The sequence below is a fragment of the Superficieibacter electus genome (assembly GCF_002915575.1).
Classification (GTDB): Bacteria; Pseudomonadota; Gammaproteobacteria; order Enterobacterales; family Enterobacteriaceae; genus Superficieibacter; species Superficieibacter electus.
The window spans coordinates 1-56,621 of record NZ_PQGD01000022.1; the positions used below are offsets into that span (position 1 = coordinate 1).

The 56,621-nt window shown below is 53.1% G+C and carries 57 protein-coding genes and 3 pseudogenes (1 of these 60 running past the window's edge); 17 read left to right on the top strand and 43 right to left on the bottom strand.

From position 1 onward, the window contains the following. Window positions 1-77 precede the first annotated feature (77 nt). The 7 genes and pseudogenes from CHU32_RS22050 to CHU32_RS22080 all read right to left on the bottom strand — a co-directional run. A pseudogene (locus CHU32_RS22050) lies at window positions 78-305 on the bottom strand (Y-family DNA polymerase); the annotation flags it as partial. A 2-nt stretch (window positions 306-307) separates the two neighbouring features. Beyond that, complete coding sequence (gene umuD / locus CHU32_RS22055; protein ID WP_029376740.1) at window positions 308-745, bottom strand: translesion error-prone DNA polymerase V autoproteolytic subunit; 438 nt, start codon at window positions 743-745, stop codon at window positions 308-310. 686 nt (window positions 746-1,431) lie between these two features. Then, window positions 1,432-2,952 (bottom strand): conjugal transfer protein TraG N-terminal domain-containing protein, encoded by a 1,521-nt coding sequence (locus tag CHU32_RS22060; protein WP_006785984.1) that lies wholly within the window; start codon window positions 2,950-2,952, stop codon window positions 1,432-1,434. A gap of 2 nt (window positions 2,953-2,954) precedes the next feature. After that, entirely contained in the window at window positions 2,955-3,293 is a 339-nt protein-coding gene (locus CHU32_RS22065) for a hypothetical protein (RefSeq protein WP_103678278.1), read from the bottom strand. 10 nt (window positions 3,294-3,303) lie between these two features. Next, window positions 3,304-4,779, bottom strand: a complete 1,476-nt coding sequence (locus CHU32_RS22070; protein WP_020899219.1) for an integrating conjugative element protein — start codon at window positions 4,777-4,779, stop codon at window positions 3,304-3,306. Beyond that, a complete protein-coding gene (locus tag CHU32_RS22075; protein ID WP_020899220.1) occupies window positions 4,779-5,771 on the bottom strand; it encodes a TIGR03756 family integrating conjugative element protein in 993 nt (330 codons plus the stop codon). Before CHU32_RS22075 ends, CHU32_RS22070 begins: the two co-directional genes overlap by 1 nt. After that, a complete protein-coding gene (locus CHU32_RS22080) occupies window positions 5,768-6,166 on the bottom strand; it encodes a TIGR03757 family integrating conjugative element protein (RefSeq protein WP_006785980.1) in 399 nt (132 codons plus the stop codon). Before CHU32_RS22080 ends, CHU32_RS22075 begins: the two co-directional genes overlap by 4 nt. A 321-nt stretch (window positions 6,167-6,487) precedes the next feature. Between CHU32_RS22080 and CHU32_RS22085 the strand changes: the two genes are divergently transcribed. Then, window positions 6,488-7,048 carry a hypothetical protein gene (locus tag CHU32_RS22085; protein WP_031233906.1) on the top strand — a complete coding sequence of 187 codons (561 nt, stop codon included), beginning with the start codon at window positions 6,488-6,490 and terminating at the stop codon, window positions 7,046-7,048. Between the two features lie 112 nt (window positions 7,049-7,160). Here CHU32_RS22085 and CHU32_RS22090 read toward each other — a convergent pair whose 3' ends face one another. From CHU32_RS22090 to CHU32_RS22140, 11 genes are read right to left on the bottom strand one after another with little or no spacing between them, the layout of a single operon-like run. Continuing rightward, window positions 7,161-7,538, bottom strand: coding sequence for a hypothetical protein (locus CHU32_RS22090; protein ID WP_004115528.1), 378 nt, complete (start codon window positions 7,536-7,538; stop codon window positions 7,161-7,163). Further along, window positions 7,535-10,393 (bottom strand): conjugative transfer ATPase, encoded by a 2,859-nt coding sequence (locus CHU32_RS22095; RefSeq protein WP_023202704.1) that lies wholly within the window; start codon window positions 10,391-10,393, stop codon window positions 7,535-7,537. Before CHU32_RS22095 ends, CHU32_RS22090 begins: the two co-directional genes overlap by 4 nt. Beyond that, on the bottom strand, window positions 10,393-10,803 hold the full coding sequence (locus tag CHU32_RS22100; protein ID WP_006785978.1) for a TIGR03751 family conjugal transfer lipoprotein: 411 nt from the start codon (window positions 10,801-10,803) through the stop codon (window positions 10,393-10,395). Before CHU32_RS22100 ends, CHU32_RS22095 begins: the two co-directional genes overlap by 1 nt. After that, window positions 10,803-11,198 carry a hypothetical protein gene (locus CHU32_RS22105; protein ID WP_020899223.1) on the bottom strand — a complete coding sequence of 132 codons (396 nt, stop codon included), beginning with the start codon at window positions 11,196-11,198 and terminating at the stop codon, window positions 10,803-10,805. Before CHU32_RS22105 ends, CHU32_RS22100 begins: the two co-directional genes overlap by 1 nt. Then, a complete protein-coding gene (locus CHU32_RS22110; RefSeq protein WP_006785974.1) occupies window positions 11,182-12,681 on the bottom strand; it encodes a TIGR03752 family integrating conjugative element protein in 1,500 nt (499 codons plus the stop codon). Before CHU32_RS22110 ends, CHU32_RS22105 begins: the two co-directional genes overlap by 17 nt. After that, window positions 12,671-13,621 carry a TIGR03749 family integrating conjugative element protein gene (locus tag CHU32_RS22115; RefSeq protein ID WP_006785972.1) on the bottom strand — a complete coding sequence of 317 codons (951 nt, stop codon included), beginning with the start codon at window positions 13,619-13,621 and terminating at the stop codon, window positions 12,671-12,673. The genes CHU32_RS22110 and CHU32_RS22115 overlap by 11 nt, the downstream gene beginning before the upstream one ends. After that, window positions 13,621-14,280, bottom strand: coding sequence for a PFL_4703 family integrating conjugative element protein (locus CHU32_RS22120; protein WP_004115533.1), 660 nt, complete (start codon window positions 14,278-14,280; stop codon window positions 13,621-13,623). Before CHU32_RS22120 ends, CHU32_RS22115 begins: the two co-directional genes overlap by 1 nt. Next, window positions 14,277-14,633 carry a TIGR03750 family conjugal transfer protein gene (locus CHU32_RS22125; RefSeq protein WP_004115534.1) on the bottom strand — a complete coding sequence of 119 codons (357 nt, stop codon included), beginning with the start codon at window positions 14,631-14,633 and terminating at the stop codon, window positions 14,277-14,279. Before CHU32_RS22125 ends, CHU32_RS22120 begins: the two co-directional genes overlap by 4 nt. Before the next feature lie 12 nt (window positions 14,634-14,645). After that, window positions 14,646-15,032, bottom strand: coding sequence for a TIGR03745 family integrating conjugative element membrane protein (locus CHU32_RS22130; RefSeq protein WP_006785968.1), 387 nt, complete (start codon window positions 15,030-15,032; stop codon window positions 14,646-14,648). Window positions 15,033-15,067: 35 nt separating this feature from the next. Continuing rightward, window positions 15,068-15,310 carry a TIGR03758 family integrating conjugative element protein gene (locus tag CHU32_RS22135; protein WP_003029734.1) on the bottom strand — a complete coding sequence of 81 codons (243 nt, stop codon included), beginning with the start codon at window positions 15,308-15,310 and terminating at the stop codon, window positions 15,068-15,070. Next, the gene (locus CHU32_RS22140) at window positions 15,310-15,657 is read right to left on the bottom strand and encodes an integrative conjugative element protein, RAQPRD family (RefSeq protein ID WP_006785967.1); all 348 of its coding nucleotides are present in this window, start codon (window positions 15,655-15,657) and stop codon (window positions 15,310-15,312) included. The genes CHU32_RS22135 and CHU32_RS22140 overlap by 1 nt, the downstream gene beginning before the upstream one ends. A 184-nt stretch (window positions 15,658-15,841) precedes the next feature. On the opposite strand from CHU32_RS22140, the gene CHU32_RS22145 reads away from it, so the two are divergent. Further along, on the top strand, window positions 15,842-16,189 hold the full coding sequence (locus CHU32_RS22145) for an FxLYD domain-containing protein (RefSeq protein WP_016808262.1): 348 nt from the start codon (window positions 15,842-15,844) through the stop codon (window positions 16,187-16,189). Window positions 16,190-16,279: 90 nt separating this feature from the next. Here CHU32_RS22145 and CHU32_RS22150 read toward each other — a convergent pair whose 3' ends face one another. The 22 genes from CHU32_RS22150 to CHU32_RS22255 form a co-directional block, all read right to left on the bottom strand. Then, window positions 16,280-17,038, bottom strand: coding sequence for a TIGR03747 family integrating conjugative element membrane protein (locus CHU32_RS22150; RefSeq protein WP_006785966.1), 759 nt, complete (start codon window positions 17,036-17,038; stop codon window positions 16,280-16,282). Further along, the gene (gene traD, locus CHU32_RS22155; protein ID WP_006785965.1) at window positions 17,031-19,130 is read right to left on the bottom strand and encodes a type IV conjugative transfer system coupling protein TraD; all 2,100 of its coding nucleotides are present in this window, start codon (window positions 19,128-19,130) and stop codon (window positions 17,031-17,033) included. The genes CHU32_RS22150 and traD overlap by 8 nt, the downstream gene beginning before the upstream one ends. Continuing rightward, window positions 19,123-19,611 (bottom strand): hypothetical protein, encoded by a 489-nt coding sequence (locus CHU32_RS22160; RefSeq protein ID WP_006785964.1) that lies wholly within the window; start codon window positions 19,609-19,611, stop codon window positions 19,123-19,125. Before CHU32_RS22160 ends, traD begins: the two co-directional genes overlap by 8 nt. A 10-nt stretch (window positions 19,612-19,621) precedes the next feature. Beyond that, window positions 19,622-20,194 (bottom strand): restriction endonuclease, encoded by a 573-nt coding sequence (locus CHU32_RS22165; protein ID WP_006785963.1) that lies wholly within the window; start codon window positions 20,192-20,194, stop codon window positions 19,622-19,624. Next, window positions 20,194-20,727 (bottom strand): integrating conjugative element protein, encoded by a 534-nt coding sequence (locus CHU32_RS22170; RefSeq protein WP_006785962.1) that lies wholly within the window; start codon window positions 20,725-20,727, stop codon window positions 20,194-20,196. Before CHU32_RS22170 ends, CHU32_RS22165 begins: the two co-directional genes overlap by 1 nt. A gap of 5 nt (window positions 20,728-20,732) precedes the next feature. Next, a complete protein-coding gene (locus CHU32_RS22175; RefSeq protein WP_006785961.1) occupies window positions 20,733-21,368 on the bottom strand; it encodes a lysozyme family protein in 636 nt (211 codons plus the stop codon). Beyond that, complete coding sequence (locus tag CHU32_RS22180) at window positions 21,347-22,069, bottom strand: TIGR03759 family integrating conjugative element protein (protein WP_006785960.1); 723 nt, start codon at window positions 22,067-22,069, stop codon at window positions 21,347-21,349. The genes CHU32_RS22175 and CHU32_RS22180 overlap by 22 nt, the downstream gene beginning before the upstream one ends. Window positions 22,070-22,080: 11 nt before the next feature. Then, window positions 22,081-22,839 (bottom strand): hypothetical protein, encoded by a 759-nt coding sequence (locus tag CHU32_RS22185; protein ID WP_103750929.1) that lies wholly within the window; start codon window positions 22,837-22,839, stop codon window positions 22,081-22,083. Then, window positions 22,836-23,501, bottom strand: coding sequence for a PFGI-1 class ICE element type IV pilus protein PilL2 (gene pilL2, locus CHU32_RS22190; protein WP_006785957.1), 666 nt, complete (start codon window positions 23,499-23,501; stop codon window positions 22,836-22,838). The genes CHU32_RS22185 and pilL2 overlap by 4 nt, the downstream gene beginning before the upstream one ends. Before the next feature lie 138 nt (window positions 23,502-23,639). Further along, window positions 23,640-24,077, bottom strand: a complete 438-nt coding sequence (locus tag CHU32_RS22195; RefSeq protein WP_006785955.1) for a DUF29 domain-containing protein — start codon at window positions 24,075-24,077, stop codon at window positions 23,640-23,642. Between the two features lie 133 nt (window positions 24,078-24,210). Next, window positions 24,211-24,747, bottom strand: a complete 537-nt coding sequence (locus CHU32_RS22200; RefSeq protein ID WP_006785953.1) for a single-stranded DNA-binding protein — start codon at window positions 24,745-24,747, stop codon at window positions 24,211-24,213. Between the two features lie 60 nt (window positions 24,748-24,807). Further along, window positions 24,808-25,278 (bottom strand): STY4534 family ICE replication protein, encoded by a 471-nt coding sequence (locus tag CHU32_RS22205; protein ID WP_006785950.1) that lies wholly within the window; start codon window positions 25,276-25,278, stop codon window positions 24,808-24,810. Window positions 25,279-25,915: 637 nt separating this feature from the next. Next, window positions 25,916-27,937 carry a DNA topoisomerase III gene (locus CHU32_RS22210; protein WP_103750930.1) on the bottom strand — a complete coding sequence of 674 codons (2,022 nt, stop codon included), beginning with the start codon at window positions 27,935-27,937 and terminating at the stop codon, window positions 25,916-25,918. Between the two features lie 15 nt (window positions 27,938-27,952). Continuing rightward, the gene (locus tag CHU32_RS22215; RefSeq protein WP_006777724.1) at window positions 27,953-28,507 is read right to left on the bottom strand and encodes a hypothetical protein; all 555 of its coding nucleotides are present in this window, start codon (window positions 28,505-28,507) and stop codon (window positions 27,953-27,955) included. Between the two features lies 1 nt (window position 28,508). Next, the gene (locus CHU32_RS22220) at window positions 28,509-29,222 is read right to left on the bottom strand and encodes a PFL_4669 family integrating conjugative element protein (RefSeq protein WP_010615557.1); all 714 of its coding nucleotides are present in this window, start codon (window positions 29,220-29,222) and stop codon (window positions 28,509-28,511) included. 416 nt (window positions 29,223-29,638) lie between these two features. Beyond that, on the bottom strand, window positions 29,639-30,877 hold the full coding sequence (locus CHU32_RS22225) for an STY4528 family pathogenicity island replication protein (protein WP_006777723.1): 1,239 nt from the start codon (window positions 30,875-30,877) through the stop codon (window positions 29,639-29,641). A gap of 99 nt (window positions 30,878-30,976) precedes the next feature. Continuing rightward, a complete protein-coding gene (locus tag CHU32_RS22230; RefSeq protein WP_004115572.1) occupies window positions 30,977-31,225 on the bottom strand; it encodes a ParE family toxin-like protein in 249 nt (82 codons plus the stop codon). Continuing rightward, on the bottom strand, window positions 31,222-31,812 hold the full coding sequence (locus CHU32_RS22235) for a DUF2857 domain-containing protein (RefSeq protein WP_006777722.1): 591 nt from the start codon (window positions 31,810-31,812) through the stop codon (window positions 31,222-31,224). Before CHU32_RS22235 ends, CHU32_RS22230 begins: the two co-directional genes overlap by 4 nt. A 6-nt stretch (window positions 31,813-31,818) precedes the next feature. After that, the gene (locus tag CHU32_RS22240) at window positions 31,819-32,529 is read right to left on the bottom strand and encodes a DUF2786 domain-containing protein (protein WP_006777721.1); all 711 of its coding nucleotides are present in this window, start codon (window positions 32,527-32,529) and stop codon (window positions 31,819-31,821) included. Further along, window positions 32,522-34,216, bottom strand: coding sequence for a ParB family protein (locus tag CHU32_RS22245; RefSeq protein ID WP_042949265.1), 1,695 nt, complete (start codon window positions 34,214-34,216; stop codon window positions 32,522-32,524). Before CHU32_RS22245 ends, CHU32_RS22240 begins: the two co-directional genes overlap by 8 nt. Continuing rightward, window positions 34,213-35,583, bottom strand: a complete 1,371-nt coding sequence (dnaB-PI, locus tag CHU32_RS22250) for an SPI-7-type island replicative DNA helicase (RefSeq protein ID WP_006777718.1) — start codon at window positions 35,581-35,583, stop codon at window positions 34,213-34,215. The genes CHU32_RS22245 and dnaB-PI overlap by 4 nt, the downstream gene beginning before the upstream one ends. Then, window positions 35,576-36,451, bottom strand: a complete 876-nt coding sequence (locus tag CHU32_RS22255; RefSeq protein ID WP_006777717.1) for a ParA family protein — start codon at window positions 36,449-36,451, stop codon at window positions 35,576-35,578. The genes dnaB-PI and CHU32_RS22255 overlap by 8 nt, the downstream gene beginning before the upstream one ends. Window positions 36,452-36,771: 320 nt before the next feature. Between CHU32_RS22255 and CHU32_RS22260 the strand changes: the two genes are divergently transcribed. Continuing rightward, window positions 36,772-38,064 carry a tyrosine-type recombinase/integrase gene (locus CHU32_RS22260; RefSeq protein ID WP_103678280.1) on the top strand — a complete coding sequence of 431 codons (1,293 nt, stop codon included), beginning with the start codon at window positions 36,772-36,774 and terminating at the stop codon, window positions 38,062-38,064. A 227-nt stretch (window positions 38,065-38,291) separates the two neighbouring features. Here CHU32_RS22260 and CHU32_RS22265 read toward each other — a convergent pair whose 3' ends face one another. Beyond that, on the bottom strand, window positions 38,292-39,275 hold the full coding sequence (locus tag CHU32_RS22265; RefSeq protein ID WP_103678281.1) for an SDR family NAD(P)-dependent oxidoreductase: 984 nt from the start codon (window positions 39,273-39,275) through the stop codon (window positions 38,292-38,294). Between the two features lie 95 nt (window positions 39,276-39,370). On the opposite strand from CHU32_RS22265, the gene CHU32_RS22270 reads away from it, so the two are divergent. The 4 genes and pseudogenes from CHU32_RS22270 to CHU32_RS22285 all read left to right on the top strand — a co-directional run. Continuing rightward, window positions 39,371-40,330 carry an AraC family transcriptional regulator gene (locus CHU32_RS22270; protein ID WP_103678282.1) on the top strand — a complete coding sequence of 320 codons (960 nt, stop codon included), beginning with the start codon at window positions 39,371-39,373 and terminating at the stop codon, window positions 40,328-40,330. A 1,169-nt stretch (window positions 40,331-41,499) separates the two neighbouring features. Beyond that, entirely contained in the window at window positions 41,500-42,738 is a 1,239-nt protein-coding gene (locus CHU32_RS22275) for an ankyrin repeat domain-containing protein (protein ID WP_103678283.1), read from the top strand. A gap of 705 nt (window positions 42,739-43,443) precedes the next feature. Continuing rightward, window positions 43,444-44,319 (top strand): ankyrin repeat domain-containing protein, encoded by an 876-nt coding sequence (locus CHU32_RS22280; protein WP_103678284.1) that lies wholly within the window; start codon window positions 43,444-43,446, stop codon window positions 44,317-44,319. A 17-nt stretch (window positions 44,320-44,336) separates the two neighbouring features. Next, window positions 44,337-44,746: pseudogene (locus CHU32_RS22285) on the top strand (transposase); the annotation flags it as partial. A 219-nt stretch (window positions 44,747-44,965) separates the two neighbouring features. Here the strand turns inward: CHU32_RS22285 and CHU32_RS22290 are convergent. Beyond that, window positions 44,966-46,033 (bottom strand): mechanosensitive ion channel family protein, encoded by a 1,068-nt coding sequence (locus CHU32_RS22290; protein ID WP_103678285.1) that lies wholly within the window; start codon window positions 46,031-46,033, stop codon window positions 44,966-44,968. 780 nt (window positions 46,034-46,813) lie between these two features. Beyond that, window positions 46,814-47,479, bottom strand: a complete 666-nt coding sequence (locus tag CHU32_RS22295; RefSeq protein WP_245880256.1) for a substrate-binding domain-containing protein — start codon at window positions 47,477-47,479, stop codon at window positions 46,814-46,816. Window positions 47,480-47,612: 133 nt separating this feature from the next. On the opposite strand from CHU32_RS22295, the pseudogene CHU32_RS22300 reads away from it, so the two are divergent. The 10 genes and pseudogenes from CHU32_RS22300 to CHU32_RS22350 all read left to right on the top strand — a co-directional run. Then, window positions 47,613-48,417, top strand: a pseudogene (locus CHU32_RS22300) (IS5 family transposase). Between the two features lie 106 nt (window positions 48,418-48,523). Further along, entirely contained in the window at window positions 48,524-48,751 is a 228-nt protein-coding gene (locus CHU32_RS22305; RefSeq protein WP_103678287.1) for an Hha/YmoA family nucleoid-associated regulatory protein, read from the top strand. 385 nt (window positions 48,752-49,136) lie between these two features. After that, window positions 49,137-50,105, top strand: coding sequence for an IS5 family transposase (locus tag CHU32_RS22310; RefSeq protein ID WP_176691710.1), 969 nt, complete (start codon window positions 49,137-49,139; stop codon window positions 50,103-50,105). A gap of 261 nt (window positions 50,106-50,366) precedes the next feature. Continuing rightward, window positions 50,367-51,245 carry a MurR/RpiR family transcriptional regulator gene (locus CHU32_RS22320; RefSeq protein ID WP_103678289.1) on the top strand — a complete coding sequence of 293 codons (879 nt, stop codon included), beginning with the start codon at window positions 50,367-50,369 and terminating at the stop codon, window positions 51,243-51,245. Between the two features lie 17 nt (window positions 51,246-51,262). Then, entirely contained in the window at window positions 51,263-52,213 is a 951-nt protein-coding gene (locus tag CHU32_RS22325; protein ID WP_049005921.1) for an N-carbamoyl-D-amino-acid hydrolase, read from the top strand. A 32-nt stretch (window positions 52,214-52,245) separates the two neighbouring features. Further along, window positions 52,246-53,022 (top strand): ABC transporter substrate-binding protein, encoded by a 777-nt coding sequence (locus CHU32_RS22330; RefSeq protein ID WP_103678290.1) that lies wholly within the window; start codon window positions 52,246-52,248, stop codon window positions 53,020-53,022. Window positions 53,023-53,045: 23 nt separating this feature from the next. After that, complete coding sequence (locus CHU32_RS22335) at window positions 53,046-53,702, top strand: amino acid ABC transporter permease (protein WP_204372501.1); 657 nt, start codon at window positions 53,046-53,048, stop codon at window positions 53,700-53,702. Window positions 53,703-53,710: 8 nt separating this feature from the next. Beyond that, the gene (locus tag CHU32_RS22340; RefSeq protein WP_133159289.1) at window positions 53,711-54,442 is read left to right on the top strand and encodes an amino acid ABC transporter ATP-binding protein; all 732 of its coding nucleotides are present in this window, start codon (window positions 53,711-53,713) and stop codon (window positions 54,440-54,442) included. 24 nt (window positions 54,443-54,466) lie between these two features. Further along, a complete protein-coding gene (locus CHU32_RS22345) occupies window positions 54,467-55,666 on the top strand; it encodes a diaminopropionate ammonia-lyase (protein WP_103678292.1) in 1,200 nt (399 codons plus the stop codon). Window positions 55,667-55,693: 27 nt separating this feature from the next. Further along, on the top strand, window positions 55,694-56,621 hold the 5' portion of the coding sequence (locus CHU32_RS22350) for a YgeY family selenium metabolism-linked hydrolase (RefSeq protein ID WP_103678293.1). Its footprint extends 251 nt past the window's final position; only the first 928 of its 1,179 coding nucleotides appear in the window; the start codon lies at window positions 55,694-55,696; the stop codon falls past the right edge of the window.

Consider the following 56,621-nt stretch of genomic DNA (forward strand, 5'->3'; position numbering starts at 1 on the left):
TCACGGCCTTCCCCTTTCAGTTCATAACAACTGATTAAAGTTTATACCGAAGATGTTGCATTCCATTTAACTTACTATAAGCTGTAATTACTTGAAAATGCTACAACACCCTTTTTCTCAGCCTCACGACCAACCTTGAACCAGGGATCGCCCATTTTTAACCCAAGTGATTTTGCTGCTGAGGAACGGGCTATTATGCAGCCATCGTTATTAGACAGCACCACCACAGGTTTGCCACGGAGATCTGGTCTGAAAACTGTCTCGCAGGAAGCGTAAAATGAGTTAACATCGACTAGGGCGAACACTGCTAAGCGCCCCTAAACTTGAATGAATGCACAAGATGGCGTACCACACCGAAGACAACGGTTTCGATGTCGTCAGTCAGGGGTATAGCTGAATATGCGGGATTAGCTGGCAACAGGGCTGGAGAAGGCAACAACTGCAGTCGTTTACAGGTAAACTCTCCATTTACAGCTGCAATGACAATATCACCGTGCTTGGCCTCACGAATACATTCAACTATTAATAAATCTCCATCTCTGATACCGGCGTTACGCATCGAATCCCCTTCTGCTCGCACCAGGTAAGTACTTTCTGGATAGCGGATACAAAGGTCATCCAGGGAAAGACGCTTTTCAACATAATCCTGAGCGGGAGAAGGGAAACCACATGAAACCCCATCGCCAAACAAAGGAACACATGCCAGTGATGGATTGCTACCTGTAAGTCTGGCTATCGCCGCCATCATCAAAACCGGTGTGTTTGCTGAATTTTTCTGCGAACTTTTATCCCAACACATCGTCTGTTCTAAAGGAATTGGCATAACTCGCCCCCCTCAAATTATACTGTTTATAAATACAGTATAATAATGCATTTTCAACGATGACAAGCTGTAACTATTTGGAAAAAAGTAACCTGATGAGTTTTAAAGAATTAATTAGTGTTCTCAGTCAGGTATCATGGATGTTCGTAATTGCACAAAAATTCCGCTATAGTCCCTTTAGAATTCACGTAATTCGGAGGGGGTGATGTATCAGTCTCAAGAGAAACGCGCCTGGAATCGTGGCGTCCGTTTTGCGGGTATATGGAAACGAGCCAGAACTACTCTATTAAACTGGGATAAACGGTGTGTGTCGTGGGCGGCTACTCATCGTCTACCGTCTTGGTGTGGGCATATCCCAATGATACCCATTGCATGTTTTGTAATCCTCACTTTTGGATCATTGTTTCTCATTAGTGCCGTGCTCTCACCTCATAGAAAACATCTCTCCGAAAGTGAAAATGCACCATGTGAGAACTTTATGGAAGAGCAGCCAGGTTATGGAAAATATCGTGATGGCCAGCATGGATGGGGATGGTACGACGCTGCAGGGCGTATGGTTAACGAGGATGAGTAAGGGCTCCCCCTTACTCATTTGTGACAATTTACGCTTACTTCATAGCTTTATTTGCAACAGCATTAGCTCCAGCCTCTCCCAACTTACCTCCAGAGCTTTCAGCTTTTGCTGTTCCTTGCTGATATGCTGAGCTTAAAGCATTCCCGATGGTAACTCCTGCCCATGATAATGCCCCTAACCAAACAGCAGGAAGTACCAGAAACATAGTGCCCATAACCAGATTCATAATAAGGTCATCTGAGCTGTTCTGCAGTCCCGCCATATTGAACCGACTGTGTGTATCCGAACTGTACAACGCGGTTAACAGCCAGCTGTCGAGCCAGCGCGCCAGTTCCCACCAGAATGTCAGGAAGTTAAGAGCAAACATCACAAAGGTCAGCGTAATAACGGTTTTGAATTCGTAGGCCGCAAATGCCAGGATCAGCGGCAGCATGACATATATTGCCATCAGCAGGATGGCCTGCACCATTGGCAGCGCCTGTCGCATCGCATCGAACGCCGGGAACGCGGCCAGACTGCCGAGGGCCGTACCGCCAATGGAGGCCACGCGCGCCGCGGCATTATCCAGGGTAAAATCGGCATTGCCGCCATAGCCGGCATACACGTGACCATTCTGTGAGACAGTCAGGCTTTCCGGGCTTACCAGACGACGGATGACGGCTTCCTGATAGTCACTGTCGTTAAAGCCTGACATTTTCATTGCGGCCGAGATACGCAGCCACATATCGGGGTCGGCCTGATCTTTCACCCGCGCTTTCAGTCCTGTGTCCGTACTGCTCCACCACTCGCTGCAGGTGGGATAGCCTCCTCTTCCGGTATTGGGCCGGCCACTGTCCCGGCTGTCAGACCATGGGAACGCAGCCCGGGGCAGTTTGGACTGCAACGAAGGATAGTACCGGCTCAGGAATGTACTGCTGCCAATCCATTCGATATCACGCAGCGTAGTTTTGTCCTTTGTCTGGCCCTGATCCTGTTGCTTCCACAGATACAGCGCAACCGAATAGCAGTCGTTGGTGAAGTCCTGCAGTTCCTGCGCCAGCGCTTTGTTGTCGATACGCGTATGCTGCACTTCAAAGCGGATCTGCCGCATGTCAGGGCGGCAGGGAATGGTCGCCACGGCCGCCTGGGTTACCCCTTTCGAGAGTTTATGAATCAGCACCCACCACACCGGTGCTGCGGCCGTCTGGTCGTTGAGACTGGTGACCACGCCGGCATACCCGCTTTCATCCGGCGCTTTTGGCGTCCACACACCACAGCTCTTTGCCCGGGTTGTGTCGTACTGCATCGTACTGAGGCTGACATTAATCAGCGGTACGCAGCAGGCAATCATCACCAGGAATCCGGCATACAGCGCGTTCTCGATACGAGGCAGCGACAGCATCCCCTTGTTGCCTTCATCCTCCCCCTCTTCACGGACTTTGAGCCAGATCCCCACCACCTTAAACGCCAGCGGCAGGACAAAAAGCCCGGTGCTCAGCAGGACATTCCACAGGCCGTTATTGATCACCCAGCCGAGCAGCGTGAGAAAATACTCAAGATAGCTGTTTGTTGTCATCGTCAGGCTCCCGGACCGGTAAACATCGCGTACTCACACAACGCGATAAAAAGCACACTGACCACACTGATGCGCAGCAGCGGCCGCCGGTATGCCTCCCGAAAACCCGGCGCATGCCGGATTTTCCAGAGGCCCCAGGCAACAAGCGCATACAGCGCCAGTCGCCACATCAGCCAGCCGTAACACGTCGACTGCATCCAGCTCCGGAATGCAGCAGCTTCAGTCGGATGTTTCATGGCGGTGTCAGCCATCATCAGTGAGACCACCATGAACAGCGCCATACAGGCGAGGAAGAAGCCGGCACGGGTCAAGACTTTCCTGACAGTCGTTTTATTACGCATCCTTATTCCCTCATTCAGCCGACTGCGGCGCTGCCATCTGGTTGAAGCGACTGTCGGTATTGTCATCGGACTGGGTCTGCGGGTTGGTTTCGACGCGCTGATTCTCCCTGTCGATAATGGTCAGCACAGAATTACGTGACAGTTCGCGCTTCATCTCCATCTCGTTTTTCAGCGCCGCGATTTCCCGATCCAGCGCCTCAATGCGCTGGCCGGCGGTATCAATGGCCTTTGGCTGGGCAGCGGCATTCGGCTCCGACATACCGGTAACCATCATGCGACGCATCAGCAGCGCCGTTTCCACCGTGTCAGACATGGCCAGTTCGCCTGCAAGGCGGGCGGTTAGGGCCGCGTTATCCGGATCACGCTGCAGGGCTTTAATCACGCCGGCCGTCACCGGCAGTCCGCCAGTTTTCAGCTTCGCCAGATTCGCGGCCGTGGGCTTTTCCGTACCGTTGACGAGCCTGACCAGCTGCTCAGCGTTGGCTTTGGTTGCCTCTTCCAGCAGTGGGGCAAAACCGGTGCCGGCAACGGTCGTACCGGGCTGGTCATCCGCATCACCGCTGGTACATTCACTCGCGTTGGCACAGGTGCGCATCGAGCGATCGCCCAGCACCTTCACGGTCATGGCCGCCGCCTCTTCCGCGCTGCCGAATTTAGAGCATGCGCCACCGTTACAGCTGCTTTCGCCCACGGTCGAATCAGACGTGACGGGCAGACCGTTCATCATGTTGTAGCCGGCAGCGACAAGGTCATGGGTGACACGTATCGCGGGCTGCCCCGCCCCCCCACGTTTTTGGCCGCCAACCCAGTTACTACCTGACGCGCCGCTGGCCTTGCGACCTGCGTCATCAACACGAACTGCGTCAGCATCACCGCTGTTTACGATGGATTTGTACTCATCCATCATGGCCTGCTGCGTCCAGTTACTGCTGTCGCTGAAGTCCATCATTTTTTTCGCCATGTTCTGGCAGTTGAGTTGCGCCTTGTCGAATGACACATTGGCCTGAAGCACGCCGTTGGTGAGCATGTCATACAGACCGGGGTTAGCCCGCTGAATGACCATCGCCGGCAGACTGGCCACCGCGCCGGTGGCCCCCTGAATCACGTCGCCCATCAGGTTTTTAAAGCCTGATGTGACGCCGTTGAGCTGGTTGCCGACTGTGGTTTTCAGATCAAAATTGCCGCACATCAGGTCACTGCTCCAGCCGGTATTCAGCCCCAGCTTCTGCATATTGCCGCGCGTGGCCGGCTGGGAAATGACCGAGCCGCCGCCGAGGGTGTAGAACAGTTTGTCCGACACCGCACCATCGACGGACTTGCCGTAACCGATGGCGCTGTTGTTCACCTGCGGCAGGGACATGCCCAGGATGGTATTGTCATCATCGGCCGCGTGCGCGCCCGGGAGGACAGTCAGCAGTGAGCCGGTCAGCAGCAGGCTTAAGCGAACGGCTGAAAATGAAGGTGTTTTTTTCACGGTTTTCCTCATCAGATATCAGTGCTGCCCAAAAATTTCTGCCCGCGCTTTTTGCAGCAGCTGTAGGGCTGCCAGAACGCAAAGGCTTCATTGTTATCGCTCGCGGCGGTATAGCTCCCGTCCGGGAAGACGGCACATGACTGAGTCATGTGGGGAGCCAGCCGCTGCCATTTGTGATTGCGCGTGCCGGTGTTTTCCGTGACTTCGCCCGGTGGCCAGTACCCGTCATGATGGCTGCCCTGGAGCACCTGATAAACATGGGGCTGCCCGGCGCGGGTGATAATGTCTGCCACACGCTGCGCCACCACGGCAGAGGCTTTGTCATCATCGGTCTGGCTGATAAACCCCGAACGGGGATAGATGTTGCCCCACATATTGGCTGCTGCCTGACTGCCGATTTCCCGCTGGCCGGGCACAAGCGCTTCCGGATACAGGGACTCCGGTACGCCCGTGCGCCAGGCCGCCGAATCCAGCGTACTCAGGAAGTAAGGCATTAACGGGGTGGCTGCGGTATCACAGGAATAGCCCGGAATACTGCCGCCAATCAGGGAGGTGGCCGGGTGGCCAATCGCATCGGCATACTTGAAACGCACGGCGGACTTGCGCTGGCCGGGATTTTTCATGTCTGCCGGATTGGCTCCTCCGGCAGAAACACCGGAAAGCCCGCTGGTCACGGCACTTTCCAGCCCGCCGGCGGTCTGGCTGACAAACGCCATTTCCTGCCACGGGTTGCCGCCCGGCGCGACATAGGTCGAAACGACTGCCTGAGGAATGAAGTGGGTGACTTTGACCGACGTGCGCACCTTGCAGCCAAAGGGGGTGCAGAACAGCCAGTAACAGATGCCACTGACACGCCAGCTGATACAGTTTTGCGATACGGCGCTGGCAATAATCTGCGCCGTGTTAAGTGCTGCAACAGCTGCCGGCGCGGTTGCCGTACCCAGTACCGTGGCAACCGCCAGCGAGCACACTGTGGTTCTGATGCGGGAAGGTTTTGTATTCACTGACCACCCCCCCGGTTACGCAGGGAAGTGGCCACGTCAACATCCGTGGTGCCGTACACCACATCGCGGTCATCAAACACCACGGCCGGCACTTTTTTAATGCCCAGTTCCCAGGCCCGGACCACCTGGCGATAGGAATCATTCAGCTGCAGCTGTTTTTGTTGCCAGGCAGATGATGCCATAACCTGCCTGACCTGTGCTTCGGCCTGCTGCGGGTCTGCAGGCAGTTCCCCGAACATCTCGGCCTGCAGTTGGTCAGGACCATCAAGAAGTACCACCGGCACGTCCGGCGGCAGATTTGCCGGCAGATGCTGACTGTCGGTGAAGACGACCGTGCCGGCCAGTACGGATGCCGGCAGCAGAGCCGGCAGGAAAACAAGTGAGGTCAGTTTCATGAATCGGGGCTCCGTCAGACTGAATCGCCTGACAGCGTGCCCGTGGCCGTTCAAAAAAGCCGCATTAAATTCTATACCCGAACAAAAAAATTAATCAGCGAATCTGTAGCTTTTGCAGTAGGAAATGATCACAACCATTTAGCTAATGATATAACTACAGACGGTTAAACCCGGCATAAAGTACTAATCTGTAATCATTCAACTAAATTGCCAGAGGTGATGATGAATATCAGGTATCTGTATGGAAAGGAGAAGATTCTTGGCCCCGTTATCCGCGACGAAGCTCCGATACGACTGTGTGACCTGACGCATTATTCACGCATGGAAAACGAAAAAATGCGCGATAATGAAATGGAAAAAATTTTCACTCCGGATCGTTATCAAGTTGCTATAAAAATTAATGGGCGCACCCTTAACCCTGACGATATGACTGCAGATCCCATGTTTACGCTATCGCCTCGTCATTGTTATTGTATATGTTTGAGTAATCGGCAAGATGAGCCAGAACTCTATGCTGCTTTTAAAGCTGATATCTGCATCGCATTCGACGTTGATCTCCTCCAAGAAAGACTTTCTCTTTTAGACCACAGATTCCCGGGTACTGAAATTAAAGGGAAAGATGTGATCTATTATCATCCAGGAACGGCACCAGACAGCTTCACTCCTGAAGAACTTGTTTTTTTTAAACCAAATATATTTTCTCATGAAGCAGAGTATAGGATTGCGCTATTTTATCCTCTAAACAAAACAGGGTTTGCATACGAGGGAGGAGTTTTACCTTTCAAAATGGAAGGTGAATCAATGTTCATGGATATTTCCCATCAGCAAAAAGGATTTATAAGTGAATGCGTTAAGAAGGTTATGCGAAGGAAATCTTCTTGACCTCGTAGTCAATTTTATGACGTTACTTAGCAAAAAACCGGCCCTGAGGGCCGGTATGCAATATTGTTATTTTCTTTTTGTAATCATGCCCCTGGTGAAGGCAAGTCTGTAGTTATACGTCAAGCCCGTTAATCCACAGCATCAGATACACCAGGTCAGCCGAATCCGGCACCGTGATATACCAGCGCGGATGCGCATACTCCTCTTCCTGCGGCCAGCTCGTCTGTCCCGTCACGGTGATAAGAATATTCACCGCCTGCTTCAGCTTTCCCTCAAGATAGATGGCCACGCTGCTGCTGAGTCCCACCCGGTGCGGGTGACACGTCATTTTGACCGGCCCGGTCAGGCGCTGCCTGAGCATCGCCCGCAGCCTCACCAGATGCTGATGTGTCGCCGGGAGCACGCCGGGCTCCCCCTGAGGCGACAGGGTGAAAAGCGCACCGCCACTGTGCTCATGAATGGCGGGTTCAGGGTACTTCAGTGTCATCATACCGTGGCAGGCTCCTGTTGTTTATCCGTCAGACCGCGCAGACGGTCCAGATTCTGCGCGACGCGTTTTGCCGCCTCGAGTTCGCTGCAGTGAAATTCATTCATCAGCGCCCGGCGTTCGGCTTTCTCTTCTTTTTCCGTCATGCCCAGTGCCAGGAAGAGACTGGGCGGCACGGCACGAAACAGCGCTTCGATCCGTTTCGCCAGCACCACGCCTTCCGTATAACACCCCGACAGTTTACTGGCGGAAAGCAGCACCGATTCCTGCTCCGGCGTGAGCGCGCGGAAACGGCTGATATCTTTGACCTCCTCCGGGGGCATGGTCAGACAAATCCACCATTCCGCCATGTTCAGCATTTTTTCGGCAATATCCGGGTAGTCTTTAAGGTTCTGGGTGGCCAGCCACAGCCAGGCACCGAGCTTACGCCACATCTTGACCACCTTCGTCATGTAGGGCGACAGCAGCGGGTTGACCGTCACGATATGCGCCTCATCCACCGTGAAGACAATATCCCGGCCCAGGAACTGGTCACGCTCCGCGATGTTGTTGATCATGTTGGTCATCGAGACCATGGTCAGGGCCATCTGCGCCTCGTAACCCTCACGCGCCAGATGCCCCAGGTCGACCAGCGTCACGTCCGCTTCCGGCCACAGCTCCCCTTCGCGGTTGAACAGCTCCGCTTCAAAGCTCCCGGCCTGAGTGAACATGCCCAGGGATTCCGCCATTTCCGCCGCTTTCGCCTTGCGCTGAGCATTGCGGACATTGATGACGCCCTCATCGTTGTCAGAGGCAATGTCGTACAGCGCCTTCTGCAGGTCAGACGGCAGCATCTGCCGCCCTTCCTTATACGTGGCATGTGCCGCCATCAGCAGCGCCTCACGTATCATCGCCCTGTCGGCACGCTTAAGGTCAGCCTCTTCTTTCGGGTCGCCGCCGGTGATCATCATGCGCGCGGAGATTTCCATTTCACCGAGAACGTCACGCTTGTCATCCTCGCCATCGTCGTCCGTGTCGATATCAGGCAGGTCGCTCTCATCCACGGCCTGGGCGGCCAGGCCTTCTTCCACCAGTTTGTGAGCATCAGCAAACGGCGGCAGACTGACGCCGCTTCCGGGTTTGACGCTGATTTTATTCACCGTCAGCCCGAGGCTGTCAAAGAAGTCGGCCAGCAGGCCGAACGAGTTGCCGGCCTCCGCAATAAACAGCCGCGGACGATGGACGGCCATCAGCTGGGAGAGCGCGGCACACAGCGTGGCCGACTTGCCCGCCCCGGTCGGGCCGAACAACAGCAGATGCGCGTTCTGGGTGCGGTCGAGCTTGTTGAGCGGATCGAATGTAAGGGTATCCCCGCCGCGGTTGAAAAAGCTGAAGCCGGGATGCCCCGTGCCGGTTTCCCGCCCGGTTACCGGCAAAAGTCCTGCCAGGTGCTGAACCCATGTCAGACGGGTATACCAGTGTTTTTTGTCGCTGTCCGGGTTAAAGCACATCGGCAGCGCCCGCAGCCAGCTGTTCAGCGGACCTTCTTCAAACTCCGGCCGTACCGGCTGCAGACCGGCCCCTAGCAATACGGTGGACAGCTCCAGCCGCTTGCGCTTCAGGCTGGTCATGTCGTCGCCGCGCAGCAGGAAGGTGATCCCCGCCCGGTACAGCTTGTGCCGGTTGCCCAGATACTCTTTGACCGTCTTCACATCCTGGCGGACGCGGCCCGACTCGGTATTCTCACCGACCGCATTTTTCGACAGCCGGTTAAACTGCTCTTCAAGCCGGTCCTGGGGCTGTACCACCACGGTCATGCACACCATGGTCCCTTCCGGAAACATATCCATCAGGGCATTAATTTTCTTTTCACCCCGGCTTTTCTCGCCGGTCAGGGTGCCCGGCTCCGGCGGTGTACGCAGTTTTTCCACCGCCACCGCGCAGTGCGGCTTGTTGTCAATCCACCACACGCCGTTTTCCGGGTCTGAAACCGGCGGCGTGAACCACAGGGTTTCGGCAAAATCATTGCTGACCGGCACGGTGCCTTCAGGTGTCTCGCGCGGGTCTGCGTAAGCAGCCTGCCGATAGAGCGTGGTTTTCTCCACCCAGTCCGGTGACGGATTGAACAGCCGCAGCAGCCAGCCATGCACCTGCAGGCCGTTCTGCCGGGTGCAGCGGATCCCCGCCCCGCCCAGGGCATTAACGACCCGGTCACACACCTGATTGAGCATCGCCACCGGCGGCATCGGATCCCGGCTTTTACCAAGCCAGCGATAAACAACCATCCGGGTGCGGCGCTGCTGCCCGCGCCACGGCTGGCCGGTAATCAGCGAGTCAGTAAAAAGTCCCTCAGGCCGGGAGATACTGCGGATATGGCGCTCCATTTCACCCAGCCAGGCGTCGGTAAACGCCGTGCGCTGTGCATGTGGTTTGACATACCCGCGCAGCCTGTCCAGGTACGCGTCAGTGTCGTCCTCGTCCTGGCAGAAGAACTGCACGACCCAGGGATTCACGTCATGTTCATCAAAGCTGTCCTGAAGTGCATCCTCAACCGAGTCCCGGATCTGCTCCAGGCGCTCTTCGGTTCGCCCTTCGGTCGCCACCGGTGTCACATCATAAACGGCCCCCACCGACACGCCGTCATCAAGCAGGAGACACTGCTCTTCATCGAGAAATTCTGCCCAGGGCAAAAAGTCAATGATGGACGGATTGGCGTGATAAACCTTCTCCTCATCCTGGCGCGTCATTTTCCCGGGGCGCTTCAGAGGTTGCCGGCCCTTCACGGCCGCGGTCAGGGTTTCATCTGCCTGAACGGACTGGCCGTCATCAACCGGCGTCTGCCGGTCGGTGGATTTATTACGCGTAAACAGTGAAAGCATTACAGGGCCTCCGTGCGCTCGCCAGGCATGGCATACTGCGTCTGGCTGTAGAACGGGAACACAGTGCTGTAACCCGGCACCGGCGTGTTACCGTCTGCCAGATGGGGATACAGGTACATCACCATGTCGGGGTTGGGCAGCCGGGGAAACTGCTGGGTGATTTCGCTTTCCTGAGTACGGCTGTAGCTGCGGTCGGCCTGCGCGTCCGCCTGCGTTTCGCTGCCCGTCAGCGGGCGTCGCAGCGTGTCGCGGGCCGCCGCAGACTGGCGGGAAGTACTGCCGCCACCGTCCGCCCCGTTCCACAGTTCAAGCATGGTGTTATCGCCCGCCGGCAGCATTTCCTCTTTGGAGGTTGAGCAGCCGCTGAGCATTACACAGCTCAGGGCCAGAATGAAAACCGTTCTGTACATTACCGGTATCTCCTTTGTGAGGCGGCCGGATCGTAACCGCCGCAGATAAAAACGAACGCACTGACATTCAGCAGGTGCCCCAGCTCCCGTAATGTCATACGCGGGCAGTAAAGCCGGCGCGGGATTTTCGGGCTGCGCCACGAAACGGCACACTCCCGGGCACTGAGCGGCAGGGAGAACCTGCCGATATCCAGTAAAAGCTGGCCATTGCGCCAGCGCAGTAAAGGTGCGCCGGCAGGCAACAGCGCGACGGGTCGCAGCAACAGAACCGCAGAAGACGCAGGGATCACGTCAATATGCCAGCCTGCCCCGTCGCTGAACATCCAGCACACGGATGAAAGAGGGAAAAACGTTATCTGTCCCGCCATGGCCGTGTACTCAGTCCAGTCCGCCATTGTCACTGACGCCACCCGGCAGGGTGAAGTCGTAGCGCACCTTACGGCCCTTATCTTCATAATCAATGGCCAGCTGACGGGTGATATGCACGGCGAGACGGGCACCGGGCGGCACATAAATGGCATCAAACGTCATCCCGTAACGCTGTTTGATCCAGTCGGTGGTTTCAGACATGCCGCCGGAAATGGCTTTCCCCAGCGCCGCCTGTCCGGCGTCGCCGGTCATGGTGGCGGAAATGCCATTCACGTTGTTCTGCGTCGTGTACTGCCCCTGGCTCATCGCTTCACCCGCCGCACCGGCAGCCGACAGGCCAAAGATGGTGGGCAGGTAGGTGGAGGCGTTGGACTTACGTTCGCCGCCAATGCACGGGATCCCGTTTTCATCCGAAATCCAACCGATACCGCCACTGGTGCCGGTATCCTGTTTAGCCTGAGCGTTATTATTTTGCCCGCCGGCGTTGTTACTGGTGTCGGGTCTGGGGAGGGTGCGCACCGTACCGTCGGAAAAAACAAAGGTGACGCTGTTAACCTGCCCGCGCACGCAGGACAGCGTCCAGTCGCCGCTGGCCGTCCCCGAAACAATCGCCCCTTCGACGTCCGGTAACTCGATGCCGTTCGCCGTCAGGTTATCCTTACCGATAAGCACCTTGAACGGATAAGGATCGGTCACGGTGCCGTTGATGGGCACCCGGCCAAGCAGTGCCGTCATGGCGCGGCTGCCGACCAGCGTGGAATTTTCCGGCAGCGTGTAAACCGGCTCGGCGCTCTCTTCCGCCCCTTTTTCATTCGTCCGTCCCTTCACTTTCTGCTCATAGGCGGCTTTCTGGCGGGTCAGCTCATTTTCCCCCAGAAAAGAGGTCGGGAACTGAGGTGAGGCTTTGCCGCTGGCCGCATCCCGCGGATCCGTCTCTTTCTGGTCCGTCGGCGCGACCCACATCATGCCGTCACTGCCCTGAGAAGCGCTCCCCCCGGTGCTGCTGCCCATGCCGTCCAGTCCCAGCCCCAGCGGGATATCGCTGTCCGCCGTTTTTTTCTCGCTGTCAGGCTTTTTGAGTTTGTCAGTCAGCTCCTGGATTTTCGCCGTCAGGCTCAGTTGTTCGTTCTGAAGCTGAGCCTGCCGCTTGTCGTACTGCTCGCGCAGGCCATTAACGGCCTCATTCACCTGTCCTGAAACGTCCTGATTGCGCCGGCGCAACCGTTCGTTTTCTTTCACCAAATCCGCGTTCTGCTTATCCAGCGTTTTCTGGCGGTCACGCACATCGTTCAGCCGGCCGATGAGCGTGCGCAGGGTGTCCTCCGGCGTGTCGCCTTCCACCCCCAGCGCCTTCAGTTCATCCGGCGAGAGGTTTTTCAGGGAGCCGCTTTGTTTTGCCTGAGGTTGTTCTGCCGGTTCGTTTTTGCAGCTTTTGAGCCCCACGGCCAGCCCGGCAATCACCACGGCCGGCACGATAAACTTCACCAGGGCATTAGATTTAATCTGCATGGCGGGCCTCCTGTTTTACCGTGCGGGTCGCTTTACGCAGTGCAGACGGCTCAGCAATGAATGCGCTCTCCGGACGACCGGCGGTCACCACATACACCGTGGTGGTGTCTTCAGGCGTGCCGGCCGGACCGACCCAGCGGTGCTGGAAGGTGGCGGACACAAACTGTCCCTGCAGCGAGCGTGGATCCAGAACGACCTTACGGCTGCCGGTGTTCGTGAGCCTGAGTGCCACCACGCTGCGGTTTGCCACACCCCAGCCAGCCAGCGGCGTGACCGTTAATGGTTCAGAGGGATACAGCGTGCTGACACGTCGGGGCAGATGAGGATTGACCGGATGAATACCCGGGACCGCCTCGACCGTACGTGCCGGAGCATAAAGGCTCTGAGCGGCATATCGGGTCAGCAGCACCGGGATGGGGGCGCTGTAGCGGATTTTTTTACGCTTTGCCTGAGTACCATCATCGCTGCCGGTGGGAGCAGATGAGCCTGATCCGGAAGCAGCCCGGTCTGCACCACCTGGCTGACCGGCCGCATCGCCGGCGTGACTCAGCGTGCTGACATCACCGCTGTAGACCAGCCGCACCGGCTCAGTCGGCCCTTTTTCACCGGCGGCGATATCAAACAGCAGAACCTCGCCGCTTTCCACATCCTGCAGCTGCACCCGCGTCTGCGGAAAGGCGCTGTCGGCTTTCAGGTAGACGGCTCCCCCGGTGCTCTGCACCCGGAGTTTACCGTTAAGCGCCGGCGGAAAACCGACGCGGACGTTTTTGTCCACAAAGACCACCCGCTCCTGCCCCACCTTCAGGGGGATCTGCAGCGGAATACGCTCCCATTTCATCAGCTCATCTGCGCCGGCAGGACGTGATACCAGCATTGCCAGGGGCAGCAGGGCGAAGGACAGCGCCATCAGCCCGGCGCGGTAGTGGGGGTTTTTACTCATCACTGAAACACTCCTGACTTCTCCGGTTTAGGTGCAGGCGGTGCCGCCTCCAGACGCTGGGGCACACCGGCATAACAGTCCAGCGCCAGCCCGAACGGGTTGCGCTCCGCATCACCTTCCCAGCGCACCACTTTAAGCGGGTAACGTACCAGGGCGCGTTTGACCGGCTCGGCATGGAAATATTCGTCGGCCACCACGTCCAGGCGGGCAATCCAGTGATCGCGATCCTGTACGGTCACGCTCTGTGACTGGTAACCGCGACCAGGCACTTCATACACCACGCGCACGCGGTCGGTGAGCTCCCCGGCGTCACCGCGTTTCTTTGCATCCGCTTTCAGGAAATCCTGACAGGACGGCGTCAGATACGGCGACAGCGCATTGATTTTGGCGGAATAATCCACCTCGCCGTTTTTCGGCCAGGCATTGAGCTGCTGAAAAATGTAGAACGCAAAGGAGTAGACCGTCGGGGGCGGCACTTCCCACCAGGGCCGCGTGCTGCCGGTACGTAAATCCGGCGGGTTATGCACGGTCAGCTTGCTGGGTGCCAGCATCCAGCCTGCACAGGTGAATAAAAGGAAAAAGGCAAGCACGGCGCAGGCGATGCGCAGCGTCTGAATATGCTGGTCGCGGTCTTTTACCGCATGGCGAAAACGGCTCATGAGGCTCTCCTGTTACGTTTCACTGACCAGCCCCGGGCATCCACAATCAGTTTCGGATTGCCCATCCCCAGCCGGCGTTTTTTCGTCTCCAGTCGCTGCCAGAGCCAGTTCTCGGGCTTACCGCGCTTGAGCCTGGCCATCCAGCGGCCGCCGAACCAGACGAGCAGCAGCGGCATGACCAGCAGGCCGGTGGGAACGACAACCCAGCCGGCAAGCGGGATAAACGGCAGTGACAGGAGCAGACCCGCACCCGCGCCGGCAAGGGCTGCCAGCCCCATCTCATGGGTGGTAAACCCGCGAAATACCACGGGCTCACTGTTGAGACGGTCAGGTAAAAAACGAATGGTCTGCATCGTCGCAGGCTCCTACAACAGAATGTCGGCAGACTTGCCGAGCAGCCAGATAACGGCAACCAGCAGCACCACACCCACCACCACAATGGCCCCGAATTTGGTCCAGGTGGCTTTCTCATTGCGGACTTCGGTGAAGGTGTGCAGGGCGGCAATGGCAACGTTGATAAAGGCAACGGCCGCCACGACCAGCCCCCCGATAACAATGCCGTCCTGCAGGTAGCCCTTGATTTGTCCGGACAGCCCGCTTCCGCCTCCGGATTCAGGCGCTTCAACGCTTGGCAAGTCCGCAAAGGCCGGTTTGCAGGTGAGCCAGCCCAGGAGGGCAAGCGTACCGGCGCGGGTCAGCGTACGACTGGCGAGACGGCGCAGGCGGGCAACAACAGACTCAGAATGGTGCATGGAATTCATCTCCTGACTTAACGTTCATAATCGGGTTAACTGGCAAACATCCAGATACACACAAGCAACAGCAGCACGGTGCGGACGGCAAAACGCCCCAGGGCCGCGTCCCGCACTTTGGTGTTACTCCAGCCGGTCCAGACATCCGACAGCGCCCACGCGGCCCATAAAAAAAGAAATGCCAGCAGTGCCCCGATGCAGAGCAGATGAAGGATGTTCACATCAAGACTGCCGGAGCCGGCTTTAAACGCGTTCGTTTGTTCGGATGTCATGGGCATCAGGGCCGCTCCCGCCGGTAATTACCGGCCACATAAGACGGGTCACGCGGTTGCGCGCGGGAGGGCTCCAGATAGCGGTCAATGCCGCTGCGGATGGTGTTGAGATCGGATGTGGCCTGACGGTAATCAAAGAAAAAGCGGCCACGGTCAGCCGGGTCGGCCTGTGCAGCCGCCACGCGGGCCCGTTCAAGCGACGCCTGAACCTGGTCCAGCTGACGCTGAACAGACGCAAGCTCGTCTTTCTCGGATGCCTGTGCAGCAGCTGATGCCAGAAAGGTCAGCAATACCAGGCCAGTGATGCCCGGGACACGACGGTTGCGCCGCATGGCCGGACGATTTGAGTTCATACGCACCTCCAGAAGGATTAAGGGGTGCGGACAGGATGCGGAAGAGGGAGCGTCGGGTCAGCGATAAACCCTAAACAGGAATTTCAAAATTAATTGCAGGTCAGTGCCGGTGGCAGGTTTAGCTGTAAATAAAGGTTCATTGTGATATTAAGAAAACTCAACGGTAAACAGAGGGAAAATGAAAATGATGAAGACTGTTCTGAAGGCCACGTTAATCACTGCACTGATTACCGGCCCTGTTCTTGCGGCCGACGGTACTGGCAAAGTCCAACTTTCAGACCTGCATTTCGCCACAGCAGCAAATGGTTTGCAGCAAATTGAAGGCACGGGAACAAACGTGTCAGGTGGGCCTGTGAAGACTGTAATTGTCAAATTCAACTTGCTTCAGAATGGGGCAGTAATAGGAAATACGGCAGCGATGGCTGAAAATCTGGAGCCGGGTCAGCAATGGAAGCTACAGGCACCCTACGACAGCATAACCAACAAGCCAGACAGCTTCAAAGTGACAGAACTGACGGTATTTAATAACTGACACTGACGCGCCAGTAACAGTGGTTTCATGGCTTGTCTGCTGACGGCAGGCGCGCAAAACAAGTTTTGCACGCCTCCGTCCAGCCCTGATTTAAAGATACTTCTTGAATGAGGCAGTGGTCACGGTCACGGCGATACCCAACAGGACAGCCGCCGGCAACAACAGCAGATTGGGGTAGACTGCAGTGGGCCAGGAAAGGTACAGCATGGCGGGCACCACGGCTGCCGGTTTGACCAGTTTCTTGGCATGGTGATAGACAAAAGAACTTTCATACCCCGCCCCGTAACGCCGCAGATCACGCCGCCCCAGCCCCTCAACCAGGGCCACCACCACGACCAGCACAAACAGCGGGACGGACAGCACCAGGATGGTGACGCGTACCAGTGTGATAATGCTTATCCATACCGTGGCCAGCAGGTATTCACGCAGGTAGCCGGCAAGCCAGCCGCTCCAGCTGTTGATTTCCCGCGTGACTGCATTGTCACTGTGCATCTGGTGCGCATACTGCTGCCGGACCCAGTCAAGGAAGCCACTGTCCACAAAGGCCCACTGATACGCGGTGCTAACCCAGCGCACAACCGTCACCGATGGCTCAGACAGCAGCAGGCTGCGGGTGAACTCTGTGGACAGCCACCCCAGCTCGGTGTTCATGACCGCTTCACTGTGCGCCGCCCCGGCTTCCGGCCAGAAGAAGGCGATGCCGATATATTCAATCAGCAGGCTCAGCAGCAGCGAGGACAGCACCACGCCCACCAGGGCCCATGGCCAGCCCCAGAGCAGATTATACAGAATGCCGTGCTTGCGTTCCGGCAGCGTCTGCTGCTGTGGGGGACGTTTTACCTCAGCCATTCGCCCCTCCTGTGACCGGCACGTTCAGGGCCGGGCCGTCCCGCCACCAGGATTCGCCGCTGTGATAGCTGCGCCGCATCTCCTCCGCTATTTTCTCAATACTTTCCGGCATCAGCACATCATCAGCATCCCCGGCAGGCAGCGGCATGCGGATTTTCCACAGTTGCCCTCCTTCCAGCAGGGCAAACGCCTGCCCTTTTGGTAGTGTCACGATATCGGCCGGCTCCAGTAGTGGGACTTTTACCGTCCCGACGCGGTCCTGGGTGCTTGAGGTGAAGTCCTGGTCTGCATTGACATCCGCCGTGTCCTGGTGCCCGGAGACCAGCGTTTTGGTGTAAATCTCCACCTGCGGCAGCTGCGTGGTCAGCAACTCGGCGGTGCGGTTCTCCCTGACGCGCAGCATAATCAGGTTGTTAAAGTTACCCTGTACCTGGGCCGTCTTGGCCGCATTCCCGATGCGTGCCTCAATATCAGAAGACGTCTGGGTATAGGCCGTCACCTGCATGCCGGCACCGCCCCCTTTGTTGATGAGAGGAATAAACTCATACCCCATCAGCTCGTTAAACTCATCGCAGTGCAGGTTAATCAGGGACTTCCCTTCTTTCCCGCCCGGCAGGCCCGCATTGATACCGTGTTTATAAATGTGCCCGGCCACACTCACCAGATCGGCGAACATGGAGTTACCGACCGCGCTCGCCACTTCACTGTCACTGAGCGCATCGAGCCCCACATACACCACGGCTTTTTTACGGATGATCTGTTCCCAGTCAAAAATCGGCCGCGTGTCGTCAATGTCCTGATAATCCGGCGACAGCAGCTCGGCGGTCTTGCCGGTGGTCAGTTTTTCCAGCAGCGGCAGCAGCGACGCCACGATTTTGTCAAAGTAAGTACGGTCATAACGTACCGCTGACCGCAGCCCGTCAAGGATGGGATCATAGAGTTTTTTACCCTCTTCTGAACTCAGGGCAACCTCAATGGCCCAGATACGTAAGGCATCCGGCTGACCCTGCATGTTACGGGGCACGTCGTCCTCTCCCAGCACCTGCTGATTATTCTCAATCTGCGTCTGCAGAGCCGGCAGCTGCGCCTGGATGATTTTTTCCGCATAGCGGATATAGAGATCGGCGATATTGTTCACGTAGCGCATGATCAGCGTGTAGTCAGGGCGCTCACCCAGGGCGACCAGCGCACGGGCGATGATGTTGACGAACCGCCAGGCAAATTCGCGAAATGCCGCGCTGTTCCCCTCACCCGACAGCTGACCGGCCACGCGGGACGCCACCTCTGACACGCGACCAAAACGCCCGACGGCATTATAACGGGCTGAAATTTCAGGCCAGCCAAGATGAAAAATATACAGCTTGTCCCCGCGTCCAGCCCGGTGGGCCTCTGCCCAGACGCGTTTCATCAGGTCTGCGTCGCCTTTCGGATCAAACACGATGGTGACTTCACCCCGCCGGATATCCTGGGTGACCAGCAGCTCTGCCAGCCGGGTCTTCCCGACGCGCGTGGTGCCGTACACCACCGTATGGCCAACGCGCTCCCCCAGAGCCAGGGTGACGTCTTTTTCGTCGGGCTCGATGCCGTGCAGCGCCGGATTGCCGCCCACCGGTGGTAATGGCCGCACCGGGTTCAGCGGCGTATCGGCACTCAGCAGCTTACCCAGCCAGGGCAGACGGTGCTCTGTCATCATTTCGAGCTGACGCGCCCCCAGGTAAAAGCGGTTTGGCTGCAGGTAACGGGCCACTTCAGGGCGCAACGTATCCTGCAGCCGCTGGGTGTGTTTCTGCGTCCAGCGGAACCCCCGGCCTAGAAACAGGCGACGATGACTGACGGGGATCTGTTTAGTACTCATGACATAGCGCGGCAGGCGGCGGAGATTCCGGCGGTAGCGAATAATCTTCATCCCCTGATGCGTGCGGGTGACGGCCAGCGCCGCAAACCCGGCTGCGGTGACATAGCTGACAGACGGAGCCAGAGCGACAGCCCAGGGTGCCTGCACACAGACATACGCCGCCATGCCCGATACCACGGCGGTATTCAGCTCAACGGCCGGACGCAGCAGGGCCTCAATGACGTAACGGTTACTCATCGTCTGCCTCCTTTATAATTTTACCGTCGGCTATACGGATATACGTTCCCCTCCCGGCACCGGCTTCCCTGCAGGAAAGGGAGTGGTAACGCAGGGCATCCGCCAGTAAGCGCCAGAGCACATACAGAACATTCGACAGGATGAAAAAAATGATCCATACAGCCCGCAATGACAGCAGGTAATTGTTCGCCGCGGTTTCTGTGGAGACGGCAGTGACGGTACAGGCTGCCGGCTTTGCATCAGGCGGAGCCGCATTATCAGGCGCCGGGCATTCCTCCCACATGTAATGTCCGGGCGGCGCGGTGCGCCATGCCGTTGCCTCCTTCTGCAACTGGTCGTTCAGGTCACTGACCGGATGGCCGAAAACAAGCCAGGCGAGCAGGTAGACACCGCCGAAAGCGGCAGGCACGAAAACGGCATGACGGAATAAACAGAACACAAGCCACAACGCGTAACGCAGGCTGTTCAGGAAGATGTGCATAAAAGATTCCTCAGAGATACTGCCGGACGTCCTGACCGGCGAGAATGGCCAGCAGGCGTTGCCCGCTGATGATGCGCAGACGCGGTGACGCCGTGCGAATGGTGCGGCTCATTTTTCCGGTACGGCCCGTGTGGATAAACAGCCCCCGGCGGCCGGACTGCAGGAGAAGCCGGTCGAAGTCCTCAACATGTGCGGGGGAAACAGCACGACTGTACCGTTTGGCCTGGATAAGCCAGTGCTCACCGTCAATGATGACCTGACCATCAAGGCCGCCGTCACCGCTGTAGGAGGCATTGCGCACCACGGTCAGCCCCTGGCGTTCAAAGGCAGAGAGCAACAGCTCTTCAAAGACATAGGGACTGACTTTGCGCAGATAGCTCAGACGCTGCCCGTCTCCCGGCAGGCGGGTCAGTTTATCCAGTACCCGCCCCGCCGTTGCCCGGTATCGCCGGTGACGGCGGGTGCTGGCTTTCTCCCGCCGACGCAGGTTCAGAAAGGCCATCACCACCAGGAAAAGGACAACCAGTATGACCGCCCCGTAAGGGTGCGCCATCAGCAGACCGTTGATATCTGGCGCGCTCATCACGGCTTAACCTGCTGCGTCAGGCCGGTATCGGTGATGAGTACCGGATAATGCGCAATCTGCAGGCGACGGGCCAGTTCGCTGCCGGAAGCCGGGGCCAGGCTGACACCGGGTGCCAGCTCGCGCAGCTCGCGCACGGTATCCATGTCTGTGACGTTGACTATCATCCCGGCCGCATGCTGTTCAGCCAGCGCGCCGGCATTGGCTTTCAGCCATTCACGGGACAGAGCATCATCCCCGATCAGAAACAACGCCCCAATGCCGGGCAACTGCAGCGGCCGGTCTGCTGTATTCCCCGGGCTCAGTTCAGGTGTGTTAACGGGTAACATACCCGCCATCCCGTCAGCCAGCGGAACACCGTGGTCCGGCTGGCGTGAAGGCTGTACGTCACTGACGCCGGGCATGCCGGGCTGTTTATTAACGGCCTCAAAATACGGCGCAGCATCTTCACCGCCCAGATCAGCAATCACATTCAGTTCAGCATGGCCGGTCAGGGGAAGGAGGGTAAACAGCAGTAAGGACAGCGTTTTCATCAGGGTTATCTCCCGGGTTCAGTCCAGACGAAGCCTGGATCGGGGGTGAGCGCAGCAACCGAGCGGGGCGCTTCAGCTGCCGGCGCAGAAATGCGGGGTGCAGGGCTGATTTTTGCCAGATGCCCTCTCACAATGGCGCGGTAACGTGCAGCAGGCTGACCACCTGCGGGATGGTGGTAGCAGCCGGCCGCATCCAGCCAGCTGCCTGGCTTACGCGCCCAGCACTCACGCAGAATGGTGGCGGCGGCGTTCAGGTTGGTGTAAGGGTCAAACGCATCCCACGTCGAGGCAAAATGATGACCGTTCCAGCCCAGATTGACCTGGGCAATACCGACATCGATGCGCTTAAGCGGGTGACGCTTCATAAAGACCTGCAGCGCCTGCCAGGCCTGCAGGCGCGTCTCATAGCGATACCCTTTGCCTGCCACATTGATGGTCCAGGGCCATGGCCGTATTCCGCGGGGAAGTTTGCGCGAAGACTCGCTCAGTGATACCGAGTAAAGCGCTTCGGGGGGCACGCCGTGCGCCATGGCCACGCGGACGTAACCCTCCGGCACCGTCTGGTCAGCATGGCCGTCAGGGACGGCCGCCATCAGTAAGCCCAGCGCCAGCGCGCCGGTCAGAATGCTGCGATTGCCCATTTACCGTCTCCCGCCTGCTGCAGTAAAACCGGCATCAGGCCGTTACCAAAGCGCATCCACCGGCCGCCGTCGTGGTTAAGCGTGATCTGGCGCTTGCGGACCTTTTCCACGGGAATGTGATGGTCCCGCGCCCAGCTGCGAAGCGCATCATCACTGCCCTGGCTGTCGACCAGATAGATGTCCACCGGCCGGTTGTCAGCCAGCACGGCAGACAGTTTCGCGTCGCAGGTTGCGCAGTCTTTTGACCTGACGAACAGTGCCAGCCGGCCGCCACTGTCGTGCGCCACGCCGGAGGCGTTCCCCATATTGACCGGCAGTGTGCCCGGATACAGGCGCTGCCAGGCCGCGTTCACCTCACGCTGGAAATCAAGCTCTTTCTGGGTGCGGGCAAACTCTTCCTTCACCCACTTTTCAGCAAACTTACGGCGCTCTGCCGGCGTCTGCGCCTCGATACCGAGGGTGGAAAGCGGATCGAGACCCGGCGACTGGGTACCCCGGGGTCCCTTCATCAGCTGCTGATAACGCTGATAATCGTCGGCACTGAGTCCCCACTGACCGGCCTGCTGCTGCAGGTTTTGCTGTGCGGAGTCCGCCCGTTGTGTTGATTCCTGTCGGCTGACATCCGTCTGTCCTGATGTGGTCGCGGCCAGGGTCAGGGGACTCAGCAGCATGGCGGCTAAAAAGGTGTGTTTCAGTTTCATCATTCGCTCCGTTATTCTGCTCTGAGCACGGGCAGGCGGCCGTTAACCCGAAACGTCGCCTCACCATAACCGGCACTGACCAGCGTCCAGCCGGCAACGGTTTCGCCCTCTCCGACCAGGGCCACCTGCGACAGGCTGCTGTAGCCCCGGGGCGCGATGGCAGCCCAGGACTCTGCCCCCCGCTTCTCCACGCCCGTCAGCACAAAAGGCGCATTGCGGGCCACGCGAAGGGACGGAGCAGCACGACGTGTGTCAGCGGGACGGGGCTTTTTTGCAGCAGGCGCGTTTTTTTTGACCGGTGCGGCGACAGGTGCGGCGGGTGCGGGTGCCGGCTGTGATTTCAGCGCTGTCAGCTGCTCAGTCAGCGCACTCAGGCGGGTTTCCAGCCCCTGCTGGGCGTCCTGAAGGGTTCGCAATGACTGACGCACGGCGTCGTCGCTGCCGGCCTGTTTCGCAGCAGCGCTCAGCTCCTGCTGCATCTCACCAAGTTTTTTCCGGGTATCCTGCAGGCCGGTTTTGAGCGTGGTCACATCTGACTGCAGGGCCGCGACTGTCTCAACAGTGGCCGCTGTACTGCCCTGAGATTCAAGGCGTGCAAGGCGTTCATCAAGGTTCGATATGCCCAGACTGACGGCGGTGTAGCCCAGCGCCAGAATGCCGGCCAGCGCCACACCGCTGGCAGCGCCCCAGATGAGGCGGCAGCGGGGACGCCAGCTGAATCTTTTACGAGCCGGAGCGGGGTCAGTATGGAATGGTTGCTGTTCGCTCATTTTCTCAGAAACCCTCCGCTGACAGGTTTAACGGGTACTGACTGAGGGGCGCTGATGGCCGGTTGTGACACGGCGGACGGCGCAGGCGTGGACCAGCTGCTGACCGGCGGCGGAAGCTGGGAGACCGGCAGCTGGTAGCCGTCGCGCAGGCTGTGGCAGACCACACGCTGTACATCATCCACCTCAAGCTGCCAGGCCGGACCGGCCAGGACCTGCAGGGCAGTACGCAGGCGCATCGGGCCCAGCTGGTACTGAACCGCCGGCAATGCCTGGCGGTAAAGCACGCCGTTGGCGGAGCCTGTCGCGCACAGGGAATAACCGGACTGGCGCAGGGCGTAACGCAGCGCATCCGCCACGGTAGGATGCAGGGATGACGGGATACGGATATCAATAATCTGGGAGAGAGGGTCACGCTGGGCCGCCTGCGGATCGGTGCTGACCAGCAGATAACGATCGTAGCGCACCACTTCCGGCGTCCGCGCATACTCGTCCGGAGAGACCGGCTGAACGTTGCGGGTGACGGTGGTGCCGGGTGTCGGGTCGGCAGGCGCACGCTGTTGCAACTTTTGCGGCTGGGAAACACAGCCCGCAAGGAGCAGCAGGGGAAGAACAGTGGCAAGCCTGCCTGGTGAAAATACGTTGTGAGAGGTGTTACGTTTCATCCGGAATTTTCCTGTACAGTGATAAAACAGCCCTCACTGTGCGGAATCGGTCCGGTTTCACTCAATTAACAACTGATTTTCCGTTGATGAAAAAAAACGCCACCCGAAAGGATGGCGTTGCGGTGAAACAGACAGTAATCAGTCCGGGTAAAACTCGTTACTGAGAATAGTATCTGTTGTCCAGATGCTGTCTTCAGGAAAGATATCCAGACCTATGCCGGTTTCTTTGGAAGCATCGGCGCGGGCGTCAAACCACACATCCGCAAGCCATTCAGGATCAGAAAACGCGCTTTTCAGGCTCGGCGTCTTGTTCAGACGTCGTACAATCAAATCACGCTGACCTTTAATGGTTAACTCCCAGCTTTTACCTCGATGGGTTGGCTGAAACTTCCATTTAAGAAGGTGGGCCAGTAAGACAGCCATACGGCTGGCCAGCTCACGCTTTTCACTTTTGCCCACGTCTTCAATCTCCTCGGCGATGTTCTCAATATCAATCTGACTGAGCTTTCCGGCACGCAGTAAAGCTGCCTGTTCACTGGCCCAGGCAACAACGTCTGAATCGTAACGTGCTCCCATACAAGCCTCCGTTAGTCAAAAAGTGAAGAAACCGCCAGAACAGATATGCTCCGGGGATAACATAAGATGCAACATAAAAAGTTGCTTCCTGAAGTTTGTCAGAGACAGTCATAACAGTCAAAGCTCCATTAATTCAGAGGGCGTGAATTGCCACTCTGGAACAGTCATACCCGAATCCAATGAACGGTATATCGTCATCGAAGTCCATCGGTGGCGCACCGGCACTGCTGCCGGAGGCCTGGCCACTGTGAGTCGGTCCTGAAGGTTGCTGAGGCTGCCCCCAGTCATTCCGGGAAGACGTATTCTGTCCGCTGCCGGACTGGCGGCCGCCAAGCATCTGCATGGTGCCACCAATATTGACCACCACCTCTGTGGTGTATTTCTCCTGGCCGGCCTGATCGGTCCATTTGCGTGTGCGCAGCTGACCCTCGATGTAAACCTGGGAGCCTTTGCGCAGATATTCACCCGCAATTTCTGCCAGCTTGCCGAAAATAACCACCCTGTGCCATTCGGTCACTTCTTTCTGTTCGCCGGACTGCTTATCGCGCCAGCTCTCAGACGTGGCCAGAGAAAGGGTGGCAACTGCACTGCCGTTGGGAATATAACGAACTTCAGGATCCTGGCCGAGGTTTCCGACAAGGATAACCTTGTTAACGCCGCGTGAGGACATAATCATTTCTCCTGTAAGGAATAAAGAAACACCCCGCGAACGGGGTGTGTCAGGTGCGCATCAGAATGAGTTTTCTGCGTAGTTTTGTTGTGCGGCAGAGCCATTCTGCGGCGGCACGGAGTCAGATTTTTCAGTCTTGTAAACCATTTCCTGGCCTATTTTGATCCAGTCCACCTTTATCAGGCGGGCTTTCAGACTGACGCGCTGTTCGCCGGCATGGTCGCCTTTGTTCAGCGTAAATATGTCCGTGGACGGGTTACTCAGGTTAAAGCCCAACAGGACTTTCTTGTCTTCATCGACGGCTTTCTGGCAGCGGGCGATAAGGCTGGTTGCCTCTTTACCTGCGACAGAAATGTCAAAACGGACGTAGGCCGGATTATCAGTCGGACCACTCAGTGCATTTATTACGCAGCTGAGGAACGAGCCATTCTGATGGTTAACCTGGCGGATGTTGCTGAGATACCCGATGCCTTTGATAGTCAGGTTGAAGTACTCAGATTTTGCAGATGCAGAAGTATTGTTTGCAGACATGATGTTTTCTCCATGGAGGTAAAAAAAGGTACGGCGGAGAAACCATCTGCCCTGACGGGAGTGGTTTCCCGTCGGGGGTCAGGATCGGTTGAATCCTGAGAGTCTGGTATGTTGAAAGGACCTCAATCACTGTGCAGTGATATCCGTTTCCAGAGGTTAAACGGATTTACCACCCGAAGGTATCCTCTCTCAGGCTGCGAGGATTTTCCGGTCACCCGAAGGTGTTTCTCTCAGACCGGTGAAACGTTAGCTGGCAGTCACCCTAAGGCGTTTCTCTCAGACTGCTGAAACTTTAGCTGGCTGTGAAAAACAGCGGTAAGCACTGTTGATTTTTAAACCAAACAAGCCTGGTGTCAACCCATAAAACCAGAAATGAAAACGGCGCTGCATATGCAACGCCGTGGGGGCTGTACCAGACCTTAATGTATCTCACTACTCCGGGGATCCGTTCCCGACGCGATTTTCACGGAGCGCATGCGTCTTACAGTTCCTGCCAGATGTGCGATGGCAGACCGTCGTGCCGGTTGCCAGATTAATCCCGTTAAAGTTAAGCTGGCTGCCTCCGGCAAAGGGGTACATATCGAAGCGTAGTCACATTAGCAGAACCCGGCCCGGGGTTGTACAGTGAAATAACTCATCACTGTGCGGATGATTCTGTTTTTGTCCCTGATGCTGCTTTTTTGCGCTTTGTGGTCTTTTTCCCGTTGGTGTTAATAATACCTTTGCAGTCTGGGTAACGCACGCAACCCCAAAAATCTCCTTTCTTACCTTTGCGTTTACGTGTGGGCCCTTTGCATAACGGACAAGGGGGCGTGACGGGAGCGGTGATTTTCACACTGTCCTGGCGGCCTTTTTCGACAAGGTGACGGGTCCACTGCAGCTGCTTTTGCATAAAGACCGCAAGCGACATTTTCCCCTGCGAAATATCATCCAGTGCCTGCTCCCATAATGCGGTCATGCCCGGGCTCGTCAGCGTTTCCGGCAGGGCCGCAATCAGCTCCCGGGCCATCTGCGTTGAGTGGATGTGCTTCCCTTTTTTCTCCAGATAGTGTCGTTTGAAGAGGGTTTCGAGTACTGCCGCACGCGTCGCCTCTGTGCCCAGACCTGCGTTATCACGCAGCACTTTCTTGAGCTTCGGGTCACTGACGAAACTGGCCGCGTTCTTCATGGCAGCAATCAACGTCCCCTCCGTGAACGGTTTAGGCGGACTGGTTTTCATATCTTTAACCTCAGAACCGGTGACAGCGCAAATATCCCCTTTTGCCAGCGCCGGCAGCGCCATACTGTCACCGTCGACGTCCTCTTCATCGTCATCTTTTTCAGCCTGGAACAATGACTTCCAGCCCGTCACCACACCGACTTTCCCGCGTGTACGGAACAGCTGACCACCGATATTGAAAGACGCCTCCGTCACGTCAGATTCCTGCAGCGGAAGGAACTGGGCGAAATAATGCTGGCGAATCAGATGGTAGACCTTCAGCTCATCGGCGCTGAGGCGCGACAAATCAAATGCCTGTCGGGTGGGAATGATGGCATGGTGCGCGGTGATTTTCTTGTCATTCCAGACACGCGAGACAAACTTCCTGTCCAGCTGATTCAGTACCGGGGCCACAGCGGGATCGGATTTTGCCACTGCCGCCAGAACGTCGGGTATTTCCTGCTGCATCGAAGTTGGAAGGAAACCGCAATCTGTCCGGGGGTAGGTGGTCGCTTTGTGGGTTTCGTAGAGGGATTGGGCAATGGCGAGCACATCATTTGCGCCCATGCCGAACTTTCGGGAGCAGACCTGCTGAAGGGTGCCCAGGTCAAAACAGAGGGGGGCCGCCGTTTTTTCCCGCTTCTGTGTTACCTCCAGTACCACAGCCCTGCCCTGCTGCTGACACAACTGCCCCACCGCCCGGGCGGCCTGGGGATTGATGCAACGCTTTTCCTCATCACAGTACTGCTCAACGGGCACCCAGACTGCCCGGAACCGGACGCCCTCGTTTTCAATAAGCGCATGTACCTGCCACCAGGGCTTTGGCACGAAGGATGTGATTTCATTATCCCTGTTAACCACCATAGCAAGCGTCGGCGTCTGTACCCGCCCGACGGACAGCACTTCTGACACCCCTGAGTCACGGGCCTTAAGGGTATAAAGACGCGTCAGGTTCATGCCAATGAGCCAGTCCGCCTGGCTCCTGCCCTTGCCGGCATCATACAGCAGGGCTGTTTTTTCCCCCGGAAGAATACTGCTAAGTGCTTCCTTCACACTGGCCTCATCCAGGGCTGACAACCAGAGCCGGCGTACCGCGCCACTGTAGCGGCAGTATTCCATCAGCTCACGAGCGATCACCTCGCCCTCGCGGTCGGCATCGGTTGCGATGACCACTTCAGACGCCTTTTTGAGCAGCTTACTGATAACGGTGAACTGCGATTTTGTCTGCTCTTTAACGACCATTTTCCAGGCCTCAGGCAGCACAGGCAGAACATCGGCACGCCATGGCCTGCCATACTGCTCGCCATAGGCTTCAGGGCTGGCAGTTTCGAGTAAATGGCCGACCGCCCAGGTCACAACGATGTTACCGCCGCTGATAAATCCCTGCTCACGCTTGCTGATACCCAGCACGCGGGCAATATCCTTTGCCTGGGAGGGTTTTTCACACAGAAAGAGTTGCATGTGTTGCCTCCCGCATCAGCGTTTTTCACCCGCCGCAACAGCGCGGACATCATTCATCAGCTTCGTGACGCCGGACCCGGCCAGACGCTGTGATGATGATGAGCGATAGACAACATAGAGCCTGCTGCCGGACCCGTTTTTCTCGATTTCGATATCCAGGTGATCACGTCCGTTCCAGTCGGAGCCCATTTTGTAGTAGCTGCCCGGCATGGCGTCCCAGACGGGATGCGCATCATCTTCTGCCGCCGCTTTCCAGTCCCCGTCATTTGCGGCCTGCCGCAGTGCCTCAAGCTCCTGTGTGGAGATAAATTTGTAATGGCGCTTCAGGCGGGCCGCCGCGGTATCCACATCGACCGGCACGGAGAACGTTTTATCGACGGACTGCATGGCCTGTTGCCCCGCCGGGCTCATCAGCGGCATCCCGCCACTTTCTCCGCTGTCGTTGCCGCCTAACGTTTTTGTCAGGTTCGCAGCGGTATCGCTGACCTGTTTATTAATCGCAGCCCAGTCCGTTGTTGCGCATCCGCTCAGTAAAAAGAAGGAGGTGAGGAGGAACACAGGGCGAATCATATTATTTCTCCTCCTGAACGGCTTTTCTCAGAGGTGGAGAAAAGGAAGAGCGTTTCTTACCAGTAAGAATGTCAGTATCGGGCATGCCCAGTTTTTCTATTGCCTGTTGTGCTTCTTTAGTCTGGATTGCTATGTCAGCACGGTTAACCTTGACGGTTCGATAAAGGCGTAGCACACCATATACTTTTCTGATTAAGTGAGCGCAATGGCTCAGTAGTTCATCGCGACGGTTGCGGGATATGAGACCGTAATGAGCCGCCTGGAATGCTTTAAGGGCCATCTGGTCATATCCGACGAGTACCCATACACATCTGTAACCCAGCGGAGAACGACTGTATACGCCTATATTAAGTGGAGACGAGGAGGCAATGTCAGAAAATGAAACAGCAGGGGGAACTGATTTCAATATGACCTCAAGTTCTTCTACCCGGCTTTTGATATGTTCTCCAGCTTCATTCAAAAGCGTTTCAACCCTGAACATCGCCTCATCTGCCCATGGGTTATCTGCCAGGGAATCCTGATAAATAATTCCTGAGCGCTTAATAGCCTGGGGCATACTCATGATGGCATGCTTAACTTTCTTTACACCCTCCTTCGCCTGAGCCTGCGGGCGGCCTTCCCAGAGACGGATAGCATAGTTTGAGTGGATCTCGATTTTCAGGGAGGATGTGAGTCCGCCCGGTTTATCGCTTCGCGTTTCATTTTCAGTGGTCATGAAATCATCTCCTGTAAGATCCCGGTCAGGTTCGACCTGAGTCAGTGATACTCTTCAGGCAGGAGCTTGGGGACAACTAGAAACCAGATCCCTAATCTCGGAAATTCACTTATATGGCTTCATAGCGGGCTGGCTCAGGGCGTTGAAGTAGTCAGTTATATAGAATGACACCTCAAACTGCTTAAAAATCAAAAGATAAAATCCTTTCATGTTTTACTCAAACCAGACCCATACAGTGCTGTACATTTTTTATCCGCCGCTGCCACTCGCAGCACTGTTTGCTTTTTAACCACTGCTGCCACTCGCAGCACCGATTACTTTTTAACCACTGCTACCACTCGCAGCACCGATTGCTTTTTAACCACTGCTGCCACTCGCAGCGGTGGTTGTTTTTTAACCTCCGGTTCTAGAAGTAGCTATCTATCGTTTAGCTTTCTACGAATATCTCTAACCAAATTTCGTATGTTCTCTTCCGATACAGGATGGACAGAAGAACGTGGTTCTGGCTTCCACAGCTGTTGTTCAGGACGCTGAGCATTTTTTTGCACGGCACTCTCAGGCGAATCATCAGCCTGACGGGGCGCGTATAACCTGCCCTCACGGGCCTTTTTCATTACGGCCAGCAACCAGCCAACCGGGTTGCTGAGCTGCTGGCGTGCCATCACCTTTTGCAGGCTGAGCAGCACAAGTTGTGCCTGTTCTTCAGGCAGCGCCTGCAGCTGGGCGGTCAGCATGGCAATATCTTCTGCCGGCACAAGTTCATGCAAACTGTCGGGAAGCACAGGTTTACCCGGTACGTACGTATTTTTATTCACACTGTGTGTGATACTACGTACGTAATGGTTCGGTTTCCGAACCCGGTCATAACTGCCTGTTTTTACTGGCAGTACGGATTCCGAACTCAGTGAATTGTTGTATCTTTCTGGGCTGAGTTCGGTATCCGAACCCTGTTTTTTAGCGATGATTCCTGGCCGTTTATGACTGAGTTCGGTTTCCGAACCCGGTGCGGGACGGGGTATTCGGTGATGATGTTTCGCCATCTGGCTGGGCGTCTGTGGGCGGTCCAGACGCGATTCGATCAGCGCAAGATGGCTGCGATAATGGCGCATGGTGGGGTCGTTTTTTATATCGTCGAGCACTTCGCGGGCGGTCTGGCTGATAGTCCGGTTTTTACTCAGGCAGGCATCCGCCACCGTATCAAGGAAGCGGGGGTCGAGCGTTTCCGCATCGCTGAACGTCAGGGGCTCATCGTGCTGAGCATAGATATTCCCCCGCACCCGCCCTTTATCATCCCGCACGCGTTTACAGAGGCTGAGCCAGCCGGTTATTCGTAGCATAAGCAGGACGCGGCTTACCGTTTCCCTTGAGGCTTTCCCCTTTCCGGGTGAGGCAAGCTGCAGTTGCAGTTCGTCATAGCTGGGGAAAACTGCCCCCTCATTATTTTGTGCATACAGCCGGATCATCATCCAGCCCATCTTGTCCAGTGGTGACAACCGCGTGTCGAGCAACAGCCGGCGGGGAATGGAATCATGCACATTTCCGGTAAACAGCAGGCCGTTACGTATCCTGCCATCATCCCGCCGGGGTCTGGCCGCAAGGCGGGCATTCATTTTATCCAGCGTATAAGCAATCAGGCTTTCTGCAGGCAGACTCATTATTTTTCCTTTTCGGCCGCCATCACGGCCGTTCTGAACTGTCAGTATGCTTAGTAATGCACCCGCGTACGGGTGCAGGGTAAACAGGCTGTCATGCTGCTATTTCCGTATGGCGCTGTTATAGCGTTCGTGGCTGAGAAGAAGCCATGTCCGGCCTTCGTTGCGACTCAGCAAACGCCAGAACGGGCCGAGATCGATTTTGTAGTAACCGCAGCCTTTCTCATCGAGCCGGGTGTAATTACGCGCCCCCTGCCGGAAACGGCGAACCTGACGTAACGCCTTCTGACAGCATTGCGGCGGCGTACCATGGGGAGCCCGCAGGCCCGGCGCAACCATCCTGTATTTCATGCCGTCTTCCTTACCGGCGTTCGTGCCGGAGAAGGCTGCCGGGTTTTGTGCCAGCCGCGGACGGCATGCCAGACGGACGTCAGCGAGACGTTCATCTGTTCTGCAGCCAGCATCATTACGTCCAGCCCGTCAGCACTTTCCGCATCTTCAACGCCGGACTTTTGCCACTGACGCCACAGGGCGGCGTTTTCCTCATCACCCAGTGCGTTACCGCGCCCCGGCCGGACATCGATACCGGCAATACGACGGCGGGCCGCCACGTCCGTACTGGAGAGCCCGAAGTAATTGGCCATCAGTTCAATGGAGCCGCCCAGCGCCAGCGCCCGATCGATACGCTGGAGTCGTTTCTGTTCCGTCCGGGCCTGCTGCAGCATGCGCACCAGATTGCCGTGATTGATGCCCACACTGATGATCGACACCTCACTGCCGGAAAGGTAGTGAAGCTCTTCGAGCGAGAGCCCCTGCAGCATCTGCATTTCCTCGCGGTTCAGTCCCAGCGATTCGCAGCGGCGCAGATAGCCACTTCTGAGATCCATAACCAGCTGCATCAGCAATCCGTTGGCAGCCTGAGATAAACTGTTCATCATTCCCCCTTAATCCTGACGGTAACCAATGGCTGCCGGACCCCGGCCGCTGACACCATGATGAATACGGGCATTTTGTCCGGCTTCATACCCCTGATAACGTGCTGTATCCGCCCCGCGGCAGGCTTTCAGTTCACGGGTTGTGACTGTTTTCATACTGCGGCTTTCCAGCCAGTGGCTCATCACCTGCTCCTCCTCGCTGCTGATGTCAGTTGCCGATATCACCTCACGCACCCCACATACCCAGCCGTCACGGAACTGCTCCGCTCTCGCCCGGCGTGTGGCCAGTTTCAGCCGCTTACTCTGGGTTTTGAGATAAGAATTTGTGGCATCTTTCAGCTGGCGCGTCAGCACATCAAAGGCATAGGCTGCTATCTCAGGTTTTTCACTGAATCCGTAAAAGGTTACCGAACGGCGATACCCGGCAGAGGTCTGACGCCATGAGTAATAAGCGCGGCAGCCAAAGGCATGACAGACGCCCCGGACAAGGGTCACCATCCATTCCGGAACTTTTTCAGCATCCGAAGGGGCCGTGCGGGAAGACGCCTCGCGCACAGATGTAAGACTGGCGTCAAGCTCGCTGATACCGTATCTGGCCATCAGCTTCTGGGCACGCTGCAGGGCCAGTCCTGCCTCATGGGCATTACTGTTGCTGCGGCCCAGCTTCAGCAGTTTCCTGACAAGATTCAGCAGTCGCAACTGTCGCTGTGAGTTATTCATCACTGTTATCCTCCCCGTACGTCAGACCGCGTTGCAGCTCCCGAAGACGGCGCATAACGCGCATCAGGCGCAGCAGTTTCAGAGCATCTTCATCTGTCAGTGCAGGTGCTTCCCCCTCACCCGGGCCGCCGGTGAAAAGCTCCGGCAGACCACACACTCCTGCCGCAGGATGCAGCGCAGGCGCTTCGCCGGTCAGGCCCAGCAGAAATGCGGCGGCTTCAGAACACACCTCACCTGCCCCGACGTAACCGGCAGACATGTCATTGTCGCGTTGCGGAAGAATTTCATCTTCGCAGCCAAGGACCTCACCCAGCTCCCAGGCCAGACGAAAAGCGGTATTCTGCAGGTGTTCGATATCGTCCTGATGGGCCGGCACATGCCAGATGCTGTCATTAGTCACTGGCGCGTCATCCTGCAGGACAACTTCAGGTTCTGGTGTTAAAAGAGAAAGCAGGCCATCCTCCCCATTGTCCTCTTCTCCACCATTCTCTTCTCCGTACCCATCGGAGAGGGTAACCAGCCCGCTAACATCCCCGCTCTCACCTGAAATGACCGGCGCGGCACCGTACATATCTGGCTGAACCTCATGCCGGGGGGGCTGTTTATCCAGTTTTTCAGGTGGGGTATTATCCGGGGCGGGCGTTACCGGCTCTCCTGAGATTTCACGACGTGGACTGGAGAAAGGCTGCGCGACCTCAACAGACTTCTGCGCCGGTGTGGCCTGACCTGCAGAGTCAGCGGTGACGAGGCTGTTTACGGGAGGGATGGACACCGGTTCTGGATCGCCGAAGTGATGTCTGCGGTTACGTTCTTTAGGATCCAGTTCCATCATCCAGCGGTCATAATCCAGCTCCGGATGGGGCAGCGCATTCAGTAAATCACCAATTAATTCATCGCGAAACATCTCAAGAGACCACAGTTCCGGTGAGTTGAAACGGCCACAACACTGGCCAAAAACGTCGCTGAAGGATTTGTCGCCTGTGTCTGAAATCAGGCAAAACTCATCCCACACGCGTTCAGCATCATGCCGGAGCGCCAGCAGCGCCGTTATCTGAGGCCTGCCGAGCCCGGACTCAAGCAGGTCTGGGATCCACGGAAAAAGATATTTCAGTGCATCTTCCATACGGCTGATAGTTGAATTATGTACCGGCAGACCTTCACGGGTCAGAAGCTCTGACAACTGTCGTAAAGAGACTGGCTTTCCTAACTGCTCTTCATATATAGAGCGGGCTTTGTGGATCCCCTGCGCTTTTTCAATAAAACTCAGTTCCCCGCGCACTTCATTCTCTGCCAGATGGCCGATAACACACTGCAGCCGTCCCGGCCACGGCTTGAACAACACATGGACACGGAAAAAACGGTCTTCTCCGGTCTCCTGCCACAGTTCTGACAGGATCTGATAACGTGTATTACCACCGTCGCTGAAGATGTACATATCGGGCTCACCATCCGGGTCACGGGTGACTTTGGGTACGGTGTCCAGCCCGCGCGAACGGATGGAAGCCTTGATATCGTCATAACGCGGATTGCGTGATGTTCGCGGATTATCAGGATTCGGGCTTAACTGGTCGAGCGTCAGGACCATGGGCATTTCAGCCGCCGGCATGACGCTGATATTGCCGGCCGCCTGCGACTGGCGTCCGGGCTGCAGCATGGCAGCCCCCACATTAGAACTTTTACGGCTCATGCCTGTTTCCTCCCGCTGCGGTAACCGAAGTCATAGCTGCCTTCCTGAAACTCCGAAAAGAGGGTATAACGCCCGTCAAATTTGACTTTCACCGTGCCGGTTGGCCCCTGCCGCTGCTTGCCGACAATGATCTCAGCCACCCCGGCATCAGGAGTGCCGGGGTTATAAACCTCATCCCGGTAAATAAACATGATGAGGTCTGCATCCTGCTCAAGCGCACCAGAGTCACGCAGGTCACCATTATTAGGGCGTTTATCGGCCCGCTGCTCCACCAGGCGGTTGAGCTGGGAAAGCGCCAGTACCGGACAGCCCAGCTCTTTACCGAGCGCCTTAAGCGAGCGGGAAATTTCCGCTATTTCCTGCGTGCGGTTTTCCTGCTCGGGGGAGCGGACAAGCTGCAGATAGTCCAGCATGATGAGAGAGGGTCTGCCGTATTTGCGGACATAGCGACGGGCGCGGGCGCGCAGTGTAGCCGGGGTCTGGTAGCTGGTATCATCAATGATCAGACGGTTTTTCCATTCAATAATGCGACCGGTAGCCGCTGACACGCGAGCCCAGTCTTCATCATCCATGTTGCCGCTGCGAAGCCGGGACAGTTCCACCCGGCCTTCCATCGCCAGCAGGCGCATCATCAGCTGCTCTGAGGGCATTTCAAGACTGAACACAAAGACGTGATCGTCAGGTTTTGCGCCCACGGCCGCGGTGCAGGCGGCCATGGCCAGCGACGTTTTTCCCATGGAAGGACGGGCGGCCAGCAGGGCCAGATCGCCGGGCTGGAGACCACAGGTCATCGCGTCCAGTTCACTGAAACCGGTCGGTGTGCCGGTGAGGCCGTCACTGGCGGACATACTTTCCAGATGCGTCAGCAGTTTATCCAGCGCCTCGTTAACGCCGGTCTCACTGTTGAGCTGCATGGCTCCCTGTTCGGCAATGTTAAACAGCTTACCTTCGGCCGACTCAAGGATGCCGGCCGAGCTGGCTTTCGGGGCCTGCACATCGGAAAGAAGACTGTTACCCACTGTCATCAGCTGCCGCAGGCGGCTTTTCTCCGCCACCACGCCGGCGTAAGCAAGGATATTGGCTGCAGACGGCGTGTTTTTACTCATTTCAGCCAGATAAGCAAAGCCGCCACACTGTTCAAGGTCGCCTTTGTTCTCCAGCCGTTCCGTAATAGTGATGAGATCGAGCGGTAGCCCTTCTCCGGCCAGCTCGGCCATGACGCGGAAGACCATACGGTGCGGCCGGGAAAACAAATCTTCCGGGGAGATTTGCAGTATCACCTCATCCCACCGGTCGTTATCAAGCATCAGTCCGCCCAGTACGGCCTGCTCAGCCTCATAAGAGCAGGGCATCATCATCTCAGACATGACGCACCTCCCGGGTCAGAACGTCACTGAAATGGCTCTGCCACTCAGGGAACAGTTCACACGCGAGGTCGTGCATGGTGACGGCTGCGGCCGGACCTTTGCGGCGTGTTTTGTATTCCAGACGATGCACGGGCTGCTGCTTGACGTGCCCCAGTTTGAAAATATCCAGCGCCTCGATACGGGTATTGAGTAAACGATAAACGTCACGGTTGCCCAGCGCAGAGGCGTCGTAATGTTTTTCGTTAATGATGGCGGCAAGACCGTCCATTGCTTCACGGTCAAGCAGAGTGTTTTCGATACAGTTGACGAGAATGGAAATATCAGGAAGGCGGATACCGTAATTTTCATAGGTTTTCAGGCGGGTAAGCATGTGAAGGGAGCCGCGGATAAATTCACGGACATCCGGAAGGATGGGTTTAACAACGCCCATCACATTACCGGTAGAGGACAGGAGGGAAAGCTCAGTCATAACGCCTGTTGCGCCTTTAGAATCCACAATAATGGCGTCATAACGGTTAAAGAAAGGATGCTGAAGTATGTTACGCAGGCGAAGACGGCCATCTGCAGCGTGGAGCATCGCGGTCGGCAACAGTTCGTCCGGGTCGTTTGAGTAGATGACATCGAGATTTTTTATGGCGGTCTGCGAAATGCATTGCGTATGGTCACTGACCATCTGCATCAACAATTCATAGAGACCGAATGGGGATTCATGCTCCAGCGCGAAGATACTGCTGGCTGTGGGCTGGGAATAGTCTGCATCCACAAGAAGGGTATTCAGGCCAGCATCGGCAAGAAAACCGGCAAGGTAAGCAGCAAACGTGGATTTGCCTTCTCCACCTTTGGGAGAGATAACGGGAAGTATTGTCATTTTGCACATCCAAAACAATGGTTTGGATGTATGCGTTAGCGATTATTCACATCTCTGTAACACAAAGGCAAAAAATTTAACTTTCCGGCAATGGGATTGAAAATCCCCGTGTCCTTGGTTCGATTCCGAGTCCGGGCACCACCTATTCTTATACGGACGTCTACGGACGTCCGTTTTTACTTTCCCCATCAATAAGTTCCCACTCACACCACGTCTACCCAGTTACACTGAAAACCACTCGCAGCCACATCTGTTTGCTGGTAAAACTGTTGGTAAAGCCAGTTCGATTATTTTTTTACCAACAATCGGAGGGGATCTCGATGCCACTCACTGATATTAAAGTAAAAAATGCCCGGCCCTCAGAGAAACCCGTCAAACTCACAGACGGACAGGGGCTCTATCTCCTCGTGCATCCCAATGGTTCAAAGTACTGGCAACTGGCATACCGTTTCAGTGGAAAACAGAAAGTTTTCTCCGTCGGCGTCTATCCTCTTGTTTCTCTTTCAGAAGCCCGTAAAAAACGTGATGAAGCCAGAAAACTCCTGAGCGACGGTATTGACCCTGTTCAGCAGAAGAAAAACACCAGAAACGAAACGGCCGGGATTATCCGTTTTGAACATGTTGCCAGGGAATGGCATCAGAAACTTTCACTCAGTGAACGCTGGTCCGAAGCACACAGTGATCGCGTGTTAAGCAGCCTGATTAACCATGTATTCCCTTCTATCGGACAATGTGACATCACCCGGTTGTCGACACGGGATCTTCTTGTCCCCATCAGAACTGTTGAAACAGCGGGACATCTGGAAACGGCTTCCCGTCTGAAGCAACGACTCACTGCCATTATGCGCTACGCAGTCCAGGAAGCCCTCATCAGTCACAATACTGCTCTGGATCTGGAGGGGGCCATATCAGCACCTGAACGTACCCACAGGCCAGCCCTGGAGCTTGAAGCTATTCCTGACCTGCTGAGCCGTATTGAAGGCTATAAGGGCCGCAGGCTTACCGTACTGGCCATCAGGCTGACCTTACTGGTGTTCATTCGTTCAAGTGAGCTTCGCTTTGCCCGCTGGCCTGAAATTGATTTTAAAAATGCGCTCTGGCTTATCCCGCCGGAACGGGAAGAAATCATTAACGTCAGGTTTTCCGGTCGTGGTTCAAAAATGAAAACACCCCACTATGTGCCTCTCAGTCGACAGGCCATGCAGATACTGGAGGAGCTGAAAACACTAAGCTACGATGCAACTGACGGTCAGGGACTGATTTTTGTGGGCTGTCACAGCATCCATAAACCAATGAGTGAAAACACAGTGAATAAAGCCCTGAGAACGATGGGTTATGATACGAAATTAGATATTTGTGGTCACGGTTTCAGAACAATGGCCTGCAGTTGTCTCGTGGAGTCAGGGAAATGGTCTGAAGACGCAATTGAAAGGCAGATGAGCCATCAGGAGCGAAATCAGGTCCGCGCGGCATATATTCACAAGGCAAAACATCTTGAGCAACGCCGCCTGATGCTGCAGTGGTGGGCTGATTACCTGGATGCAAACCGGGACGGAATGGTCAGGCCATTTGAGTTTTCCCGTGCGGAAACCGCCAGCCCGGTGTACAGCTGACTGAAAGGGTTGCCACGACAATTATTGATACGTATGGGCAGAAACTCCTTGCCGGGATCGGGCACCATATCTTCAATGCCAGTCAGTACGGCAGCCCGGACATCCTGATATGCAGATCGCCACTTCAGACAGCCCCATAAGGGAGTGTGTCCGTGCAGACAGTACGACCAGGTTTGCGCAATCAGGTGTTGAGTCGCGCAATCCTGGTCCACCGGTTCAACAGCAGACTAGTCCAGCCGACTGCCTGTCAGTTCCTCAGACAGATGCCACAACCGGCCTGCATTTACCGGATCGGTGGCGTTCAGGGCAACGCCCGTGAGTGTGCGTTCGTCCCCTTCCCTGAGCTGCGATCCGATATTGTTGTCGGCACAGTAAACACCGCCCTTGCCTTCAAGCAATGGGCTGGTTGCTGCCCATACGATAGTGGACGATCCCTGCCGGACGGTCTTGAAACCGGTCTTTTCCGGATCAATGACCGGCTTTCCTTCCCCGTCAATCATGCCGAATGATGCCGGCAGCGAGTCAGGGGTGTGGCGCAGGAGGCCGGTTTCATAGATGCCCCCCGGGTGTACCGAGAAGGCACGGACACCATGACGTTTGCCGATACTGTCAAGTGCGACTGCAAACAGCGCACAGGCAGCCTTCGATTGTGCGTATGCCTTCCATGGATCGTATTCACGGTGCCTGAAGTTCGGATCATGAAGAAGTTCAGTTGTCTCCACATGATGGTTAGCCGAACTTAACGCGACAACACGTGCTCCGGTCGCTGCGATCAGAGCCGGCCACAAGCGGCAGGTCAGCTGGAAATGTCCGAGCACATTAGTAGAAAACTGGCTCTCATTACCCCGACTGTCACGCGAGAGTGGAGCGGCCATGACACCGGCACAGTTGATAAGGATATCCAGCTGTGTATTCGCGGCGAGAAAACGTTCGGCGAAGTTATTTACTGAAGCCGGATCCATCAGGTCCATCACGTCGATCGTGATATCCGGGAAAAGCGCAAGATTATTCCTGGCCTTCGCCAGATCGCGGGCCGGTACGATGATTTTCGCGCCGGCACCATGCAGGACACGTACAGCGTCCAGGCCAAGCCCGGAATAGCCGCCGGTCACCAGAACTGTCTTTCCTTTCAGGTCAATACCCCTGATAACATCATCTGCTGTACTGGTCGCCCCGAAAGGGGAATCAATCGGTTTCTGGAATGTGGTCATGGTCAGTTCTCCATAAATATCCCTGACCATGTTATGGCCCGGCCAATGAACGATAAAGCCTTTATCGTTCGGATTTCATGCTTTATAGTTCATAAATGCAAATCGATCTCTTATCCGACATTCTGGACCTGATGCATATCCGGGGGGGCGTCTTTGGGCGGCTCAATGCCGGGGATTCCTGGGCTACGTCTTTGCAAAGTGCTGATGCGATCAAGTTTTGTGCGGCCACACAGGGATCGTGCTGGTACCATGTTAAAGGCCTGCCGGCTCCCGTTCTGTTTTCGGCCGGGGACGTTCTGGTTGTCAACAGTGCTGAGCCGTTACTGATGGGCCATGCTCCGGCCGCCCTGCCGGACGCCGCTGATCCATGCCCGGAACCAGACACGGATGGTTCTTACCAGTATGGACAAGGTGTGGTTTTTTCTATGCTCAGTGGTGGTGTTCAGGTTGATGCAGAACACCGGAATTTGTTGCGTCGCAGCCTGCCACCGCTTATGCATGTACGCCACGATATGGATAAAGCCGGCCCCCTGGCTAACCTTGTCAGGCAACTCGTCACGGAAATGCAACCTCAGGGACAACCGGGCCAAAGTACAGCAGTATCCGCACTGACCCAGCTTCTGTTCGTCCAGATCCTGCGCACCTACATGGAATTTGCGACAGAAGAAAATGCCGGCTGGCTCAGGGTCTTCGGTGACAGCCGTCTGACAACTGCACTGAACAGCATACACCGTGCACCTGCAAGTAAATGGACGCTTGATGAGCTTGCACGTACAGCAGGCATGTCCCGTACCGCTTTTGCAGTTGGTTTTCGTGAGGTGATGGGGGTGCCACCCATCACCTACCTGACGAACTGGCGAATGCAACTGGCAAAACGTACCCTTGCTAATGGTGCTTCTGTGTCAGAGGCTGCCGCTGAGGTGGGTTATCGGTCCGAAAGCGCGTTCAGTGAGGCTTTCCGGCGCTGGTCAGGCACAGCCCCCGGCACCTTTCGAAAAGCGTGTAAATCAGGTTCACTGAAAAGTGCGGCCCCGTCTTCCTTAGCACAGGATTAACCCTCCTGTTCTGAGCTACATGACGAAATATCCACACTTCTGGAGTCATGATAACGTCAATAGCTGAGTAACGGGTACCGGAGATCATGAATCGTAAAGCAGTGAGACATGAATATGCGTCTCAGATTTTTGAATCTGCACATGGCGTATTGCTGATGTCAGTAAACTCTCCGTTATAAGTCATCAGCGCTTAACATTTATTTTTATTATGTTATTTTACATAACTACATGCAGAAGTCAGTAACGCTCATCATTTTTAAAAAATCATAAAATCACAGAACTCCCCCCGTTACTTCCGGTAAAAACAAAATATATACCTTACTCATCTCTTAACATTCATTTAATATTTATAAATCTTATATTTAGTCAAACTATGAAAACTAAGTTTTCACCCGCAATCTGTTTTATACTCCGCACTCACTTATCTGGCTGAAAATATCATCGGGCCCTGATAAAACCCAAATACAGGATACACAGAATATAATCTGTCACCCCAGCATTAATGCAACAACAGAGAAACTGAATTAATCGGATATCCCCGTACTCACCACCCTTTCATACAAAGATACCTCAGCCCCAAAATTTCAGCGCTTCGCCTGTGCAACCGAAGCAGTAATACCAGAGCTTCGCCTGTATCGCAGGAGAAGCGTTTAACAGAGACGCAAACGAAGCAATGTATTATTATGTAAAAACATCTGCTGTATCAGCATTTTTTAACGCTTATAACTGAAGCAAGGGCTAACCCTGCGAAGCCGCTGCGCTTGCTTCTCCGGATTGCCCTTGCTTTTCTTCCCTTCGGTCAGAAAAGAAAAGCAGGCCCCGGTGCCACCTGCCTGTAATACTGTTCATTCTGCTGATACGGTAATACTGTGCACGTTCTTCTGCAGACTATGTGGGATCAGCATCTAAGCTTCCCTGACATTATTGTCGTATATCAAACTGCTATCGGAGAACGCATACTAAATCATGATCCATTCGAATATAAATCCGCCATCGATTCAGACGTTATTTTGCAATTATTACTCTCTTATCTTTATGTCAGAAAGTCATCTCTCATATTAATATGCAATAGAATTTCATCATTCGCATTTAAAATAATTAAAAATAAATTTGAAAAACAAAAATTCATTGATTATTGTTATTTAACATTATAACAAAGGAGATAAAACATGAACCAAAAATCACAAAATAAAAACACACTGAACCTCTTCAAAATAAAATCGCCCGCAGAACTCAAAAAACTATTAAAGGCAGGGGTGGATATAAATACGCTCAACTCATCGAACCAGAATGCTTTGTTTCATTGCAAATACCCTGAGCTTATGAAAGCAATGATTAGCGCCGGAATAAACATTAACCATACTGACACGTTCAACAGGAATGCACTTTTTTATGCACCCTGCTCAGAAACTATGAATATACTGACTGAGAACGGGATTGATATCAACCATACAGACACGCTGGGCAGAAATGCGCTCTTTTACACCAATGACGCTGAATCTGCCCGGTTTCTGGTAAAACATGGAATCAACATAAACCATACTGACCTTGAAGATAAAAATGCTCTTTTCTTTGCGACCAGCGAAAGGTCAGCCAGAGAACTAATCGACAGCGGTATCGATATTAATCACACTGACAGCTTTGGAAGAAATGCGCTTTTTTACACCTGTGAGCCTGACGTTGTACACCTGCTCATTCAACGAGGTATAAATGTTAACAACAGGGACATATACGGTCACAATTCAGTTAACATTACCGTCATTACCCCTGAATTACTGAATGTTTATTTCGCCGCAGGCCTTGACCCAGACATACTGGACTACTATGGAAACAGTTTAATTTTTTACCCTTATAAAAAATCAATCACAGAAGTCTTAATAAAAAATGGCTGTGATATAAACCGGGTTAATAACAATGGGGAAACCGTCTTTGAATACATACAGACCATGTTATTCAGCAACCGTCAACTTGATCAGTGTCTCAGCGTGCTTACGCATTACATTCACCTGATTAAAGCCAGACCATTAATTTTTAATCGTCTCACTTTTGGCTGCCTTGAGTTGATCAAAATATTGCAAAGCCAGAATATCGATTACAAAATCAATGAGCGTTGCGTTGTAAGATACGCTAACAAAGACATTAAAAAATTCATTACTGAAGTACAGACAGTCACTGATATCAGCCACATTACGCTTTGCTCATGGTATGACACTCCGCTTGTCAGTTTAAAAAACAAGGAAATTATTAAGTGGTTTATAAGGAATAATATTAAGGTAAACGTTAATGATATTGAAGAACCTGAGGTTCGCACTGAAATCCTTTCCTATCTTGCACTCAGGGAAAGTAAAGAAATCAAAACCATTATTAAACCGGATAAAAAACACGCTAACGCTAAAAGAAGACTGTGAGGACTGCCTTCTCATTTGCAGTTTTTTTCAATCACAGGAGGCATACATAAAGACTTTATGCTCCGGCAGTCAGCAGGGTCACTGTACAGCGTGATAAAACTGTCAGCGCCCTCTGACATGCTACGTATAATTAAAGGTTGTGTGAATAGTGTTCCTGGCGCTCTGACAAAATAAAAAACACCGCAATTTATAGAGTACAGTAAAATTTCCGCCCCGCTAAATGAACTTAAATGCTGATTTTGTAATCCGCTACAGGAGGAAAGAATACCCAGGAGATAAGCCGATTTTTTTCACATCACATAAAAACCAACAGTAATAAATAACATATTATTTGTATCCATCATCCTCATTGTTAATCTTAACAACAATTTTCAGCCGAGAGCAAAACATATGGCGACCGTACATTACACACCAGTCTGAAAATATTTTAGCCATATAATCAGGCATTGATGATATAGCCAATAACGCCCCAGCAGAGCCTATGGCTTTGTTATATGAATAACAACAAGAACTACCACTTCATTTATCCTGACAAACAAATACAATAACCACCCTACAATCTGAAGCTAACTTTATTATTCCACCTGAGATTTATGTCGCTCATTTTAAACCTATATTTTATCCTCATACAAAAAACAATTGAAAATAAATTTGAAAAATAAAAAACCATTGATTATTGTTATTATAAACCACAGGAGATATATAATGAAAAACAAAAACAAGAAAAGCAATGACAGTCTGTTCAACGCCAAATCAAAAAAGGATGTTATTCGTTCACTAAAGATGGGTGTAGATATCAATACGCTCAATGAGCATGGACAAAATGCATTATTTCACTGTCGCACTCTCAAGGCGGCGCAGGCCATGGTTGATGCAGGAATAAACATTCACCACCTGGATAATAAGGCAGAAAATGCATTATTCCATATCAATGATAAACATATCATTGAACTCCTTATTCGCAATGGAATTAATATCAATCACAGAAATCAGTCTGGTCAGTTAGCCTTTCCGAACTTTTCCGTCACTCCAGAAGTCATGACACTACTTATCGGGTCAGGTCTTGATATCCATTCACTTGATAATAATGGGCGTACACTCCTTTTCAACCCCTTGCTCGCTGATATCTATATTTTATTAATTGAAGCAGGCTGTGATATCAATCACAGAGATCATAATGGCCAGACTGCTTTTGATTTTCTGCAATCAAGCCAGTACGATATCGCGTTGGCTTGTTCTGTTCATTTAAAAGACCGTTCCCCCGTCATTTTTAAACATTTAACATATGCCAGTATAGAGTTGATGTTTGAACTGAATCAACGAGGAATAGATTTTGGTATAGGCAACCAATGCAGATTATCTATCGATGAAAACGAGGCTAAAGAAATCATTACAATTGCCATGAAAATTACAGACCTCAGCCATGTAACATTTTGTCTTGGTCACTCTGAATTACCTGTTATAAAACATGCAAGTAAATTTCTCATAAAATTTCTTATCGACTGCAATATAACAGTAGATACAGATTTACTGAAAGATCGCGATTTTTACGATGAAATCATTCAATACAAAAAGATTTAGCACTGAAGCTTTACCCTAAGCACAACCCGGATATGGGGCCGTGTATGGGTCCACGAATGCTTGCTGCACCTGGTGATAACCGCGACCGGTTTAACAGCGCCGAAGAAATTCAAAACTACGCAAGTATTGCATCGGTGACAGAACGAAATGGCCAGAAATCCTGGGTTCACTGGAGATGGCAGTGTGCCAGGTTCGTCAGGCAGACCTTTGTTGAATGGGCTGCCAGGACGGTTAACTCATCATACTGGGCCAGACTCTATTATCAGGGACTGCGAGAAAAGGAAAATCTCACCAGTCTGAAATCCGGGCTCTAGCCTTCAAATGGATAAGGATCATTTACCGCTGCAGGAAGAACAGAACCCAGTACGATGAAGCGAAGTATTTGCTGGCTCTCGAAGCGCGACACTCGCCCTTACTGAAGTCATAAAAAGATTGTCGAATGTCTCAGGGCGTGATATAGACTTTCATACCCTGAAAATTACTCTAAGCTGACATAGCCCCCTGGCCAAAGGCTGTCGGTTAAAGTGAACACGCAACAAGGTGAATGGTGTCATTGAGATTGGGGGCAGTTCAACGCTCATGGTATCTGTACATTCCGTTACGTATTCCCAGAAAAATGAGAACGATTAATAACTGATAACCTGGGCTATCGAACACCGGAATCGGTCAGCGTTGCCCTCACCTGAGGAAGACTCTGAGGATAATTTTGCTGAATAAACTCAATCATTTTTTCCCGTACGTGGCAGCGTAAATCCCACGCAATGGGGGAATTTTGTGCAGTCATCAGTAATCTGACAGTCATGGTTTTGTCATTAGTATCGGTAACCTGGAGCACCTGAGTCTGTTGATCCCAGAGTTTTGTTTCACTGAGTACTTTTTCAAAATGCCTGCGGAGAGGATCTAATGGCATGGAATAATCAAGGTAAAGAAAAACTGAACCCAATATTTGTGCGTTATTACGCGTCCAGTTCTGGAAGGTATTTTCTGTAAAGTATGTAATGGGCAGGACAAGTCGGCGCAGGTCCCAGATACGCACAACAACATAAGTGAGGTTGATCTCCTCAATCCAGCCCCATTCATTTTCAACGACCACTGCATCGTCAATTTTTATAGGTTGCGTAAAGGCTATCTGAATTCCGGCGAAAAGGTTGACCAGCGTCTTCTGAAGAGCAAATCCAATTATTATTCCTGCAACCCCGGCACCAGCCAGGATTGTAGTGCCGAATTTTCGAACACCAGGGAAGCTGAGTAGAATTAGAGAAACACAGAATAACACAAGCAGGACGATAGCAACTTTTTTAACATATATTAATTGCGTGCGAATTTTACGAGCGCGAAGGTTATTTGAAAGATTAATATCATAACGAATGAAAAGCATATCCTGCGCAACATTAGTCAATCTAATTAAAACAGAACAAACTGATAAAATAATAGATATATTGATGATTGATGTAATAAAAGCAAGGGAGTTCGGGTTAATTTTTATATAATTAACCCCCACATTTATTAACAGTAAGGGGACAAAAAAGAACATGGAGCCACGAAGATGCTTTTCAAGGGATTTGAATAGCTTTCTGTCACGACCCTGCCAGTAGCGGATGAACCTGAGAAGTATAAATCGGGCCAGAAAACCCAGTGCGAATGAAAGAGTGACGAGCAATACAGCAGGTACCCATGATGGAGCACCAGTTAACTCACCTAATATAAATGGCATTATTTTCCCTTATGTTCAGCCAACAACTTTTAGTTGTCAGATAAGTAACTAAAATCAGTAACCGTTGTCTGCTCGGTTATCTGCGGATTATATGATTACGCATATTAGTTTAGGAAAAATTTAATCAACTGACTTCCCTGGTTGATAAAAAAACATAAAAAAACAGATATCTTATCGGACGCATACACACAATCCTCTGAAATTTATAAGGATATTTAATTTTCTCAGCCCGTAAGCAGGATATCTGAACAAAAACCACCCCAATGTCATCTGCTCATTCCCTGCGCTAAACACGCGGGAAATCATCGATCACTTCCGTGCACAATAGACCAAAAATTTCAAAAGTTGGCACCGCGGTTGCAGGTAGTGCTGTGTATGTCGACACTTTGCGCCAGTTGATTCAAAACAGATATACACAGTCTTTATTATAAACTATATCTGCATGGTAAACCGAAATGGTCGAGACAAATATGGGGAAAAGAACATGGAGCGCATGATACTTTGCAGGAGGCCTGCGCCCTACAGGAAGGGAAACATTGGTAAGCGAAGAGAGCTATGGCAGCCCGCCCTGACTGGCTGTCTCCGTCTTGATTTCCCATAAATACACTCCGATCCAAAGAGTCAATGAACTAACATACCTTAGGCTAATGGTCACAGCCCCCGGAAAGTGTCATGATGATTGCTTTACGTATTCAGCATGATTAAACGTTCGCTATCTGTAACGGCTTTCCGCGATAAAAAGTCAATCTATTTTATCTGTCAGGTTGACTGTTTTTACTCCTAAAGCGTTGTTCTGTTACCCGCATTATCCTGCTCGTTAATTTTATGCTTTACTAAACGGTCGCGAAGCCAGATTTGTGCTTTTCCAGCTTTAACTTGTTTAGACCACAGCAAATCAACACCCACAATCCAGTCTGTATGGGGATATTCCTGCTGTCGCAATTCAACTAACGTTCCTGCACGCAATTCATGACTAACGAACTCACGTGGAAGCGAAGCCCATCCAAGACCGGCAAGCGCCGCCTCAAGCATTGCACTATAACTTTCCACTCGCCAGAGCATAGGACTGCTTAAATATTCTGTTGTGGCAATTCTTTTTTCCTGGGAGCCAAACGTGATGAGTCGCCAGTTGTGCAAGTCAGCAAACGAGACAGGAACGCGTTGTGCAAGAGGATGATCGGCACTGACGACATGCACCATGACGACCTTACCCAGTTGAGTAAACTGAATTTTATCACTTTCAACAGAGTGAGAAAGCGCAATGCCCATATCGACTTCGCCGTTTCTCACCATTGCTTCAACATCCCCCTGAAACGGCTCTTTAATATGGATATCGACTTCAGGAAACGTGATAGAGAATTCATATAGCACTGGCGCAATCGTGACGTAAGGAAGTTCAATTGCAAGACTGACATGGCTCTCAATTTGTTGGTTGAATGCTGCCACTCGTTGATCAAAAGCCTGACATCTTTCCAGTATTGTTTTTACATACTCCCAAAGAACCTTCCCTTCTGGCGTAAGAACCTATCCCAAAAGGACTTGTCGGATAATAAATGATGGCAATTTCTGAGAGCAAAATATGGCGGGCAACAAGTGGCAGATCAGCGATGAACTCTGGGAGAAAATGGCTCCACTCATCCCGGAGCATGAAACTCAGCACCCACTGGGGACGCATCGTAAACGCGTTGATAATCGGGCTGCGATGAATGCCATTTTCTTTGTCCTCCGGACCGGTTGCCAGTGGAATGCCCTGAACGCCACCGGGATATGTTCATCGAGTTCTGCACACCGACGCTTCCAGGAATGGCGCGATGCAGGTGTTTTCGGGCGCTTCTGGCAGAACGGTTTGCTTGCCTGCAGGCATCTGGACGGCATTGACTGGTCCTGGCTGTCGATAGACAGCTGTATGACCAAATCGCCGCTGTCAGGAACAAAAAAACAGGCCGTAATCCCACGGACAGAGGGAAACAGGGAGTAAAGCGCAGTCTGATGACAGATGCCAACGGGCTTCCTCTGTCACTGGTTGTTGCAGCAGCAAACACGCATGACATCAAACTGGTTGCGGATACGCTCGATGCCCTTCAGACGGGACGTCCGGGGGAAAACTCAGGCTCTGCCTGGACAAAGGTTACGAAGCTGGCTGGCTAAAAACGTATCTACAGAGCCGCCGTTACGAACCGCATATCCAGTCACGTAAAGAGGAGTCTGACGCCAGTAAAAACACAGACTTCAAAGCCCATCGCTGGGTCGTCGAGAGGACTCATAGCTGGATGAATCGCTTTCGCCGGGTTCTGACCCGATGGGAAAAAAAGGCCGAAAATTACGAGGCCATGTTGCATTTTGCCTGTGGTCTTATCGTCTGGAATAAAGTCCTACTGGGATAGGTTCTAAATCAGTAAGTTGGGAGCATTACCTAATTCTCTACTACGTTTATCTCATGTACACTGAGAGTTTCCGCACAGTTCGAGGTTTTAATTCCTGGAGTTTTATATGGCTGGTCAGAGTAAATCCACGAAAGAGCTGCAGTATCACTATCTGATGAAATTTCGCAGATGCTCGTCAGAAGAGACGCTGGAGAAAATATTCGATCGCCTGAAGCATAAGCTGTCAGGACAGGAACTGGAGGCAATGATGAACGCTTCAGACCACCGGCGTGCAGAATTACGCCATAAATGTCTGTGGGACAAAGTCCCGGCCAGCGCCTGGAAAAATATTTAAATGCAGCAGAATATAGAAGTGAGGCTGCAAAAGCCCTTTGATGGGAGGCGAAAGAACTGCGCGATGCGGCAATTTTCAGTGTGAGATTTCCAAAAATATCTGTCTGATGAAATACCAGCTAAAAAACTGGGGGAAGTTATAAGTACCGGTCATTAATACACTTGTTACAGGATGGCCTCTTTGACAGAGACCATCAATATACAGCTCAGCCAAAGATGGATTTCTGTATGGTTATGGATGCATCAATTCCCTGACAGGCATTTTCTGTAGCGCTCAGTATGGACAGTACTTTTTGATCGAAGAGGTTTCTGCATTTACGGTAGGAATCACTTTCTTTGTGTTATATCATTTTTGGCTTTGTTGAATAAATCGAACTTTTTCTGAGCTGCGGGATCAGATCCACGTATCCCCTGACAATTCAGGCAGCCCCATGGCAAAGCAAAAGTTCATAATCACCAACTGGCCCATCTACAACAAAGCCCTTATCAATCGTGGCTCCCTCACTTTCTGGCTGGACGATGAAGCAATTCAGGCCTGGTATGCGTCAGCAACGCCTGCATCCCGGGGAAGACCTCAGCGTTATTCTGACCTTGCCATCACGACTGTCCTGATGATTAAACGCGTATTCCGGCTGACCCTGCGGGCCGCACAGGGCTTTAATGATTCCATTTTTGCTCTGATGGGTGTTCCTTTGCGCTGTCCGGATTTCACCAGTGTCAGCAAGCGGGCAAAGTCGGTGAATGTCAGTTTTAAAGCGCCCACCCGGGGTGAAATCGCGCATCTGGTGATTGAATCCACCGGGCTGAAGGTCTTTGTTGAAGGCGAGTGGAAAGTTAAAAAGCACGGCAAAGAGCGCCGCAGTATCTGGCGAAAGCTACACCTTGCTGTTGATGGTAAAACACACGAAATCATCTGTGCGGATCTGTCACTGAATAACGTAACGGACTCAGAAGCCTTCCCGGGTCTTATCCGGCAGACTCACAGAAAAATCAGGGCTGCAGCGGCCGACGGAGATTACGACACCCGGATGTGTCACGATGAACTGCGGCGTAAGAATATCAGCGCGCTTATCCCTCCTCGAAAAGGTGCGGGTTACTGGTCCGGTGAGTATACAGACCGCAACCGTGCCGTTGCGAATCAGCGTCTGAGCGGGAGCAATGCGCGGTGGAAGTGGACAACAGATTACAACCGTCGGTCGATAGCGGAAACGGCGATATATCGGATAAAACAGCTGTCCGGAGGTTCACTGACGCTACGTGATTATGATGGGCAGGTAGCAGAGGCTCTGGCCATGGTTCGTGCTCTGAACAGGATGACAAAGGCAGGAATGCCAGAAAGCGTGCGTATTGCCTGAAAATCTGCCCCGCTACAGGGACACTCGCCCCGAAACTGATTTATTCAACAAAGCCGCACACCGGTGCAAACTACCCGACTTTTTTGGTGCATCCTGCATTAACCTGGTGCGCCACTTCACTCCCGTTTGCTACTAAAAAACAACAACCATATGAAAAATAAAACAAAAAAGATTATGGCACACCATTTGCTTATTTCTGGCACAAACGTTTTAAATCATAATGACAACTGAAACAACAATACCAGCGTCCGGGGAAATAGAATGAAGAGAAATGATGCACCTGAAAATAGCCATTCGTTGGAAACTATCATTCGCAAGCGTTATAGTACGTTGTCCCCCTCGGAGAAAACATTTGTTTCAGCATTGTTAGAACAACAAGATCATCTTGGCTATTACAGCGCAACCGAACTGGCAGTAAAGGCAGGGGTCTCAAAATCCACCGCCGCCCGTTGTTTTCGCCAGCTGGGGTTCGATAATTTTAATGAGTTTCGGCAAAGCGTGTTGCCACATCGCGAGAATATAAATTCACCGCTGGCGCAAATGGCCAGAGCTGAAAACCGGGGTCTGGACGCGACATCCAGATTCGAAAAACATATTTGCCAGGAACAGGAGAACTTAAACCAGCTGTTGCATTCCGGGCAGCAAAAATCTCTGGAAAGTTGTGTGGGGATTGTCGGCTCTGCTTCACATGTCTGGATTGCAGGGTTTCGCAATGGTTATACCCTTGCGTGCTATGCCCATGCATTATTATCTAACGTCAGATCACATGTCACTTTGTTAAATAAAGGAGATGGCCACCTTGCGGAAAAGCTTGCTAACATGCAGCCACAGGATGTTATTATATTAATGGATTTCCCTCGCCGAACCAAATTACTCTCTAACATTGTAAAAATTGCCAGAAAAAGCAACGTCCGCATCGTAGCCTTTAGCGATCAGACATTATCACCAGTCACTTCAGAATATGAAGTCGTGATTAGTTGCAGGAATGAAAGCATTACGTCATTTAATTCTTACATTGCCGGTCTGAGCATGGTGAATTATCTGACTAACGAAATTAGCTTTGCTTACCCGGAACAAGCCCGACGTACATTGCAGATAATAGAGCAAAATCATCAAGTAATGAGCGATCTTATTGATTAAGACTTACAGGAAAAACAATGTCAAGGTATATAAACGTTGCCATTGGTCAATTAGGACCAGTGAATCGCGAAGACTCTCGTCCGTTAGTCATAAACCGCATGATGAAAATGATGCGAGAAGCCAAAGCGCTTGCCGCTGATATTATCATCTATCCGGAACTGGCATTAACAACATTTTTCCCACGTTGGTATATGGAAAAAGAGGAAGAGATTGACCAGTGGTTTGAGAAAGACATGCCAGGTAAGGAAACTAATCCATTATTCTCTCTGGCTAAAGAGTTAAAGATTGGTTTCTATCTTGGATATGCCGAAAAAGAGATTAAAAATGGCGTTGCACATTATTATAACAGTGCAGTGCTGGTTGATAAGAACGCTGACATTATCGGAAAATATCGTAAGGTTCATCTGCCAGGTCATAGCGAACATGAGCCGTGGCGACGTTTCCAGCACCTGGAAAAGCGCTATTTTGAACCGGGCGATCGCTTTCCTGTATGGTCCGCCTTTAATGGGGTAATGGGCATGGCGCTTTGTAATGATCGTCGCTGGCCGGAAACGTATCGCGTTATGGGGTTGCAGGGGGCCGAGATGATATTCATCGGCTACAACACGCCAGTACACAATGCCCCGGCGCCGCAGCATGACGATCTGTCGCTGTTTCACAACACACTGTCATTACAGGCCGGCGCCTACCATAACGGCTGCTGGGTAGTCGGTGTCGCTAAAGCCGGTTGTGAAGAAGGCATTGAGCAAATTGGCGGGAGCTGCATCGTCGCGCCATCTGGCGAGGTTGTCGCCGCTTGCATCACAAAAGGCGACGAAGTGGTAGTCGCCCATTGTGATCTTGATTTTTGCCAAATTTATAAACGCACTACCTTTAATTTCGATCTCCATCGGCAGCCTCATGCTTATAAAGAAATTACCCAATATAAGGGCGAGACATTAAACGCTGATGGTTCGTTACGGTCGTAAACTATCTACTCATTAAAACTGCGAGGCATTTTATGTTTCATTTAAAAAAGATTCTTCTGTTCTCTTTCTCATTCATCATACTGGCAATGCTATCCCGAACGGTAAATGCTGATGATGGGCTGACAAAGATAAAACAACGCGGTTCTCTAATCGTAGCCACCGGTAATTACAAGCCCTTCGAATATTATGACGACAATAACCAATTAGTCGGTTACGACATTGATATTGCCAGAGCGGTAGCCAAAAAAATCGGTGTCGAACTAAAAGTTGAAGATTTGCAATTTACCGCATTGATTCCATCGGTACAAAGCGGTCATGCCGATATGGTTATTGCCGCCATGTATATTACCGACGCCAGAAAAAAAGCCGCTGATTTTTCAGAACCATATTTAAAAACGGGCATGGTATTTGTCACCCGCTCTGATAATAAGACAGTGACAGATGCAGCCTCTTTAAAAGGGCTGACGGTGGGGGTTAAAAGCGGCGCGGCCAGCGAACAAATTGCACACCAGATTAATCAAAATGTTCCATTCACGATTAAGACCTATCAGGATACCGCCCAGCAGACAATGGATCTCGCTAATGGCCGCCTTGATGCAACAATTAATGATTTATTAAACCAACTTGAGCTAAACAAGGTCTTCCCGCAGGTGAAAATTGTTGGTAAGCCATTTACTGAAGCGGAACTGGGTATTGCCGTAGCGAAAGGTAACACTTCGTTATTATCCGTTATTAATGAGGTCATTGCTGAACAGAAAGCGAATGGTGAAGCTGAAACCCTCTACAAAAAGTGGATTATTGGACAATAATTTTATTTCCAGGGTAAATCCTAATGATGATGCTGAATTATGAAGTTGTGCTGAGCAAAATGCCATTATTGCTTCAGGGCTGTTTAATGACTCTGGAAGTATCCCTGCTGGCTCTATTACTGGGAGTGACCACCGGGATTATTGGTTCATTATGCCGTCTTTCCACCAATAAGTTTCTGAACCTGCTGGCGTTCCTGTATGTCTGGTTTTTCCGCGGCACACCTTTTATGGTTCAGCTTTTTATTCTTTATTTCGGCTTTCCGGGCATTGGTCTGCCAATGAGTAGTATGACCGCCGGTATTATGGGGCTGGGATTATATACCGGATCCTATATTACTGAAATCATTCGCGGTTCTATTTTAGCCGTAGATAAAGGACAAGCGGAGGCAGCGGAGTCTTTAGGCATGAACGGGCCGCAAGCGCTCTGGCATATTATTGCGCCACAGGCCATTAAGTTATGTATTCCGGCACTGGTTAATCAATTCATTATGACCATAAAGAACTCCTCTATCGTCTCTTTAGTTACGATATCGGAACTCTTTCATGTGGCGGATCGCATTAACTCATCGACATTTCGTTCATTCGAGGTTTATACCACTATCGCGGTGCTGTACCTGATCATGAACTCGGTATTCATGATTTTGGCAGCCAGACTGGAAAAAAGGATGGCCCGCTCATGAGTCATTACATGCTTGAAATGCACCAGGTCACAAAGCGCTTTGGCGATCACGAGGTGCTAAAACAATTTTCTTTACTGGTTCCCCCTGGTGAAAAAGTCGTGCTGATCGGGCCAAGCGGCTCAGGGAAAAGCACCGTGCTCCGCTGTATTAACCATCTGGAGCCAATTCAGGATGGGAACATTATCGTCAACGGTCACGAGGTAAGAGATAAACGAGCTTTACGCCAGCTGCGTCAGAATATCGGTATGGTGTTCCAGCGTTTTAATCTTTTCCCCCATAAAACCGTGCTGGAGAACGTCATGTCCGGGCCGGTCATCGTCAAAAAAATACCCGTCGTTGAAGCCCGGCAGCTGGCGCTAGGCCTGTTGGATCGCGTCGGTCTTGCAGAAAAGGTGAACAGCTACCCCAAAGAACTCTCTGGCGGGCAGCAACAACGGGCGGCTATTGCGCGGGCGCTCGCCATGAATCCAGATGTCATGCTGTTTGACGAGCCGACCTCCGCACTCGACCCTGAGCTGGTTGATGAGGTGCTGTCAGTCATGACCGATTTAGCCAAAGAGGGCATGACGATGTTGGTCGTCACACATGAAATGGCGTTTGCCCGTGAGTTTGGCGATCACGTGCTGTTTATGGATCAGGGTGTAGTGGTCGAGGAAGGAACCGCAGAACAGATTTTTACCGCGCCGCAACAGCAGCGAACCCGCGATTTTTTACGCCGCGTATATCGTCACGCAAATTAACCACTGACCCCAGGGAGAGAGATAATGGCAGACCTTATTCGTGCAGTAATTAACCCATCGCGTCCGGCATCTGGTGATACGCTGTCGGCCTTCACGACATCGGAGCTGAAAAACGTTATCGCGTTTCATCAATCCATTCCCGGTTATCACCCTACACCGTTAACGGCACTCCCGGCGCTTGCCAGTGCGCTAGGGGTAAAAACGATCCAAGTAAAAGATGAGTCACGCCGTTTTGGCCTCAACGCCTTCAAGGCGCTGGGCGCGTCCTGGGCGATGGCGAGCTACCTTGCGCAGCAACTGGAGTTAACGGAGCAACCGCTCATCTTTCCACAACTACAAACAGCTTTGCGCCAGCACCCTGCGCTCACTCAGACATTTGCGACCACTACGGATGGTAACCATGGGCGCGGCGTGGCATGGATGGCACGCCTGTTGGGACAAAAAGCGGTCATCAATATGCCCGCAGGAACCACCGCCGAACGTCTACAGGCGATCCGTGCGGAAGGCGCAACGGCGCAGATTGTGCCAATGAACTATGACGATGCCGTGCGTCTTACCGCAAAACAGGCGGCAGAAGCGGGTTGGATCATCATGCAGGATACGGCCTGGCCTGGTTATGAAGCGATCCCTATGTGGATCATGCAGGGCTATAGCACGCTGATTACTGAAATCGCCGAACAGCTCACTGTACTACCCACCCATCTTTTTGTTCAGGCCGGCGTTGGCGCATTTGCTGGCGCTATTCAGGCGGCTGCCATTGCCCGCTGGGGCGAACAAGCGCCCAGGGTGATTATTGTTGAATCCAGCCAGGCGGATTGTCTCTACCGTTCAGCCCAACGCGACGACGGGCAGACCGTTGCCGTCAGCGGCGCGCTGGATACCATTATGGCCGGTCTGGCCTGCGGCGAAGCCAATACGATCGCATGGCCTATTCTTCGGGATCACAGCAACGCCTTTCTCTCTTGTGCAGATGAGGTCGCAGCACTAGGAATGCGCATGTTAGCCGCGCCATGTCCGGGCGATATGCCGATAACCAGCGGAGAATCCGGCGCGGTCGGTGCTGGCGCGCTGGGGCTACTGATGCAACCGGGCTATGCGTCAATCGCCCAAATGCTCAGCCTGGATCACAACGCCCGCGTTCTGCTGATCAGCACCGAAGGCGATACCGACAAAACAGGCTATCGCAACATTGTCTGGGGCGGTCAGCACGCACTTTCCCTGTAGTCATCATTTAACCTTCAGAGAACAATAATGAATCAACAACACCAAAATCCTGTCATCACCTGCTGCCAGCGTTTAATCCAGAAGCAAAGTTATTCCGGGGAGGAGAAAGACGTCGTGGATGAAATTCACGATATCATGACCGAACTTAATTACGACGAGATAACCATTGATCGCTACGGTAATATCATCGGCATGATGAGAGGCAATCTGCCGGGCAAGCATATTTTGTTTGATGGGCACATCGATACCGTGCCGGTAAACGCGGCCCAGTGGCAACACTCCCCATACGCCGCAGACATTATCGATGGCAAAATATATGGTCGCGGCACTTCCGATATGAAAGGGGCAGTTGCCGCAATGCTAACCGCCGTTAGCGATTTCGCCCACGATAGCAACCGCCAGTTTGCCGGAAATTTGTATGTATCCTGCGTCGTGCATGAAGAGTGTTTTGAAGGCGTCGCCAGCCGGTTAATCAGCCAGAAAGTGAAACCGGATGTCGTGATCATTGGCGAAGCCTCCGAACTGAACCTGAAAATCGGTCAGCGCGGGCGCGCAGAGATCGTACTCGAAACCTTCGGCAAACCGGCTCATTCCGCCAACCCGGAAACGGGTATCAATGCGGTCTATAGCATGGCCACCTTACTGAATGCATTGCAGAAAATGGCCGTGGAACAACATCCACAGTTAGGTAAAGGGATTCTGGAAGTTACGGATGTTAAATCCTCGCCCTGGCCCGGCGCTTCAGTGGTTCCTGACTATTGCCGGGCTACCGCAGACCGCCGTCTGCTCACCGGAGAAACCCCTGCATCCGTGCTTGCACCATTGCAGATATTGCTTGAAAACTGCGCCGCACAAGACCCGCGCTTTAAGGCAAAAGTAAGTTTTGCCGAGGGGCAGGAAACCTGCTGGACTGGTGAACAAATTCAGGCAGTGCGTTTTTTCCCTGGTTGGATCA

Bases quoted from the DNA above. Each gene is read 5' to 3' on its own strand.
- CHU32_RS22175 (WP_006785961.1), bottom strand. From the start codon at position 21,368: ATGGGCAATCGCAGCATTCTGACCGGCGCGCTGGCGCTGGGCTTACTG.
- CHU32_RS22245 (WP_042949265.1), bottom strand. From the start codon at position 34,216: ATGAGCCGTAAAAGTTCTAATGTGGGGGCTGCCATGCTGCAGCCCGGA.
- CHU32_RS22180 (WP_006785960.1), bottom strand. From the start codon at position 22,069: ATGAAACTGAAACACACCTTTTTAGCCGCCATGCTGCTGAGTCCCCTG.
- CHU32_RS22270 (WP_103678282.1), top strand. From the start codon at position 39,371: ATGCAAATCGATCTCTTATCCGACATTCTGGACCTGATGCATATCCGG.
- CHU32_RS22335 (WP_204372501.1), top strand. From the start codon at position 53,046: ATGATGATGCTGAATTATGAAGTTGTGCTGAGCAAAATGCCATTATTG.
- CHU32_RS22185 (WP_103750929.1), bottom strand. From the start codon at position 22,839: ATGAGCGAACAGCAACCATTCCATACTGACCCCGCTCCGGCTCGTAAA.
- CHU32_RS22080 (WP_006785980.1), bottom strand. From the start codon at position 6,166: ATGAAACTGACCTCACTTGTTTTCCTGCCGGCTCTGCTGCCGGCATCC.
- CHU32_RS22330 (WP_103678290.1), top strand. From the start codon at position 52,246: ATGTTTCATTTAAAAAAGATTCTTCTGTTCTCTTTCTCATTCATCATA.
- CHU32_RS22090 (WP_004115528.1), bottom strand. From the start codon at position 7,538: ATGATGACACTGAAGTACCCTGAACCCGCCATTCATGAGCACAGTGGC.
- CHU32_RS22115 (WP_006785972.1), bottom strand. From the start codon at position 13,621: ATGAGTAAAAACCCCCACTACCGCGCCGGGCTGATGGCGCTGTCCTTC.
- CHU32_RS22135 (WP_003029734.1), bottom strand. From the start codon at position 15,310: ATGCCCATGACATCCGAACAAACGAACGCGTTTAAAGCCGGCTCCGGC.
- CHU32_RS22165 (WP_006785963.1), bottom strand. From the start codon at position 20,194: ATGAGCGCGCCAGATATCAACGGTCTGCTGATGGCGCACCCTTACGGG.
- pilL2 (WP_006785957.1), bottom strand. From the start codon at position 23,501: ATGAAACGTAACACCTCTCACAACGTATTTTCACCAGGCAGGCTTGCC.
- CHU32_RS22260 (WP_103678280.1), top strand. From the start codon at position 36,772: ATGCCACTCACTGATATTAAAGTAAAAAATGCCCGGCCCTCAGAGAAA.
- CHU32_RS22095 (WP_023202704.1), bottom strand. From the start codon at position 10,393: ATGCTTTCACTGTTTACGCGTAATAAATCCACCGACCGGCAGACGCCG.
- traD (WP_006785965.1), bottom strand. From the start codon at position 19,130: ATGAGTAACCGTTACGTCATTGAGGCCCTGCTGCGTCCGGCCGTTGAG.
- CHU32_RS22225 (WP_006777723.1), bottom strand. From the start codon at position 30,877: ATGAGTCTGCCTGCAGAAAGCCTGATTGCTTATACGCTGGATAAAATG.
- CHU32_RS22305 (WP_103678287.1), top strand. From the start codon at position 48,524: ATGGCTGGTCAGAGTAAATCCACGAAAGAGCTGCAGTATCACTATCTG.
- CHU32_RS22150 (WP_006785966.1), bottom strand. From the start codon at position 17,038: ATGGCTGAGGTAAAACGTCCCCCACAGCAGCAGACGCTGCCGGAACGC.
- CHU32_RS22320 (WP_103678289.1), top strand. From the start codon at position 50,367: ATGAAGAGAAATGATGCACCTGAAAATAGCCATTCGTTGGAAACTATC.
- CHU32_RS22060 (WP_006785984.1), bottom strand. From the start codon at position 2,952: ATGACAACAAACAGCTATCTTGAGTATTTTCTCACGCTGCTCGGCTGG.
- CHU32_RS22265 (WP_103678281.1), bottom strand. From the start codon at position 39,275: ATGACCACATTCCAGAAACCGATTGATTCCCCTTTCGGGGCGACCAGT.
- CHU32_RS22205 (WP_006785950.1), bottom strand. From the start codon at position 25,278: ATGTCTGCAAACAATACTTCTGCATCTGCAAAATCTGAGTACTTCAAC.
- CHU32_RS22275 (WP_103678283.1), top strand. From the start codon at position 41,500: ATGAACCAAAAATCACAAAATAAAAACACACTGAACCTCTTCAAAATA.
- CHU32_RS22340 (WP_133159289.1), top strand. From the start codon at position 53,711: ATGCTTGAAATGCACCAGGTCACAAAGCGCTTTGGCGATCACGAGGTG.
- CHU32_RS22125 (WP_004115534.1), bottom strand. From the start codon at position 14,633: ATGCAGACCATTCGTTTTTTACCTGACCGTCTCAACAGTGAGCCCGTG.
- CHU32_RS22210 (WP_103750930.1), bottom strand. From the start codon at position 27,937: ATGCAACTCTTTCTGTGTGAAAAACCCTCCCAGGCAAAGGATATTGCC.
- CHU32_RS22085 (WP_031233906.1), top strand. From the start codon at position 6,488: ATGGAAAACGAAAAAATGCGCGATAATGAAATGGAAAAAATTTTCACT.
- CHU32_RS22145 (WP_016808262.1), top strand. From the start codon at position 15,842: ATGATGAAGACTGTTCTGAAGGCCACGTTAATCACTGCACTGATTACC.
- CHU32_RS22215 (WP_006777724.1), bottom strand. From the start codon at position 28,507: ATGATTCGCCCTGTGTTCCTCCTCACCTCCTTCTTTTTACTGAGCGGA.
- CHU32_RS22240 (WP_006777721.1), bottom strand. From the start codon at position 32,529: ATGAATAACTCACAGCGACAGTTGCGACTGCTGAATCTTGTCAGGAAA.
- CHU32_RS22235 (WP_006777722.1), bottom strand. From the start codon at position 31,812: ATGATGAACAGTTTATCTCAGGCTGCCAACGGATTGCTGATGCAGCTG.
- CHU32_RS22140 (WP_006785967.1), bottom strand. From the start codon at position 15,657: ATGAACTCAAATCGTCCGGCCATGCGGCGCAACCGTCGTGTCCCGGGC.
- CHU32_RS22255 (WP_006777717.1), bottom strand. From the start codon at position 36,451: ATGACAATACTTCCCGTTATCTCTCCCAAAGGTGGAGAAGGCAAATCC.
- CHU32_RS22170 (WP_006785962.1), bottom strand. From the start codon at position 20,727: ATGAAAACGCTGTCCTTACTGCTGTTTACCCTCCTTCCCCTGACCGGC.
- CHU32_RS22230 (WP_004115572.1), bottom strand. From the start codon at position 31,225: ATGAAATACAGGATGGTTGCGCCGGGCCTGCGGGCTCCCCATGGTACG.
- CHU32_RS22220 (WP_010615557.1), bottom strand. From the start codon at position 29,222: ATGACCACTGAAAATGAAACGCGAAGCGATAAACCGGGCGGACTCACA.
- CHU32_RS22070 (WP_020899219.1), bottom strand. From the start codon at position 4,779: ATGAGGAAAACCGTGAAAAAAACACCTTCATTTTCAGCCGTTCGCTTA.
- CHU32_RS22160 (WP_006785964.1), bottom strand. From the start codon at position 19,611: ATGCACATCTTCCTGAACAGCCTGCGTTACGCGTTGTGGCTTGTGTTC.
- CHU32_RS22325 (WP_049005921.1), top strand. From the start codon at position 51,263: ATGTCAAGGTATATAAACGTTGCCATTGGTCAATTAGGACCAGTGAAT.
- CHU32_RS22100 (WP_006785978.1), bottom strand. From the start codon at position 10,803: ATGTACAGAACGGTTTTCATTCTGGCCCTGAGCTGTGTAATGCTCAGC.
- umuD (WP_029376740.1), bottom strand. From the start codon at position 745: ATGGCGGCGATAGCCAGACTTACAGGTAGCAATCCATCACTGGCATGT.
- CHU32_RS22200 (WP_006785953.1), bottom strand. From the start codon at position 24,747: ATGTCCTCACGCGGCGTTAACAAGGTTATCCTTGTCGGAAACCTCGGC.
- CHU32_RS22120 (WP_004115533.1), bottom strand. From the start codon at position 14,280: ATGAGCCGTTTTCGCCATGCGGTAAAAGACCGCGACCAGCATATTCAG.
- CHU32_RS22110 (WP_006785974.1), bottom strand. From the start codon at position 12,681: ATGCAGATTAAATCTAATGCCCTGGTGAAGTTTATCGTGCCGGCCGTG.
- CHU32_RS22065 (WP_103678278.1), bottom strand. From the start codon at position 3,293: ATGCGTAATAAAACGACTGTCAGGAAAGTCTTGACCCGTGCCGGCTTC.
- CHU32_RS22105 (WP_020899223.1), bottom strand. From the start codon at position 11,198: ATGGCGGACTGGACTGAGTACACGGCCATGGCGGGACAGATAACGTTT.
- dnaB-PI (WP_006777718.1), bottom strand. From the start codon at position 35,583: ATGTCTGAGATGATGATGCCCTGCTCTTATGAGGCTGAGCAGGCCGTA.
- CHU32_RS22195 (WP_006785955.1), bottom strand. From the start codon at position 24,077: ATGGGAGCACGTTACGATTCAGACGTTGTTGCCTGGGCCAGTGAACAG.
- CHU32_RS22130 (WP_006785968.1), bottom strand. From the start codon at position 15,032: ATGCACCATTCTGAGTCTGTTGTTGCCCGCCTGCGCCGTCTCGCCAGT.
- CHU32_RS22280 (WP_103678284.1), top strand. From the start codon at position 43,444: ATGAAAAACAAAAACAAGAAAAGCAATGACAGTCTGTTCAACGCCAAA.
- CHU32_RS22345 (WP_103678292.1), top strand. From the start codon at position 54,467: ATGGCAGACCTTATTCGTGCAGTAATTAACCCATCGCGTCCGGCATCT.
- CHU32_RS22290 (WP_103678285.1), bottom strand. From the start codon at position 46,033: ATGCCATTTATATTAGGTGAGTTAACTGGTGCTCCATCATGGGTACCT.